The organism is Rathayibacter sp. AY1C4 (assembly GCF_002932195.1).
In the GTDB taxonomy this organism is placed as follows: domain Bacteria; phylum Actinomycetota; class Actinomycetes; order Actinomycetales; family Microbacteriaceae; genus Rathayibacter.
Genome location: NZ_PSWE01000025.1, coordinates 1 through 51,765, shown reverse-complemented (window position 1 = coordinate 51,765; position 51,765 = coordinate 1). Strand labels below are relative to the sequence as shown.

Sequence of the window (51,765 nt, the reverse complement as noted above, 5' to 3'; positions counted from 1 at the left end):
GTCCTGCGCCGGACCACCGTCCCGCCCGACCCTCGCCCGGTCTCGATACGCCGCTCCGCCATCACTCGACCACCAGAAGGACACCGGCGGCCGCATGCCCCCGATCCCCCACCCGCTCGCCGCACCCTCCGAGGCGAACCGGCGATCCCTGTCAGCGGATCGTCGTAGCCGTACGCAGGGCGCCCTTGAGAACCCGGCCACCCTCCCCAGCCGACCGCGCCGAGCCAGTCGGGGACCGGCTCGCCACAGGCCCGGCGAACCGGCGATCCGCGTGCCAGCGGATCGTCGTAGCCGAACGCACGACGCTCTCACGAACCCGGCCACCCTCCCCAGCCGACCGCGCCGAGCCGGTCGGGGACCGGCTCGGAATTCAATACAGACAGTTCGGCCCCAGCAGGCTCTTCAGCTCGCCGAAGAGGTCCGGGGTGATGCGCACGGGGAACGGCACCTCGAACACGCGGGCCGTGTCGCCCTTGATGAGCTTCAGGCGCACCTCGGTCTGGCCGGAGTGGCGGATGAGCACGTCGCTGAGCTGCGAGACCGTGTCGGTGGTCGCGCGCGACTCGGGCATCGAGACGGTGAGCGGTCCCGAGTCGCCGTCCTGGCTCATCTCGGGGGCGAACAGGCTGAACGCGTGCAGATTCATCCCGTCGTCGCGCATGCTGACGCGGCCTCTGACGACGACGATGGAGTCGTTCGTGAGCGCCGGGGCGAACTCCTGGTAGGCCTTCCCCATGAACATGCAGGTGATCTCGCCGCCGAAGTCCTCGACCTGGATCATCCCGTACTGGTTGCCGGACGCCTTGGCCATGCGGTGCTGGACGCTCGTGACGAGGCCCGCGACGACCACGGTCTCGCCGTCGGCGATCGTCTCCGAGATCAGCAGGTCGGCGATCGTGGTGCTGTAGTGCTTGGCGAGCTCGGTCTCGAGTCCGGCGAGCGGATGGTCGGACACGTAGAGCCCGAGCATGTCGCGCTCGAAGGCGAGCTTGTCGCGCTTGGCCCATTCGGGCCGCTCGGGCACCTGGATCGCGGCCTGCGGCTCGTCCCAGAGGCTGTCGAAGTCGAAGCCGACCTGGCCGTTCGCCTCGTTGCGCTTCTCCCCCACCGCCGCCTCGACGGCGTCCTCGTGCACCTCGACCAGGGCGCGGCGCGTCGAGCCGAGCGAGTCGAAGGCGCCGGCCTTGATCAGCGACTCGATGGTGCGCTTGTTGGTCACCTGCAGCGGCACCTTGCGGAGGAAGTCGTGGAACGTCTCGAAGCGGCCCTTCTCCTCGCGGGCGGCCCGGATGCCCTCGACGACGTTCATGCCGACGTTGCGGACGGCGCCGAGGCCGAAGCGGATGTCGGTGCCGACGGCGGTGAAGAAGCCGATCGACTCGTTGACGTCCGGCGGGAGCACCTTGATCCCCATCCGCCGGCACTCGTTGAGGTAGGCGGCCATCTTGTCCTTGGAGTCGCCGACGCTGGTGAGCAGCGCGGCCATGTACTCCGCGGGGTAGTGCGCCTTGAGGTACGCCGTCCAGTAGGAGACGACGCCGTACGCCGCCGAGTGCGCCTTGTTGAAGGCGTAGTCGGAGAAGGGCAGCAGGATGTCCCAGAGGGTCTTGACGGCCTCCATCGAGTAGCCGTTGGCGATCATGCCGCCCGAGAAGCCCTCGAACTGCTTGTCCAGCTCGGACTTCTTCTTCTTGCCCATCGCGCGCCGCAGCAGGTCGGCCTGCGCGAGCGTGAAGCCCGCTAGCTTCTGCGCGATCGACATGACCTGCTCCTGGTACACGATCAGGCCGTAGGTCCCTCCGAGCACCTCCGAGAGCGGCTCCTCGAGCTCCGGGTGGATCGGGGTGATCTCCTGCACGCCGTTCTTCCGCAGCGCGTAGTTGGTGTGGGAGTCGGCGCCCATCGGGCCCGGCCGGTAGAGCGCGAGGACTGCGGAGATGTCCTCGAAGTTGTCGGGCTTCATCAGTCGGAGAAGGCCGCGCATCGGGCCGCCGTCGAGCTGGAACACGCCGAGCGTGTCGCCGCGGGCGAGGAGGTCGTAGGCGGCCTGGTCGTCGAGCTCGAGGTCCTCGAGCACGAGGTCCTGTCCGCGGTTGGCGCGGATGTTGTCGAGGGCGTCGTCGATGATCGTGAGGTTCCGCAGCCCCAGGAAGTCCATCTTGATCAGCCCGAGCGACTCGCACGCGGGGTAGTCGAACTGCGTGACGATCTGGCCGTCCTGCTCCCGCTTCATGATCGGGATGATGTCCAGCAGCGGATCGCTGGACATGATGACGCCGGCCGCGTGCACGCCCCACTGGCGCTTGAGGTTCTCGAGCCCGAGCGCGGTGTCGAAGACCAGCTTGGCCTGCGGGTCCTCGGCGATGACGTTGCGCACGTCGAGCGCTTCCTTGTAGCGCGCGTGGGCGGGGTCGTTGATGCCGCTGAGCGGGATGTCCTTGCCCATGATCGCGGGCGGCATGGCCTTCGTCAGCTTCTCGCCCATCCCGAACGGGAAGCCGAGGACGCGCGAGGCGTCCTTGAGAGCCTGCTTCGCCTTGATGGTGCCGTAGGTGACGATCTGCGCGACGCGCTCGTCGCCGTACTTCTCGGTGACGTAGCGGATGACCTCGCCGCGGCGACGGTCGTCGAAGTCGACGTCGAAGTCGGGCATGGACACGCGGTCGGGGTTGAGGAAGCGCTCGAAGATCAGGCCGTGGCGCAGCGGATCGAGGTCGGTGATCTTCATCGCGTAGGCCGCCATCGAGCCGGCACCGGAGCCGCGGCCGGGACCGACGCGGATACCGTTGCGCTTGGACCAGTTGATGAAGTCGGCGACGACGAGGAAGTAGCCGGGGAAGCCCATCTGCAGGATGACGCGGGTCTCGTAGTCCGCCCGGTCGCGCACTTCCTGGGAAATGCCGTCCGGGTAGCGCTCGCGCAGTCCGGCCTCGACCTCCTTCACGAACCAGGTGTCCTCGGTCTCGCCCTCCGGCACCGGGAAGCGCGGCATGTAGTTCGCCGAGGTGTCGAACTGGACGTCGCAGCGCTCCGCGATGAGGAGCGTGTTGTCGCAGGCCTCGGGGTGGTCGCGGAAGACCTGGCGCATCTCGCGCGGCGACTTGAGGTAGAACTCGTCCGCGTCGAACTTGAAGCGCTTGGGGTCGTCGAGGGTGGTCCCGGACTGCACGCAGAGCAGCGCCGCGTGCGAGGTCGCGTCGTGCGCGTGCGTGTAGTGCAGGTCGTTGGTGGCGACCAGCGGGAGGTCGAGGTCCTTCGCGAGCCGGATGACGTCGCCGATCACCCGCCGCTCGATGTCGAGGCCGTGATCCATGATCTCGGCGAAGAAGTTCTCCTTGCCGAAGATGTCGCGGTAGTCGGCGGCCGCCTGGCGGGCCTCCTTGTACTGGCCGAGGCGCAGGCGCGTCTGGACCTCGCCGCTCGGGCAGCCCGTGGTGCCGATCAGGCCCTCGGAGTACTGCGAGAGGATCTCGCGGTCCATGCGCGGCTTGAAGTAGTAGCCCTCGATCGACGCGCGCGAGGAGAGGCGGAAGAGGTTGTGCATGCCCGTCGTGGTCGAGCTGAGCAGCGTCATGTGGGTGTACGCGCCGGAGCCGGACACGTCGTCCCCTCCGCCGTCACCCCAGCGGATGCGTGTCTTGTCGGAGCGGTGCGTCCCCGGGGTGAGGTAGGCCTCGGTGCCGATGATCGGCTTGATCCCCGCCGCCGTCGCGGTGCGCCAGAAGTCGAAGGCGCCGAACACGTTCCCGTGGTCGGTCACGGCGATGGCCGGCATGCCCTCCTCGACCGCCGCGTCGATCAGCGGCTTCACCCGCGCTGCACCGTCGAGCATCGAGTACTCGCTGTGCACGTGGAGGTGGACGAAGGAATCGTTACTCGGCAAGGATGCGCCTCCGGCGGACTGCGGGCAGGGGAGGGATGGCCGGCGACCCGGGAGGGCCCGTGGACACGGCGGGAAGAAGTCTAACCGCGCCGGACGCGGGTCCGGCCGGGAGAGCGCGGATCACTCCCCGCGCAGCACCTCGAGGGCGTGCACCAGGTCGTCGGGGTAGGACGCCTCGAACTGCACCCACTCCCCCGAGCCCGGGTGGGTGAAGCCGAGCCGGACCGCGTCGAGCCACTGGCGGGTGAGGCCGAGCCGCTTCGAGAGGGTCGGATCGGCGCCGTACATGGCGTCGCCGACGCACGGGTGGCGCTGGGCGGCCATGTGCACGCGGATCTGGTGGGTGCGGCCGGTCTCGAGGTGGATCTCGAGGAGGGAGGCGAACGGGAAGGCCTCGATCGTCTCGTAGTGGGTCACCGAGGGCTTGCCGTCGGCGAGGACCGCGAACTTCCAGTCCGAGGACGGGTGGCGGCCGAGCGGGGCGTCGATCGTCCCGGCGAGCGGGTCGGGGTGGCCCTGCACGACCGCGTGGTAGACCTTCTCGACCGTGCGGTCGTGGAACGCGCGCTTGAGGTGCGTGTAGGCGCGCTCGGACTTCGCGACGACCATGAGGCCGCTCGTGCCGGCGTCGAGCCGGTGCACGATGCCCGCGCGCTCGGCCGCACCGGAGGTCGACACGGTGAAGCCCGCGGCGGCGAGGGCGCCGAGCACCGTCGGTCCCTCCCAGCCCACGGCGGGGTGCGCGGCCACTCCGACGGGCTTGTCGATCACCACGATGTCGTCGTCGTCGTGCACGATGCCGAGGCCGGGGACCGCCATCGGCACGATCCGCGGCTCCTCGCGCGGGCTCCACTCGACGCTCAGCCAGGTGCCGGCGCGCACGCGGTCGCTCTTGTCGAGGACCCGTCCGTCGGCGCTCACTCCGCCCGCCTCGGCGACCTCGGCCGCGAAGGTGCGCGAGAAGCCGAGCAGCTTCGCGACGGCCGCGTCCACGCGGAGGCCGTCGAGCCCGTCCGGGACCGGCAGCTCTCGGGACTGCGCCATCAGCGTCCGCCGGGGCGGTCGGCGTCGCGGGCCGCCTCCTCGACGGAGGAGGCCGCTGCGGGGGCGCCCGCTCCGGGGACGGCGGGAGCGCCGTCCTCGGAGACGACCTGCTCCTGCTCGTCGCGGCCCGCGCGCTCGCGGGTGCCGTCGAGGCCGACGCCCCGCACGCTCAGGAGGACGAACAGCGCCATCGCCGTGCAGATCGCGATGTCGGCGACGTTGTAGATCGCCGGGAGCAGCCACGGCGTGAAGAGGAAGTCGACGACGTGTCCGAGCCCGAAGGAGGGCTCTCGGAACAGCCGGTCGAAGAGGTTGCCGAGGGTGCCGCCGAGCAGCAGGCCGAAGAAGACGCCCCACGCGGTGGAGCGGATCCGGCGCGAGAACCAGATCACGGCGACGACGACGCACGCCGCGATGATCGAGAAGATCCAGGTCGACCCGCTCGCGAGGGAGAAGGCGGCACCCGGGTTCTTCACGTAGTGCAGGATCAGGACGTCGCCGAGGACGTGGACGTCCTCGCCCAGGGTCAGGTTCGTCGTGACCAGGAACTTCGCGGTCTGATCGATCGCGAAGACCGCGAGCGCGACGAGGCCGAGGGTGACGAGCACCCTCGGCCTGACGTCCGCTGCGGCGGGACTACGCCCCAAAGCCCGACAGCGAGGACTCCGTCGACGCCGGCTGGGTGTCGAGGTCGCGGAGCTGGCCCTCGATGTAGCTCTTCAGCTTCTGGCGGTACTCGCGCTCGAAGGTGCGGAGCTCGTCGATGCGGTGCTCGACCGTCGCGCGCTCCTCCTCGAGCTTCGCGACCTGCTGGCGCTGCTTGGCCTCGGCCTCGGCGACGATGCGGGCGGCCGTGGCACGGCCCTCGGCGACGAGAGCGTCGCGCTTCTCGGCACCCTCGCGCACGTGCTCCTCGTGGAGGCGGCGGGCGAGCTGCAGGAGTCCGCTGGAGCTCTCGGCCTCGTCGACCGGAGCCGACTGCGAGGAGCTGACGGGAGCGACGACCGGTGCGGGAGCCGGGGTGGGCTCGGGCTCGGACTGCGGCTCCGGCTCGGGTGCCTCGTCGACCACCGGGGCGGGAGCAGGAGTGCTCTCGCGCGGGGCGTCGGAGACTCGGGCGTCCGAGGGGCGGCTGTCGCCGGAGGAGAGGCGCTGACGAAGCTCCTCGTTCTCCTGGTTCAGGCGGCGGAGCTCCACGACGACCTCGTCGAGGAAGTCGTCGACCTCGTCCTGGTCGTATCCCTCACGGAACTTGGTCGGCTGGAACCGCTTGTTGACAACGTCTTCGGGAGTGAGCGCCATGGCTTTCCACCTTCGATTTCAAGTAGGTACACGTTTAACAACGCGCGACTAAAGCTAGCAACTTCAGGCGCACGGCGCAGTGCTGACACCGCGGGGAACGTCCGGACGTGCCAACGATACAGGGACGGTCAGGCGCGCTGGAGCCACGTGGCGATGTACATGCCCACGATGACGCAGAGCATGGTGAGGCTCCAGCCGAAATCGAGCGCGATCGGACCGATCGAGACCGGCTTGATCAGGCGTCGGAAGAAGCCGATCGGCGGGTCCGTGACGGTGTAGACGCCCTCCGCGGCGACGAGGCCGGCACCGCGGGGGCGCCAGTCGCGTCGGATCACGCGGACGAGGTCGAGCACGAACCGCGCCCACATCGCGAAGAAGTAGAGCAGCAGCACGAAGTACAGGACGCTCCCGAGGAGCGAGACGACGGAGGTCACCGGGGGCCAGGGCTCCCCGGGATCAGGACTTCGCGAAGAACGACGCGTCGGCGTCGCTCTCGGCGGAGGCGGAGTCGCCGGCGACGGTGATGTGCGACGGCGAGAGCAGGAAGACCTTGCTCGTCACGCGCTCGATGCGGCCGTAGAGGCCCTGCGAGAGTCCGCTCGCGAAGTCGATGAGGCGGCGGGCGTCCGCATCGCTCATCTGCGAGAGGTTGATGATCACGGGGATGCCGTCGCGGAAGTTCTCCGCGATGACCTGCGCGTCGCGGTACTGCTTCGGGTGGACGGTGAGGATCTCGTTCATCTCGGCGGGTGCCGTCGCCTTCGGGGTCTGGGGGGTGGGCTTGCGGAGCGGGGTGACCGTCGCGCGGGGCTGCTGCACCGGCTCGACGGGAGGGACGGGCTGCACCGGGGAGACCGGTGCGCGGTGGGCCGTCGCCGGGGCCGCCTCGACGGGCTCTGCGCGCTCGTACTCGACCTCTTCGTCGGCGAGTCCGAGGTAGACCATCGTCTTCTTCAGCGGGTTGGCCATGGGGTGTCCTCCGTGTCGTGTGTGCTCCCACAGGTGGGTCACCACGAGGTTAGGTGCGGGCGGGGCGTTCTCCGGTGATTGCCGATCCGATTCGCAGGTGTGTCGCACCCTCCGCGATCGCCTCGGCGAAGTCGTTCGACATGCCCGCCGAGATCGCCGTGGCGGAGGGCTCGACGGCGCGCACGCGGTCGGAGATCGACCGGAGCCGGGCGAAAGCCGGACGGGGCTCCTCGTCCAGCGGAGCGACCGCCATCACGCCGCGCAGCGTGAGGCCGGGCGCCCCGGCGAGAGCCTCGGCGAGGGGCTCGACGTCGGCGGGCGACGCTCCCCCGCGGTCGGGATCCTCGGTGAGGTTGACCTGCAGGAACACGTCGAGCGGCTCCTCCCCCGCCTCCAGCAGCGGGACGAGCGCGAGCCGGTCGACGGAGTGGACCGCGTCGGCGTAGCGGCGCACCTGGCGCGCCTTCTTGCTCTGGAGCTGCCCGATGAAGTGCCAGCGCGCAGCGGTCCCCGCCAGCTCGGCCGACTTCTCCTGCGCCTCCTGGTGCCGGTTCTCGCCGAAGTCGACGACGCCCAGCTCGAGGAGGTCGCGGAGCAGCGACACCGGGTGGAACTTGGTCACCACGATGGTCGTGACCGAGGACGCCTCGCGACCGGCCGAGCGGGTCGCGTCGGCGACCCGCTCGGAGACCTCGGCCCAGCGCGCGGCCAGCTCCGGATCCGGCACGACTACTTGAGGAAGTCGGGGATGTCCAGGTCGCTGTCGTCGTCGTCGAAGGACGGGTCGGCGACAGGGGCCGGGGCGGCGACGGGGGTGCTCGACCAGATCGAGCCAGCCGCAGGGGCGGCGGCGGGAGCCGGGACGGGCTCGGCGGCCGACTCGCTCGCCGAGCTCTGCTGCTGGCGCGGCTGGGCGATCGCGGCCTGAGCGGTCCCGCCCGGCTCTCCGCCGTCGAAGCCCGCGGCGATGACGGTGACGCGCACCTCGTCGCCGAGCGTGTCGTCGATCACGGCACCGAAGATGATGTTCGCCTCGGCGTGCACCGCCTCCTGGACGAGGCGCGCCGCGTCGTTGATCTCGAAGATGCCGAGGTTCGAGCCGCCCTGGATCGAGAGGAGCACGCCGTGCGCGCCGTCGATGCTGGCCTCGAGCAGCGGTGAGGCGACGGCCAGCTCAGCCGCCTTGATCGCGCGATCGGCGCCGCGCGACGAGCCGATGCCCATCAGCGCCGAGCCCGCGCCCTGCATGACCGACTTCACGTCGGCGAAGTCGAGGTTGATCAGGCCGGGCGTGGTGATCAGGTCGGTGATGCCCTGGACGCCGGCGAGGAGCACCTGGTCGGCGGTCGCGAAGGCCTCGAGCATCGAGATGCCGCGGTCGCTGATCTCGAGCAGGCGGTCGTTCGGGACGACGATGAGCGTGTCGACCTCGTTCTTCAGCGTCGCGACGCCGGCCTCGGCCTGCGTCTGCCGACGGCGTCCCTCGAACCCGAAGGGCTTGGTCACGACGCCGATGGTGAGGGCGCCGATCGACTTGGCGATCCGCGCGACGACGGGCGCGCCGCCGGTGCCGGTGCCGCCGCCCTCGCCCGCGGTGACGAAGACCATGTCGGCCCCCGCGAGGACCTCCTCGATCTCCTCGGCGTGGTCCTCGGCGGCGCGGCGGCCGACCTCGGGGTCGGCGCCGGCGCCGAGTCCGCGGGTCAGCTCGCGGCCCACGTCGAGCTTGACGTCGGCGTCGCTGAGCAGGAGCGCCTGGGCGTCCGTGTTGATCGCGATGAATTCGACACCGCGCAGGCCGAGCTCGATCATGCGGTTGACGGCGTTGACGCCACCACCGCCGATGCCGACGACCTTGATCACGGCGAGGTAGTTCTGGTTTGAAGTCACGTCTCCGGCCTCCGGGCTGAACCTTAAACCTGTAGTTGAGGCTTAAAGTTATGCTGAGTATGCATTTGGGGTTCGGCTCCGACGGTAGGCGGAGTCCGGTCGCGCTCCCAGCAGACACGCCCGCAACGCTCGAAAGAACGCGCGGATCCGTCGCCGGTCAGGGCCGGGGCGCCACGACGGCGGCCTGGGGCGAGGACACGTCGTAAGTGCCGACGACGGCGGGGTCGGTCGCGGCCATCAGCTTCTCGAGCACGACGGCCTTGAGCGCCGACTCGTCCGACCCGCCCCAGACGACTTCCGTGCCGTTCTGCAGGGTGAGCGAGACGTCGTCGCCGGTCGTGGCCGTGGCGGCCGTCACCTGCGGAGCGAGCGACGCGGGCAGGGAGCGCAGCACCCGCGCGGTCGCGCGGAAGCCGGCTCCCGAGGCGTCGCCGGACGCGGTGGTGAGGACCGGGTAGCCGGGCTGCGCCGAGTCCGCCGTCTCGATGACAACTCCGGCCGCGTCCACGAGCTCGAAGCGGCCCCCCGCCGCGATCACGCCGAGGGGCGTGCGCTCGACGATCGACACCACGAGGGTGCTCGGCGGCCGGGTCTGCACCGAGTAGCTCTGGATGAGCGGGGACGCGCCCAGCACGCGGCCGACCTCGTCCCGGTCCACCAGGGTGAGCGGGACGCCGAGCTGGTCGTCGAGCTCGCTCTGCAGGGCGGCGGCGTCGACGCGCTGGGTGCCCGAGATCTCGATCGTGCGCACGGCCATGAGCGGCGAGAAGGCCGCGACTCCGACGATGAGGGCGAGGGCGACGAGCGATCCGGCCACGACCAGGGCGATCAGGCGGCGCCGACGCGCGCGCTTCGTGAAGCGGCGGACCTCCCCCCGCTCGTAGCGCCTCCGCTCGCGGGCGGCCCGGGAGACGGCCCGGTTCTCGGCACCGGGCAGGCGCAGGCCCGAGAGGGTGCGGCGGACCGCGCCCGCGCGCGACGGAGTGCGCTCGGCCGGCTCCGGGGCCACGCGGATCGCGGTGACGATCCGGATCGGCTCGGTGTCCGGCTCCGGCTCGCCGCCGCGCGCGGGGACGCTCCGACCGGGCGCCGGAGGGAGTCCGCCGTCGGGCCGCTTCACGGCCGCTCCCCCGCTTCGGGCGCGAGGACCGCGGTCATCGTGCGACCGGCGCGGCCTCGCTCGCGCCGAGCGACTCGAGCACCTGCGGGATGATCCGGTAGACGTCGCCGCAGCCGAGGGTGATGACGAAGTCGCCCTCGCGCGCGATGCCGGCCGTGAGGCGGGCCGCCTCCGCCCAGTCCGGGACGAACGAGACGTGCGACGGGTCGGCGAACTTCTCGCTGACCAGCGCTCCGGTCACTCCGGGCTCCGGATCCTCGCGCGCCCCGTAGACGTCGAGGACGATCGTCTCGTCGGCGTAGCGCTCGAGCGTCGCGGCGAACTCGCGGGCGAAGAGGCGGGTGCGGCTGTAGAGGTGCGGCTGGTGCACGGCGATGATGCGGCCCTCGCCGACCACGGTGCGCGCGGCGGAGAGGGCGGCGGCCACCTCGGTGGGGTGGTGGGCGTAGTCGTCGTAGACGCTGACTCCGCGGACCGCTCCGTGCAGCTCGAAGCGGCGCTCCGTGCCTCCGAACGCCGACACGGCCTCGAGCGAGGCGGCCGGATCGAAGCCCAGGCCCACCAGCACTGCGAACGCGCCGGCCGCGTTGATCGCGTTGTGCCGGCCGGGGATGCGGAGGCGGGCCGAGTAGCGCCTGCCCTCGTACTCGACCGAGAAGCCGACGGGGCCGACGAGGTCGAGGTCGACGACGCGGACGTCTGCCCCCTCGGCCTCGCCGAAGGTCAGCACCCGTCCGCCGACCAGCCGCTCGGTGACGCGGACGGCGCCGGGGTCGTCGGAGGAGATGACGACGAGCTCGCTCGCGGAGGAGGCGAAGGTGACGAAGGCCTCCTCGAACGCCTCCAGCGATCCGTAGTGGTCGAGGTGGTCCGGGTCGACGTTCGTGATGAGGGCGACCGCGGTGTCGTAGAGGAGGAAGCTGCCGTCCGACTCGTCGGCCTCGACGACGAAGACCTCGCCGGAGCCGGCGGCGGAGGAGGTGCCGAGGCTCTCGATGATGCCGCCGTTGACGAAGCTGGGGTCGGCGTCGACGCCGAGCAGGCCGGTGACGATCATGCCGGTCGACGTGGTCTTGCCGTGCGCTCCGGCCACCGCGACCAGGCGCCTGCCGCGCACCAGCCAGGCGAGGGCCTGCGAGCGGTGCAGCACGGGCAGGCCGCGCTCCTTCGCGAGCAGGTACTCGGGATTGTCGGGCCACAGGGCGGAGGTGACGACGACCGCCTCGGCGTCCCCGAGGTTCGCCGCGTCGTGGCCGATGGCGACCGGGACGCCGAGCTCCCGCAGCTGCTCGATGGGGTGGGACTCGCGGACGTCGGACCCGGTGACCCGGTGCCCGGCGTGGTGGAACAGCCGGGCGATCCCGCTCATCCCGGAGCCGCCGATGCCGATGAAGTGGACCGAGCCGAGCTCGTCGGGGACGGTGATGCCGAGGTCGGGCTTGATCACGGGGCTCTCGCTTTCGGGTGGGTCGCGGCGGGCGGGAGGGGCCTCCCGCGGTGCGCCGGATCAGTGTAGACGGTGGGCGGGAGTGCTCTCACGAGCCGCGCGGAGCGGGCTCAGCGCGGAGCGGAGAGGGTCGACTCGATCAGGTCGACGAGCCGCCCGGAGCCGTCGCGGACTCCCACGCGGGCAGCCCGGCGCGCCATCTCGTCGCGACGGGCGGTGTCGCCCAGGAGCGGTACGAGCTCCCGCTGCACCCAGCCGGGGAGGAAGGCGGCGTCCTCGACGAGGACCGCTCCCCCGGCGTCGACGACGCCGCGCGCGTTGTAGCGCTGCTCGCCGTTGCCGACCGGGTACGGGACGTAGACCGCGGGCAGGCCGAGGGCTGTCAGCTCGCTGACGGTCGCCGCCCCCGCGCGGGAGACGGCCACGTCCGCGGCGGACAGCGCGAGGTCCATCCGGTCGCAGTAGGCGAGGAGGTGGTAGCCGGCCACCCCCGGGTCCGTGATCTCGGCACGGTCGCCCGTGATGTGGAGGACCTGGAAGCCGGTGGCGACGAGATCCCGGGCGGCGGCGTGCACCGTCGCGTTGATCCGTCGAGCGCCGAGGGAGCCGCCGGTCACCAGGAGGGTCTGCCGGGACGGGTCGAGGCCCAGCGCCGCCATCGCCTCGTCGCGGCGCGCGGCCCGGTCGAGCTCGGCGATCTCGCGGCGCAGCGGCATGCCGACCACCCGCGCGTGCGGCAGGGGCGTGCCCTCGAAGGCCACGCCGACCGAGCGGGTCGCGCGCGCGCCGAGGCGGTTGGCGAGCCCGGGGCGCGCGTTGGCCTCGTGGACGGTGAAGGGGACGCCGGCGCGGCGGGCCGCCAGGTAGGCGGGTGCTGCCGCGTACCCTCCGAAGCCGACCACCGCGTCGATCCGCCGATCGCGGATCGTCCGGACGATGCCGGCGATGGTCGCGCGGAAGGCTCCGGGGAACCGCAGCGCCGCCGCGTTCGGGCGGCGCGGGAACGGCAGCCGCGGGATCACCGAGAGCTCGTAGCCGCGGAGGGGGACGAGGCGCGCCTCGAGCCCCTCGGCGGTGCCGAGCACGAGCACTTCGTCGCGCGGGTTCCGCCTGCGGATCTCGTCGGCCGTCGCGAGCAGCGGATTGACGTGGCCGGCGGTGCCGCCGCCGGCGAGCAGGTAGCGGGTCACTCCGCCGCCGCCTTCCTGCGGCGCAGCACGCCAGCGCCGGGCAGGGGCGCGGTCTGGGTGCGGGCGAAGGAGAGGACGACGCCGATGGCGAGGAGCGAGCTGAGCAGGGCGGTGCCTCCGGAGGAGATCAGCGGCAGCGGGACCCCCAGCACCGGGAGCACCCCCAGGACGACGCCGATGTTGACGAACGCCTGGCCGATCAGCCAGACCATGATCGCGCCGGTGCTGATCCGCACGAACGGATCGGAGGACGCGTGGATGACGCGGAAGAAGGCGACCGCGAGGACCACGAACAGCGCCAGGACGACGATCGCTCCGATCAGCCCGAGCTCCTCGCCGATGATGGCGAATATGTAGTCGTTGTCCGCGGCGGGCAGCCAGGACCACTTGGCCTTGGAGTTGCCGAGGCCCACGCCGAAGATCCCGCCGGAGGCCATCGCCCAGGTGCCGTGCACCGGCTGCCAGCACGAGTTCTGGTACTCCTCGACGTTGGAGCAGTCGCCGAGGAAGGACATGATCCGGGTGAGGCGGTTGTCGCTGGAGACGGCGAACAGCACCGCTCCGATCGCGCCGACCACCACGATCGGCACGAGGACCTTCATCTGGACGTTCGCGTAGAAGAGCGCGGCGAGGACGATGCCCGCCATGATCACGACCGTGCCCAGGTCGCCTCCGATGAGGACCAGTCCGATCGCCGCGCCGCCGACGATCAGGACGGGGATGAGCGCGTCCTTCCAGTCCTTCGGCGACCGGTAGCGGCGGGCGAGCAGGAGCCCCAGCCAGAGGGCGAGCGCGAGCTTGATGATCTCGGAGGGCTGCATGCTGAAGGCGCCGAGGCGGATCCAGTTGCGGTTCCCGCCGACGGAGTCGCCGAGCGGTGTGAAGAGCACGAGGCACTGGAGGACGCAGCCGGCGATGAGCAGGATCGGCGTCACGCGCTTCCACACGCCGAGGGGCAGCCGCGAGACCACCAGCATCATCGGGATCCCGAGGAGGGCGAATCCGCCCTGGCGCAGGAAGCCGCCGAAGGAGTCGTCGCTCGACACGTAGGAGGTGACCGACGAGGAGGAGAGCACCATCGTCAGTCCGAACAGCACCAGGAAGAGCGTGGTGCCGAAGAGGAGGTAGAAGTTCGGCGAGTGGGAGGCGAAGACCTTCGACAGGACGATCCGCGCGGAGCGGGCCCCGCTCCGGTCCTTCCCGCGCGGCTCAGTGCGCGAGCGGCCCGCGGGGCGGCTCGTCGTCGGAGCGGTCATCGGCTCCCCCTCCCAGGTGTGTCGCCACGGCGGCCGCGAAGGAGCGGCCCCGAGCCGCGTAGTCGAGGAACTGGTCCATCGAGGCCGCGGCGGGTGCGAGCAGGACGACGTCCCCCGAGCGGGCGAGCGTCGCGGCGGCCTCGACGGCCGCCTGCATCACCGCACCAGTGTCGTCCGGCACCGCCTCGCTCACGGGGAGGGCGGGCGCGTGTCGTCGGAATGCCGCGAGCAGCGCCGAGCGGTCGGCGCCGATCACCACGGCGCCCCGCAGGCGGCCGACGTGCGCGGCCACGAGGGCGTCCACGTCGACGCCCTTGAGCAGGCCGCCGACGACCCAGACGACCGACGGGTACGCGCGCAGCGAGGCGTCGGCGGCGTGCGGGTTCGTGGCCTTGGAGTCGTTCACCCAGGTCACCCCGTCGTGCTCGGCGACGGCCTGGATGCGGTGGGCGTCGAGCTCGAAGGACGCCAGCGCGGTGCGGACGGCCGTGACCTCGATCCCGCACGCTCGGGAGAGCGCTGCCGCGGCGAGCACGTTCTGGACGATGTGCGGAGCGGCGAGGTTCCGAGCGGCGAGCTCGTCCACGGTGGTGATCTCGAGGGCACTGGTGCGGCGGTCCTCGAGGAAGGCGCGGTCGCAGAGGATGCCGTCGACGATCCCGAAGTCGCTCGGGCCGGGCACGCCGAGGCCGAACCCGATCGCCCGGGCGCCCTCCACCACCTCGGCGTCGAGCACCATCTGCTCGGTCGCCGCGTCGGCGCGGTTGTACACGCAGGCGACGCGGGTGCCGGCGTAGACCTTGCCCTTGGCTGCGCGGTAGGCGTCGAACGAACCGTGCCAGTCGAGGTGGTCGTCGGCGATGTTGAGGCACACGCTCGCGATCGGCTCGATCGCGCCCAGGTAGTGCAGCTGGTAGCTCGAGAGCTCCACGACGAGGACGTCGAAGCCCTGCGGGTCGCGGACCGCGTCGAGCACGGGCACGCCGATGTTGCCGCAGGGGGCGGCGCGGAGGCCGCCGGCCACGAGCATCGTCGCCGTGAGCTGGACGGTCGTGGTCTTCCCGTTGGTGCCGGTGACGGCCACCCATTCCGCCGGAGTGCCGTCGGCGCGCACGACCTTGTCGCGGACGCGCCAGGCGAGCTCGACGTCGCCCCACACGGGGATCCCGGACTCCGCCGCCCACACGAGGATCGGGTGCGTCGGCCGGAAGCCGGGCGACACCACGACCAGCTCCGGTGCGAACGCGTGCAGCTCCTCCGGAGCGGAGTCGAGGCGGTCGGCCCGGTGCAGGCGGGCGCCGATCACCTGGAGCAGGCGCTCGCGCTCCTCGTCGGCGCGGTCGGCGAGGACCAGCACCTCGGAGCCGAGCTCGGTCAGGGTGTCGGCCACCGAGAACCCGGTGACGCCCAGGCCCAGCACGGCGACGCGCAGGCCGCGCCAGTCCGAGTGCCAGCTGCGGAGGGAGTCGGGACGGGCGGGATCGGTCATGCCAGCGACAGCCATTCCAGGTAGAAGAGCCCGACTCCGGCGGCGACGAAGATGCCGGCGATGATCCAGAACCGGACCACGACGGTGATCTCGGCCCAGCCCTTGAGCTCGAAGTGGTGGTGGAGCGGGCTCATCAGGAAGATGCGCTTGCCCCGGGTCAGCTTGAAGTAGATCCGCTGGAGGATGACCGAGCCGGTCACGATGACGAACAGGCCGCCGATGAGGATGACCAGCAGCTCGGTGCGGGTGAGGATCGCCAGGGCCGCGAGCGCGCCGCCGAGGCCGAGCGAGCCGGTGTCGCCCATGAAGATCTGCGCCGGCGAGGTGTTCCACCAGAGGAAGCCCACCAGGGCACCGGAGACGGCCGCCGCGATGATGGCCAGGTCGAACGGGTCGCTCACCTGGTAGCACTTGTCGACGACCTCGGGGTTGAGGTGCTGGTCGAAGCACCACTGGTTCGACTGCCAGAACCCGATGATGACGTAGGAGCCGATCGCGAGGATCGAGGACCCGGTCGCGAGTCCGTCGAGCCCGTCGGCGACGTTCACGCCGTTCGACGTGCTGGTGACGATGATGCAGATCCACAGCACGAACAGGCCGATGCCGATCCAGCCGAGGGAGGCGAAGTCGAACGGCAGGTCGCGGATGAACGAGATCGAGGTGGACGCGGGGGTGAGCCCGTTGGAGTCGCGGACCATGATCGCGATCACCGCGAAGGCCGCGGCGACGATGACCTGGCCGGCGATCTTCGCCCAGCCGCCGAGGCCGAGGCTGCGCTGGTTGCGGGTCTTCAGGAAGTCGTCGACGAAGCCGACGAGTCCGAGCCCGACCATCATGAAGAGCACCAGCAGGGCCGACGGCGCGATCGCCCGGTTGCCGAACAGCATCCCGAGGAAGTAGCCGACCACGGTGCCGATGATGATGACGATGCCGCCCATCGTCGCCGTGCCGTGCTTGACGTGGTGCGACTTCGGTCCGTCCTCGCGGATGAACTGGCCCCACTGCAGGCGGTGGAAGAGGCGGATGAACAGGGGCGTCATCAGGAGCGTGAAGGCTCCCGAGAACGCGCCGGACAGGAGGAGTGCCCTCATCGGTGACGCTCCCCGAGACGGTCGGCGAGGAAGCGCAGCCCCGCGGAGTTGGACGACTTGACCAGCACGGTGTCGCCGGGTCGCAGGTAGTCCTCGAGGAGGTCGAACGCCTCGTCGGAGGTCTCCGCGAAGACGGACTCGCCGCTCCACGACCCCTCGCGCTCGGCCGCGACGTGGATCCGGCGGGCGCCTCGGCCCACCACCACGATCTGGGAGATGTTGAGGCGCACGGCCAGCAGGCCCACGCGCTCGTGCTCCTCGTCGGCCCACTCGCCGAGCTCGCTCATCTCTCCCAGGACGGCGACGGTGCGCCCCCCGGGCTTCGCGATCTGGGCGAGGGTGCGCAGGGCGGCCGCGGTGGAGTCGGGGCTCGCGTTGTACGCGTCGTTGATGACGCGGACGTCCTCGCCGCCCAGGACCTCCATGCGGCCGCGCTCGGCGAGGGTGACGGTCGCGAGCGCCTCGACGATCACGGGCAGCGCCACTCCGACCGAGAGCGCGGCGGCGGTCGCCGCGAGGGCGTTCATCACGTGGTGCTCGCCGAGGACGCGCAGCAGGAGCTCGGCGCGGGCGGCCTCGCGGCCCTCCCCGGCCGAGACCTCGATGGCGAAGCGGGTGCCGTCGGCGGTCGCGTCGATGTCGACGGCGCGCACGTCCGCGCTCTCGCCGCGGCCGAACCAGAGGACCCGGGCGGCGGTGCGGCCCGCCATCGAGGCGACCCGGCCGTCGTCGGCGTTCAGCACGGCGACGTCGTCGGCGGTGAGGTCGGTGACCATCTCGGTCTTGGCCTCGAGCGTGCGCTCGATCCCGCCGAACTCGCCGGCGTGCGCGAGGCCCACGGCGAGGACGACGCCGACGTCGGGCCTGGCCATCCGGACGAGGCGGCGGATCTCGCCGACCGCGCTCGCGCCCATCTCGGCGACGAGGAAGCGCGTCGACTCGGACACCTGGAGCATCGTGATCGGCGCGCCGACCTCGTTGTTGAAGGATCCGCGCGGAGCGACCGTCTCGCCGACCCGCTCGAGGACGGTGCGGAGGAGGTTCTTGGTCGTCGTCTTGCCGTTCGAGCCGGTGACGCCGATGACGGTGAGCCCGCCCTTCGCGCGGACGCGGCGGACGACCTCGGTCGCCAGCGCGCCGAGCGCCTCCACGGAGTCGTCGACGAGGACCTGCGGCACGTCGAGGTCGAGCGGGCGCTCCACGATGAGGAGCGCGGCACCGCGCTCGAGAGCGGCGGGAGCGAAGAGGTGGCCGTCGGTGTGCTCGCCGCGCTTGGCGACGAAGATCCCGCCGGGCGCGATCTCGCGGGAGTCGGTCTCGGTCGCTCCGTCGATCACGGTGGCGGCCGTGGCGGACGAGCCGGCCAGGTGGAGGCGTCCGGAGACGGCCTCGGCGATCTCGGTGAGGGTGAGGGCGATCATCTACAGCCAGCCCGCCTCGCGCAGCGCGTGACGGACGTCGTCTCTGGCCGAATACGGCATGTGCACTCCTGCGATCTCCTGGTGGTCCTCGTGGCCGGGCCCGGCGTAGAGGATCGAGTCCCCTTCGCGCGCGAGGGCGACGGCGGCGCGCACGGCGGCGCGCGGGTCGGCGATCTCGTGGATCTCCCGGTCGGGCACGGCGGCCCGGGCGCCCTGGAGGAGCGCGGCGCGGATGGCGGCCGGATCCTCCCAGCGCGGGTGGAAGTCGGTGACGACCACGACGTCGGCGAGGCGGGCGGCGATGGCGCCCATGTCGCTCCGCTTGGTCGTGTCGCGGTCCCCGTCCGCCCCGAACACCATGAACAGGCGGCCGGGCGTGATGGTCCGCAGCGCCTCGAGCGCGTTCTGGAACGCGTCGGGGGTGTGGCCGTAGTCGACGTAGACGCGCGGTCCGCGCTCCCCCGAGACGAGCTCCGCGCGGCCCGGGATGTAGACGTCGAGACGACTGTCCTCGAGCGCGTGCGCGACGGCGTCCAGGTCGAAGCCCGACTCCACCAGCATCACGATCGCCAGCGCGGCGTTGGACGCCATGTACCAGCCGATCAGCGAGACGGTGACGACGACGGAGCGGTTCTCGGGCCCCTCCAGGCGGAAGGTGGTGCTGTCGGGCGTCGCGTCCAGCACCGTCATCGACCAGTCGGCGGGCGTCGTCGGGGCGACTCCGACGACCGGAGAGCCGGCGAGCGTCGCGACGGGGATGCGGCTGCGCTCGGCGAGCTCGCGCCCCCAGGCGCTGTCGACCGTGACGACGCCGCGGCGTGCGCGCTCCGGCTCGAAGAGGTCGGCCTTGGCCTCGAAGTACTCGCGCAGATCGGAGTAGTCGTCGAGGTGGTCGTGGCTGAGGTTCGTGAAGCCGACGACGTCGAAGACGAGGCCGTCGATCCGGTGCCGCGTGAGCGCCTGCGCCGACACCTCGATGGAGACCGCGCGGACGGCGGACTCGCGCATCCGAGCGAGCAGGCCGTGCAGCTCGCTCGCCTCGGGAGTGGTCAGCGAGCTGACCACGGCGACGTCGCCGATCCGGCGCTCGGCGGTGGAGCTGAGGCCGGAGACGACTCCGAGCCGGCGCAGCAGCGCGTCGAGGATGTAGACGACGCTCGTCTTGCCGTTGGTCCCCGTCACGCCGAAGAGCGTCGGGACGTCCTCGCGGGTGCGGTGGATCCACGCGGCGACGTCGCCGAGGGCGGCCCGCGGGTCGGGGGTCACCAGCACGGGCAGGCCGCTGTCGGCGGCGAGCTCCGCTCCGGCCGGGTCGGTCAGCACGGCGACGGCTCCGGACGCCGCGGCGGCCGACGCGAAGGCCGCGCCATGGGCACGGCGTCCTGCGACACCGACGTAGAGGTCCCCGGACTCGACCTGGTTCGAGTCCAGCGTGACTCCGCTCACCTCGACGCCCTCGAGGCCGCGGACCGGGCCGAGGGAGAACTCGGCCACGAGCTGCGAGAGGCTCCGCGGCACGGGGTGCTCGGGGCGGAGGGAGGACTGCGGGCGAGGGTCGTGCACTGCCCGCTCTTTCTCTCGTTCTGGTGCGTGGATCGTGGTCCCGGCGGGGCTCACCACGTCGTCGGGTACTCGACGGGCGGCACCGTGGACGGCTCCACCCGGTTGGTCTTGAGCACCTGGGTCATGACCTGCTGGAAGACGGGAGCCGTCGCCTGGGACGTGTTCATCTTAACCGGATCGGCGATGGTGACCGTCACGACGTACTCCGGGTCCTCCGCCGGCGCGAGCCCGGCGAGCGAGACGGTGTAGCTCTTCGAGTAGCCGCCCTTGCCGTCGGGCTGCTGCGCGGTACCGGTCTTGGTGGCGATGTTGTAGCCGTCGACGTGGATGTCGTTCGCCAGCCAGCCCTCGTTGTAGTGCGTCTGCAGCATGTCGACGACCTGCTTCGCGGCCGAGCTCGACACCACCTGGGTGCCCGTCGCATCGGGGACGTCCACGACGGAGCCGTCGGCCGTGGTGCAGCCGTCGATCAGCTGCGACGGGAGCCGCACTCCGCCGTTGCCGAGCGTCTGGTAGATGCTCGCGACCTGCACCGCGGTCGCCGAGACGCCCTGGCCGAACATCGTCGTGTAGTTCGTCTGGTTGTCCCAGTCCTGGTAGTCGGCGAGCAGGCCGCCCTCCTCGCCGGGGAAGCCGCTCGTAGTGGGCGTGCCGAGACCGAACTTCTGCAGGTAGTCGTAGCGGGTCTGGGCCGACAGGCGGGAGCCGAGCATCGAGATGCCGACGTTCGACGAGTCCTTGAGGATGCCGGTCAGCGTGTAGTTCGTCGGGGTGTGCGCGAAGTCGTCGCTGAACGAGGCGCCGTCCTTCTCGAAGGAGTCCGGGACGACGACCTGGGTCGTCGGGCCCGCCTGGCCCTGGTCGATCAGCATCGCGGCCGTCATCGGCTTGAAGGTCGAGCCCGGCTCGAACGGCGCGCGGAACGCGCGCGAGCTGCGGTCGGCGGAGGCGCTCGCCTCGACGTTGTTGGGGTCGACGGTCGGCGTCTCGGCCACGGCGAGCAGCTTGCCGGTCTTGACCTCCTGCACCACGACGATCCCGTAGCTGCCGCCGACCTCGGCGACGCGCTGCGAGAGGACCTGCTGGGAGTAGTACTGGAGGTCGGAGTCGATGGTGAGCTTCAGCGTCCCGCCGTCGACGGCCGGGGTCTCCGAGACGGTGCTGCCCGGGATCCGGACGTAGTCGGCGCTGCGCTCGTAGCTCTCGGACCCGTTCTGCCCCGCGAGGCAGGTGTTCTCCGCGTACTCCATGCCCTCCTGGGCCGCTCCGTCCGCCCCGACGTAGCCGACGAGGTTGCCGGCCACCGCGCCGTTGGGGTAGCTGCGTCCCTGCTGGGTCTCGAAGTAGGTCCACGGGATGTCGAGCGCGACGAGCTTCTGGTAGGCCTCGAGGTCGAGCCCCTCCGAGAGGATCAGGTAGTTGGCCTTCGCGTCCTTCGCGAGCGCGGCGTCCACCGCTCCGGTGATCTGCTCGACCGACTGCCCGGTGATCGCGCCGATCTCGGAGGCGGCCTGCTGCACGCTGACCATGACCTTCTGGTCCTCGCCCAGCTCGCGCGGGAACTCGGCCACGTTCTTCGGCGAGGTCGTCAGCCGGTAGCGCGTGGTGGTGTCCGCGAGCACCGTCCCGGAGCGGTCCACGATGGGGCCGCGCTGGCCGTAGGTGACGACGCTGTTCGACTGGTTCTGGGCGGCCGCATCGGTGAGCTCGTTCGCCCGCACGATCTGGATGTCCACCAGCTTGCCGATGAAGAGTCCGACGACGGCGACGATGATGACGAACGTGACGGCCGTGCGGCGTCTGCTCGAGCGGTGGTGTCTCACTGCGGCGGTGTCCTTCTTGCTCCGGGCGGGCGGGCCGCCGTTCGTCGGGTCCGGATGGTCGTCGTGCGCCCCGCGGGGCGGGTGCCCGCGCGGAGGCGGACCGCGACGCCGTGCGTCAGTGCGTGATGGGCGCGGGCAGCTCGCCCTGCAACGGTACGGCCGCACCGTCGACAGCCGGGGAGGACGCGCTCGCGCCGGGCTGGAGAGCCGGGACGAGGGCGTTGGGCACGAGCGGCGCGGAGGCGGTGCCCGCGACTTCGCTCGACGCGGCGGAGGAGGGGTCGCCCAGCACGGCGCCGTCCGAGAGGCGGAGGTAGACCGGCGCGGTATTGGCGACCATGCCCAGGCCCTGCGCGGCGGTGGCGAGGTTCTGCGGCGAGCTCAGCGTGTCGACGGCGTCCTGCTTCTCCGCGTTGCTGCGGGTGAGCGATTTCTGCTCCGTCTGCAGCGCCGAGATCTGGTAGGCCCCCTGCGAGAGGCCGACGCTCACCAGGAGCTGGACGACGATGATCGCGAAGAGGCCGGCGACGGCGACGATCCCGTAGACGAGCTTCGGGCGCGACTGCGCCTGACCGGCCGGGACGGCCTCGATGCGGGGGCGGGGCGCCTCCTCCTCGGGGCGTGCTCGGCGGGCGGTGTCGATGACGGCGGGGTCGATGACGGCGGTGGCGCTCATGCGGTGCTCCTGATCCTCTCGGCCGCGCGCAGACGCACGGGTGTCGCTCGGGGGTTGCGGGCCTTCTCGTCGTCGGAGGCGAGCTCGGCTCCGCGGATGACGAGTCGGAACTCGGGTCGGTGCTCCGGCAGCTCCATCGGGAGGCCGGCCGGGGCGGTGGAGGAGGACGCGGCCTGGAGCGCGCGCTTGACGATCCGGTCCTCGAGCGACTGGTACGCCTCGACGACGATCCGCCCGCCCTCGTTGATCCGGCCCAGCGCGGCGGGGATCGCCCGCTCGAGGACGGACAGCTCCTGGTTGACCTCGATCCGCAGCGCCTGGAAGACGCGCTTGGCGGGGTGGCCGTTCCGCTGGATCGCGACCGGGGTCGCCGCCTGGATGATCTCGACGAGACGGCCGGAGCGCTCCAGCGGAGCCTCGCGACGGGCCTCCACGATCTTCTTGGCGTAGCGCGCGGCGAGGCGCTCCTCGCCGTACTCGTGGAAGATGCGGCGCAGGGCGGTCTCGTCGTAGTCGGCGAGGATGCTCGCCGCCGTGAGCGGGGCGGTCGAGTCCATCCGCATGTCCAGCGGCGCGTCCTTGGAGTAGGAGAAGCCGCGCTCGGTCTCGTCGAGCTGGAGCGAGGAGACGCCGAGGTCGAAGAGCGCACCGTCGATCGTGTCGATGCCCAGCTCGTCGAGCACGTCGGGCAGCTCGTCGTAGACGGCGTGCACGAGGTCGATCCGGGAGGCGTGGGCGGAGAGCCGCTCCCCCGCGAGCTGCAGCGCCTCGGGGTCGCGGTCCAGGCCCACGAGGTGCAGGCCGGGGAAGCGCTCGAGCAGCGCGAGCGAGTGCCCGCCCATGCCGAGCGTCGCGTCGACGACGACCGCCCCGTCGCGCTCCAGCGCCGGAGCCAGGAGCTCGACGCAGCGCTCGAGCAGCACCGGGAGGTGCCGCTCCTCGGTCGGGCGCGGAGCGCCCTTCGGAGTGTTCTCTGCCATGGCGGTCCCGCCGTTCCCGTTCCTGTCGTCCGATCCCCATCCACCTCGCGTCCGGACACCGGGGAAGGTGCGTCCGGGCGCCGAGTGGCTGGGAGTCGCGCGACAGGACCTAGAACAGGCCGGGGATCACCTCCTCCTGGGTGTCGGAGAACACGGACTCCTGCTCCTGCAGGTAGGTCTCCCAGGCGCCCTGCGCCCAGATCTCGGCGCGGTTGCCCGCTCCGATGACAGTGAGGTCGCGGTCGAGGCCCGCGTACGCACGCAGCGGAGCCGGGAGGGTCACGCGGTTCTGCTTGTCCGGCGTCTCGGCGCTCGCGCCCGAGAGGAACACCCGGAGGAAGTCCCGCGCCTGCTTGCTGGTCACCGGCGCCTGCCGGATCTTCTCGTGCATCACCTCGAACTCGGCCTGGCTGAACACGTACAGGCACCGCTCCTGGCCGCGCGTGACGACGACTCCGGAGGAGAGCTCGTCGCGGAACTTGGCGGGGAGGATCACGCGGCCCTTCTCGTCGAGCTTGGGGGAATAGGTGCCGAGGAACACGGACTGCCCCCCACTTCTTCCGGCCAAGGATGGTGTGTCCTCCACAGTACTCCACTTCCCCCCACTCACAACCCCGGCGCGGCGCGGGGCACGCCGGAGAGGCCCCGGTCATCCGCGTGTTTCCGCGGAATCGCGACAGTGGGGCGAAGTGGAGGGGGAAGGTCGCGGGAGGGAGGCCACGGGCACGAAAAAAGGGCCGATCCGTGAGGATCGACCCTGTGGTGGAGCGGAGGGGGGGGGCTAGCCGCGCCCGTCTCCGCGGTTGTCCCATCTGTCGTTCAGTCGGTCCATGAAGCCGGACCCCTGGCGGTTGCCCGAGCGGGGCTTCGACGGACGGCCGACGTCGGGCAGGCCGGGCTCGGCGGAGCCGCCGGCGGCCGGGCGCATGGCCACGATCACGCCGCCGAGCATGAAGGCGAACCCGAGGATGCCGACGAGGGGCTGGCGCACGACCACTCCCGCGACGAGCACGGCGAGACCGAGGATGCCGAGGAGGATGCCGAGCACGAGGGCCCGGTAGTTGGTGCCGCCGCGTCCCTTGCCGACCGCCGCCACGAAATCGGCGTCGTTCTGGTAGAGGTTCCGCTCCATCTCATCGAGGAGCCGTTGCTCGTGTTCCGAAAGCGGCATCGTGACCCCTTCAGGGTGCGGCGTCGACCCTTTCGGGGATCGGCACCGGAATAGGCGGCGTCTGGGCTCGACCGGTCGGGCGGCGATTCAGTGTAGACCGAGCCCGACACAGGCACCAGGCACCTTCGGTGCATAGGCTGGTCGGGTGAACCACAGCTCTCGACTGGTCGATCGCGTCCAGCTCCGAATCGATGAATTCCTCACCGGGCGCACGCCAATTCTGCGCTCCATAGGAGAGGACGTCTCCGCCCTCGGCGACCTTTCGCGGGACTTTCTCAGCGGGGGCAAGCGGTTCCGCGCGCGCTTCTGCGAGGCGGGCTGGAACGCGGTGTCGAGCACCTCGAGCGAGGCCCATCCGAGCGGCTCCGATCCGATCGCGAGGGTGGGCGCCGGGCTGGAGCTGTTCCACGCCGCCGCCCTTGTCCACGACGACGTGATCGACAACTCCGACACCCGCCGCGGGGCTCCCGCGGCCCACCGGCGCTTCTCCTCCTTCCACGCCGACGGCGGCTGGACCGGCGACCGCGACGAGTTCGGCCGCTCCTCCGCGATCCTCCTCGGCGACCTCCTCCTGGTCTGGTCGGACGAGATCTTCGCCGCGGCGGAGTGGTCGCTCGGGGATCGAGTCGCAGCCGAGCGCGCGCGCGCGGAGTTCAACCTGATGCGCACCGAGGTCACGCTGGGCCAGTACCTCGACATCCTCGAGGAGAGCGCGTGGGTGCAGCACCCCGAGCACGAGCACCTGCAGCGGGCGGAGCGGGTGGTGGTCTACAAGAGCGCGAAGTACAGCATCGAGGCGCCGCTGGTGATCGGCGGCTCCCTCGCCGGCGGCGACGACGCTCAGCTGGACGCCCTGCGCCGCTTCGGGCTCCCGGTCGGGATCGCCTTCCAGCTGCGCGACGACGTCCTCGGAGTCTTCGGCGACCCGGCAGTGACGGGCAAGCCGGCCGGCGACGATCTGCGGGAGGGCAAGCGCACCGTGCTGCTCGGCCTCGCCCGCGGCGCGTGCTCGCCGGGCGAGCGGGCCGAGCTCGACGCGGTCGTGGGCCGGAACGACGCCGACGCGGCGTCCATCGCGCGGGCGCAGGAGATCATCGCGGGCAGCGGCGCCCTCGAGCGGCTCGAGGAGCGCATCGACCAGGAGGTGGCCGCGGCGATCGCGGTCCTCCCCGACGCGCCGCTCCGCACGGAGGGCGTGGCGGAGCTGCGCGAGCTGGCCGCCCAGGTCACGGTCCGCACCTCCTAGGAGCGGACCGGCGGGATCAGGCCAGGGCCTGGGCGACCCGCCGGACCTCGGCCTTGCGGCCGGCGCGGAGGGCGACGATCGGGCTCGTGCCCAGGCTCTCCTCGACCGTCAGCATCCAGTCGACCGCCTCGTCGTCGGTGAAGCCGGAGTCGGCGAGCAGGATCGCGGTGCCGCGGATCTCGCTCATCGGCTCCCCGTCGCGGAGGAAGAGGGCGGGGACCTTCAGCACGCCGTCGCGGCGGGTGCCGAGCAGGTGGCGCTCCTCGAGGAGGCGGCGGACCCGGCCGGCGCCGAGCCCGGTCAGCTCCACGAGGTCGGGGACGGTCAGCCACTCGAGCTCGGAATCGGTCGAGGTGGCGGGGGAAGCGGACGAGTCGGTCACGCGTCAAGACTGCCACGAGCCCGGAGGGCCGCCAACTGCGGGCGCCCCGGAGAAGGAGTCGGGCCCGTCCTGCGCCGCCCGGGCGTCGCTCACCGGTTCCCCCGGGGGTCTTGCCTAGACTCGTCGCGTGACCACCAGCCAGCTCGACCCTCTCCTCGGCCGTCTCGTCGACGGCCGGTACGAGGTGCGCTCGAGGATCGCCCGCGGCGGCATGGCGACGGTCTACCTCGCGCACGATCAGCGTCTCGAGCGCCGCGTGGCGATGAAGGTCATGCACGGCCACCTCTCCGACGACGCGACGTTCAAGAACCGCTTCGTCCAGGAGGCGCGCTCCGCCGCCCGTCTCGCCCACCCGAACGTGGTCAGCGTCTTCGACCAGGGCCAGGACTCGGACATGGCCTACCTGGTGATGGAGTACCTCCCCGGGATCACCCTGCGCGACCTGCTCAAGGAGCGCGGCCGGCTGACCGCCCAGCAGGTCGTCGACATCATGCACTCCGTGCTCTCGGGTCTCGCCGCCGCGCACCGCGCCGGGATCCTCCACCGCGACCTCAAGCCCGAGAACGTGCTCCTCGCCGACGACGGCCGGATCAAGATCGGCGACTTCGGCCTCGCGCGCGCCGCCTCCGCCAACACCGCCTCCGGTCAGGCCCTCCTCGGCACGATCGCCTACCTCTCCCCCGAGCTGGTCACGCGGGGCACCGCCGACACCCGCAGCGACATCTACGCCATCGGGATCATGATCTACGAGATGCTCACCGGAGAGCAGCCCTTCACGGGCGAGCAGCCGATGCAGATCGCGTACCAGCACGCGAACGACTCCGTCCCGTACCCCAGCGCGACGGTCGCCTCCGTCCCCACCTCGCTCGACGAGCTCGTCCTCTGGGCGACCGAGCGCGACCCGGACATGCGGCCCCGCGACGCCGGTGTCATGCTCGCGCAGCTGCTCGAGGCCGAGCGGCTCATGGGCATCACACCGAGCGACCGCCGCGGCGACACGCAGGCGGTCACCCCGCTCCCGGCGCCCGTCGCCGATCCGGCGCCCGCGACGGCCGTCTTCGATCCGGCGGAGCCCGGGCAGACCTCGGTCTTCGACCCGGCGCCGGCGCCCGGAGCGGTACTCGTGGTCGACGAGGACGACGACACCGTCGCCCGGCTCGCGAGCAGGCGCCGCGTCCGACGGCGTCGCGGCGTCCTGCTCACGGTGGTCGTGCTCCTCCTGGCGCTCATCGGCGGCGGGACGGCCTGGTGGTTCGGCGAGGGACCCGGCGCGATCGTGTCGATCCCGGACGTCGTCAGCCAGTCGCAGCAGGACGCGACGGCCCAGCTGCAGGCGCAGGGCTTCGAGGTGCAGCCGCAGGAGACGCCCGACCTCACCGTGCCCGCGGGGACGGTGGTGAGCTCCGATCCGCCCGGCGGGCAGGGGGTGCACAAGGGCTCCGTCATCACGCTGACCGTCTCGAGCGGGCCGCGCCAGCTGCCGGTCCCGTCTCTCGCCGGCCTCTCGGAGGCCGACGCTGCCGCCGCGGTGACGGGCGGCTCCTTCACCGTCGGCGACGTCTCGAAGATCTTCGACGCCGACGTCGACGCCGGTGTGGTCGTCTCCGCCTCGCTGCCGGACGGATCGGCGCTGCCCGAGACGATGTCCGAGACCAGCACCATCGCGATGGTGGTGAGCCTCGGACCGATCCCGAACGTCGTCGGCCTCTCGATCGACGACGCGACGGCGAAGGCGGAGGCGGCCGGTCTCGCCCTCGACCGCAGCGGCGAGGACTGGAGCGACACCGTGGCCGCGGGCGTCGTCCTCACGCAGGCGAACCCGGAGGCGCCCGCCGTGACCGGCGGCACCGTCTCGGTCGTCGTGTCGAAGGGGCCCGAGCCCGTCGCCGTGCCGAACGTCGTGGGGATGAACCGCGACGAGGCGAAGGCGGCCCTCGAGGCGGCGGACCTGTCGTGGAGCTACTCCCTGACGACGCTCGGCCCGCTGATCGACGCGGCGCCGAACGAGCTGACCAAGGTCACGAACCAGTCCAACAAGGCCGGCGATCTCGTGCAGCGCGGCACGACGATCCAGCTGTCGATCACCATCACGACCTGACGCCGCCGGTCGAGCCCTCAACGAGGACTCGACCGGCGGTCGGGGTCGGATCAGATCGCGCGGCCCCGGAGCTCCTCCGCCACGAGGAACGCGAGCTCGAGCGACTGCATGTGGTTGAGGCGCGGGTCGCAGACCGACTCGTACCGGGTGGCGAGCGTCGCCTCGTCGATGTGCTCCGAGCCGCCGAGGCACTCGGTGACGTCGTCGCCCGTGAGCTCGACGTGGATGCCGCCCGGGTGCGTCCCCGCGGCGCGGTGCGCCTCGAAGAAGCCCTTGACCTCGTCGACCACGTCGTCGAAGCGACGGGTCTTGTAGCCGGTCGGCGTCGTCAGCCCGTTGCCGTGCATCGGATCGGTCACCCACAGCGGCAGGGCGTCGCTCCGCTTGACGGCCTCGAGCAGCGGCGGGAGGGCGTCGCGGATCCTCCCGGCACCCATGCGGGTGATGAAGGTGAGGCGACCGGGCTCCCGCTCGGGGTCGAGCTTGTCGATCAGCTCGAGCATCGTCTCGGGCGTGGTCGACGGGCCGAGCTTCACGCCGATCGGGTTGCGCACCCGCGACAGGAAGTCGACGTGCGCGCCGTCGAGCTCGCGGGTGCGCTCGCCGATCCAGATGAAGTGGCTGGAGGTGTTGTACGGCGTGCCGGTCCGCGAGTCGATGCGCGTCATGGGGCGCTCGTAGTCCATCAGCAGGCCCTCGTGGCCGGTGTAGAACTCGGTGCGCTTCATGCCCTCGAAGTCGGCCCCGCACGCCACCATGAACTTGACCGCGCGGTCGATCTCGCGGGCCAGCTGCTCGTAGCGCTGGTTCTGCGGGTTCTCGGTGAAGCCCTTGTTCCAGTAGTGGACGAGGCGCAGGTCGGCGAATCCGCCCTGCGTGAAGGCGCGGATGAGGTTCAGCGTCGAGGCGGCGGTGTGGTAGCCCTGCACGATGCGACGCGGGTCCGCGGCGCGCGACTCCGGGGTGAAGTCGTAGCCGTTGACGATGTCGCCGCGGTAGGCGGGCAGGGTCACGTCGCCGCGGGTCTCGAGGTCGCTCGAGCGCGGCTTCGCGAACTGGCCGGCCATCCGGCCCATCTTGATGACGGGCATGCTCGCGCCGTAGGTCAGGACGACGGCCATCTGCAGCACGGTCTTGACGCGGTTGCGGATCTGCTCGGCGGTCGCTCCGGCGAAGGTCTCGGCGCAGTCGCCGCCCTGCAGGAGGAACGCCTCGCCGCGGGCCGCGGCTCCGAGACGCTCGCGCAGCTGGTCCACCTCGCCGGCGAACACCAGCGGAGGGAGCGCGGCCACCTCGGCGGACGCCGCTCGCACGGCCTCCGCATCGGGCCACAGCGGCTGCTGCTTGATCTCGAGCTCGCGCCAATAGTCCAGGCCGGCGACCACGGAGGGGGCGGCGAGGACGTACGGTTCGTTCGGATCGATGACCACGAGGGTGTTCCCGGTTCTGACGGGCGCCAGCGGCGCGCGGAGGGCCGCCGTCCGGACGGACGGCAGCGGTTGACGAGCTTATAGCCTGGCAGGGCGCTCGGCCGGGAGGGGCCCCCGGCGTCGAGCGGGCGCTCAGCGGGTGAGGGCCGCGCGCTTCTCCTTGACCGAGGTCGCGTAGACGTCGAGGTACTCCTGGCCGCTCAGGGCGAGGAGCTCGTACATGATCTCGTCGGTGATCGAGCGGAGGATGAACCGGTCGCCCTCCATGCCCTCGAAGCGGCTGAAGTCGAGCGGCTCCCCGAAGACGATGCCGATGCGGCCCAGCTTCGGCAGGCGCTTGCCGATGGGCATGATGCGCGCGGTGTCGATCATGGCGACCGGGATGACGGGCACGCGGGCCTCGAGGACCATGCGTGCGACACCGGTGCGGCCGCGGTACATGCGGCCGTCGGGGCTGCGCGTGCCCTCGGGATAGATGCCCAGGGCGTGGCCGCCCGCGAGGACGCGGAGGCCCGTGTTGAGCGAGGCCTCCGACGCCTTGCCACCGGAGCGGTCGATGGGCAGCATCCCCGTGGCGGTGAAGAACGTCCGCGTCGCCCAGCCCTTGAGGCCCTTGCCGGTGAAGTAGTCGCTCTTGGCGAGGAAGACCATGTTCCGCTCGATCACCAGCGGGAGGATCACGGAGTCGATGAAGGAGAGGTGGTTGCTCGCGAGGATCACGCCGCCGTTCTGCGGCACCTTGTCGGCGCCGACCACCCACGGCCGGAAGATCGTCTTCAGGAGCGGGCCCGCGACGATGTGCTTCATGAACCAGTAGAACATCGGGCTCCTCGGCGGTGCGGCGGATCGGGTGCGGCGGGTGCCGCTAGAGGGAGCTCGCGTGCAGGCGCGCCAGGTCGGCGGCCCCCACGACTCCGGCGTCATTGACGAGCTCCGCGATGCGGAACTCGGGCTCGGGGTGGTAGCCCCGGGCGGGGAGGTTGTCGAGGTAGGCCTGGCGGATGGGGTCCAGCAGGAGGTCGCCCGCCTGCGCCACTCCGCCGCCGATGACGAACATCTGCGGGTCGAGGACGGCGCTCAGGCTGGCCGCCGCCTCGCCCAGCCAGTGGCCGAGCTGTCGCAGCGCCGCGAGGGCGCCGAGGTCGCCAGCGGTGATCAGCTCGGAGATGAGGTGGCCGTTCAGCTCGCCGCCGTTGCGGGCGCGGGCGTCGGCGATGCCCTGGCCGATCCCGCCCGCGTCGGCCAGCTCGCCGGCGAAGCGCTGGAGCGCGCGGCCCGAGCCGTACTGCTCGATGCAGCCGCGGGCGCCGCAGCCGCAGGGCAGGCCTCCGGGGACGACGCGCATGTGCCCGATCTCGGCCGCGGCGCCGAAGCCGCCGCGCAGGAGCCGGTCGTTGATGACGATCGCGCCACCCACTCCGGTGCCGATGGTGAGCATCAGCATGTCGCTGACGAGGCGGCCCGAGCCGTAGCGGAACTCGGCCCAGCCGGCGGCGTTCGCATCGTTCTCGATGATGATCGGCAGGTCGATGCGGGCCGAGAGCTTCTCGCGGAAGGGCTCGTTGCGCCAGTTAATGTTCGGGGCGTAGTAGACGATCGACTGCGAGGCGTCGATGAAGCCGGCGGCGGCGACTCCGACCGCGGAGACGTCTCCCGGGAGCAGACCGGAGCGCAGATGCTCGACCATCTCGACCACGACGTCGACGATCAGCTCGGGGTGCCCGGCGGGCGTGGGCCGACGGTCCTCGCGGAGGATCCCCCCGAACTCGTCGACCAGGGCTCCGGCGATCTTCGTGCCGCCGATGTCGATCCCGATCGCGTGCACGCGAACCGCCTTCCCGTCGCCACCGGCGCGGCAGCGTCGGCGGGCCGCCCTGAGCGGCGGCCAGGACGAGTGTAGTGACCGCGAGCGCTCCGATGCGGCTCAGCGGCGAGACCCGGCGACGCGTGTCGGCCCTCCTCGCGGAGCCACCGCTGGATCGTTACCCTGAACGGATCCACAGCTTGCGCCGCGCCGGTAGGGTGGAGACGACGTTCATTCAGGTACCGAAGGAGTTGCCGTGGACCAGTTCGATTCCCCCCTGGTGGTTCCGGCCGATCCCCAGGCCAATACGACCGCCCTCCTGCTGGACCGCGTCCGCGAGACGCCCGATCGCCCGCTCTTCGCGTTGCCCGACGGCGACGGCTGGCGCGATGTGACGGCGCAGGAGTTCCTCGACCAGGTCACGGCCCTCGCGAAGGGCTTCGTCGCCGTCGGCCTCGAGCCGGGCGAGAAGGTCGGGCTGATCTGCAAGACGCGCTACGAGTGGACGCTGATCGACTTCGCCGTCTGGTTCGCCGGCGGGGTCCTCGTCCCGGTGTACGAGACCTCCTCCCCCGCGCAGGTGCAGTGGAACCTCGCCGACTCCGGCGCGCACGCCGTGATCGTCGAGACCCCCGAGCACTTCGCCCGCTTCGACGAGATCCGCGCCGACCTTCCCGAGGTCCGACTCGCCTGGCAGATCGGGCTGGGCGATCTGGACAAGCTCGTCGCGCGCGGCGTCGACGTGCCGGATGCCGAGATCGAGCGCCGCCGCTCGCTGGCGACCGGCACCGACATCGCGACGATCATCTACACCTCCGGCTCCACCGGCCGCCCCAAGGGCTGCATCATCCGGCACTCGAACTTCGTCGAGCTCAGCCGCAACTCGGCGGTCGCCCTGACGGAGCTGATCCACCAGCCCGGCGCGTCGACGCTGCTGTTCATCACCACGGCGCACGTGTTCGCCCGCTTCATCGCGATCCTCTGCGTGCACGGCGGGGTGAAGGTGGGGCACCAGGCCGACACCAGGCAGCTGCTCCCCTCGCTCGCGTCCTTCAAGCCGACGTTCCTCCTGGCCGTGCCGCGCGTGTTCGAGAAGGTCTACAACTCCGCGGAGCAGAAGGCCGAGGCCGGGGGGAAGGGGAAGATCTTCCGCCGCGCGGCCGACGTCGCCGTCGCCCACTCGATGGCGCTCGAGGCGGGCTCGGTGCCGCTCGCGCTGAAGCTGCAGTTCCTCCTCTTCGACCGGCTCGTGTACTCGAAGCTGCGCACCGCCATGGGCGGGAACGTCCGCTTCGCCGTGTCCGGCTCGGCGCCGCTGGGAGACCGGCTCGGGCACTTCTTCCACAGCCTCGGCATCAAGATCCTCGAGGGCTACGGCCTCACGGAGACGACGGCGCCCGCCACGGTCAACCGCACCGAGCGTTTCAAGATCGGCTCGGTGGGCCCGGCGATGCCCGGGGTCTCGATCCGGATCGCGGGCGACGGCGAGATCCAGGTGCGCGGCATCGACGTCTTCGGCGGCTACTGGAACAACGAGGCGGCGACGGCCGAGTCGTTCGACGGCGAGTGGTTCCGCACGGGCGACCTCGGAACTCTGGACGAGGACGGGTACCTGCGCGTCACCGGGCGGAAGAAGGAGATCATCGTCACCGCCGGCGGCAAGAACGTCGCTCCGGCGGCGCTGGAGGATCCGATCCGCGCGAACCCGCTGGTCGGCCAGGTCGTCGTCGTCGGCGATCAGCGCCCGTTCATCGCCGCTCTGGTCACGCTCGACTCCGAGATGCTGCCGACGTGGCTCGCCAACAACGGGCAGGACAAGGGCCTCTCACTCGAGGACGCGGCCGCGAACCCGGTCGTTCTGGCCGAGGTGCAGCGGGCCGTCGATGCGGCGAACGAGCGCGTGTCCCGCGCCGAGTCGATCCGGAAGTTCGTGATCCTCCCGACCGAGTTCACGGAGGCGAGCGGTCACCTGACTCCGAAGATGAGCATCAAGCGCAACGTCATCCTCGCCGACTTCGCCGACACCATCGCCGCCGTCTACTCCGCCGCCCCCGCCACCGAGGGCATCTCCCTCCGCTGACCCCGCGCTCTCCCGCCGTCACCAGCAGGCCGTCCCGATCGCAGCCGCCTCCGGGACAGCGCGCCCAGCTCTATCCCGTCGGCGGAACGCCCGACGCTCTCCTCGACGCGCCCCTGTCGCGGTGCCGACCGCGCCGGGCCGGGCAGGGACCAGATCCCCTCAACACAGCCGTATCCGGGAAAGCGCGTCCCAGCGCTTTCCCGTCGGCGGAACGCACGACGCTCCACGGAACGCGCCCACCTCGAGCGGCCGACTGCGCGGAGCCGGGCAAGGACCGGCTCCCCACCAACACAGCCGTATCCGGGAAAGCGCGTCCCAGCGCTTTCCCGTCGGCGAAACGCACGACGCTCCATGGAACGCGCCCACCTCGAAAAGCCGACCGCGCGGAGCCGGGCAGGGACCGGCTCCCCCTCAACGCAGCCGTATCCGGTGAAGCGCGTGCCAGCGCTTCACCGTCGGCGGAACGCACGACGCTCCATGGAACGCGCCCACCTCGAGCGGCCGACTGCGTGGAGCCGGGCAAGGACCGGCTCCCCACCAACACAGCCGTATCCGGGAAAGCGCGTCCCAGCGCTTTCCCGTCGGCGGAACGCCCGACGCTCCACGGAACGCCCCCACCTCGCTGAGCCGACCGCGCCGGGCCGGGCAGGGACCGGCTCCCCCTCGACACAGCCGTATCCGGGAAAGCGCGTCCCAGCGCTTTCCCGTCGGCGGAACGCACGACGCTCCACAGAACGCGCCCACCCCGAAAAGCCGACCGCGCCGGGCCGGGCAGGGACCGGCCCGGAATCGAACTCAGAACCAGTCGGATTCCCGGACGGCCTTCATGGCGGCGCGGCGGTCGTCCTGGGAGAGGCGGTCGAGGTAGAGGCGTCCGTCGAGGTGGTCGCATTCGTGCTGGAGGGCCTGGGCCATGAGGCCGTCGCCTTCGAGGACGATCTCGTTGCCGTCGAGGTCGGTGCCGCGGACCTTCGCGTGCGGGTAGCGGATCGCGGGGTACCAGAGGTTCGGGACGGAGAGGCAGCCCTCGTCGACCGGTTGCGGGTCTCCGCTGAGCTCGATGATCTCGGGGTTGAGGATGTAGCCGATGACGCCGTCGACGTTGTAGCTGAAGGCGCGGAGGTTGACGCCGATCTGGGGGGCTGCGACGCCGGCGCGTCCGGGCGGGCGGACGCTGTCGACGAGGTCCTCGACGAGGCCGCGGACGCCGGCGTCGACCGTCTCGATGGTCGTGGACGGGGTCTTCAGCACCGGGTCCCCGAAGATGCGGATCTGGCGTTCGGTCATGTGGTGCGCTCCCTCAGGGCCTCCTCCGCGCTCAGGAGGGCGTTCTCGACGACTTCGCTCGCTGCGGGGTGCGGCCAGTACTGGCTGCGGGCGAGTCCGCGGATGCCGGTGCCGGCGCTGGCGGCCTGGACGAGCGGCTGAATGAGGATACTGGCCTGCGGCCCGATGATGTGCGCGCCGAGGAGGGCGCCGTCGAGTCCGACGACCAGGAGGCAGGCGCTGGAGTCGTCCTCGAGCGCCCAGCCGAAGGCGGTGGAGCCGTACTCCTGGGTGACGGTGACGACGTCCAGGCCGTGGTCTCGCGCTTCGGCCGCGGTGAGCCCGAAGTGGGCGATCTGCGGGTGGGCGAAGATCGCGCCGGGCACCGGCGAGAGGGTGTCGGAGAGCATCTCGCCCGGGTGCAGGAGGTTGTGCGCCACGAGGCGCGCCTCGTGGTTGGCGACGTGCTTGAGCTGCCAGCGGGACGACACGTCGCCGAGGGCGAAGAGGCCGGGCACGGGGCGTCCGCCGGAGAGGACGCGCTGCTCGGGGTCGACGCTGATCCGGCCGTCCTCGTGCAGATCGATCCCGACGGAGGCGGCGGCGACCGTGTCGCTGTTGGGGTCGCGGCCGAGGGCGACGAGGAGCAGGTCGGTCTCGACCGTCGTGCCGTCGCTGAGGGCGACGCGGAGCCCGTCAGGGCGGGCGTCGACGCTCTCGGCGCTCACTCCGGTGAGCACCGTGTACCGCTCGGCGGCGATCCCGGTGAACCGGCGCGAGACGTCCTCGTCGAGGGCGCGGAGGAGGCGGTCGCCGCGGACGGCGACGGTCACGGCCGTGCCGAAGGAGGAGAAGACGTGGGCGAACTCGACGGCCACCGCGCCGCCGCCGAGGATCAGCATCCGCTCGGGGAGCTCGTCGAGCCGCATGACGGAGGAGGAGTCCTGGATGCGGGGGTCCGGCTCGTACGCGGCGAGGAGCGGCCTGGGCCGCGAGCCGGCGGCCACGACCACCTGCGGCGCACTGATGCGGGCACCGCTGGCGCTGACGAGGACGTGCGGGCGGTCGCCGTCTCCGAGCGACTCGAAGCCGAAGCTCTCGCGGAGGACGGTCACGTTCGGGGAGCGCTGATCGCGGTACTCGAAACCGCCCTCGCTGATCGCGTCGATCCGGCCGAACACCCGGTTGCGCACCTCGGCCCACTCGGGGCGGCGGAGGCGGGAGTGGACGCCGATCGGGCCGCCCTGGTCGACGTCGGTGATCACGTCGGCGACGTGGACGAACATCTTGGTCGGGATGCAGCCGGCGTTGAGGCAGGTGCCGCCGAACCACTCCCCGTCGTCGAGGATCGCGACCCGCAGGCCGTCGAACTCCGGACCGACGATCGAGTTGCCGGAGCCGGCCCCGATGACGATCAGGTCGAAGGAGTCGGTGGTCGCGTCGGGTCCGTCGGTGCGGTCCTGGAACGCGGCGGACACCGCCTCGGAGCCCCGGGGCTCAGACACGTCGGACCGGCATGCCCTCGACAACGAGCGCGGCGAGCAGGCGTGCGGCGTCCTTCGTGCCCTCGCGCAGCTGCTCCCACTTCACCACGGATCCGGCGGCGAGCACCGGGTCGTAGGGGATGCGGACGATGTCGCGGACGCGGGAGCGGAAGTGCGACTCGATCTCCTCCAGCTTCACCAGGCTCGTGCCCTGCGTCGCCGTGTTGAGCGCGACGACCGCGTTGCGCACCAGGGCGCCGTAGCCGTTCGCGTCCAGCCAGGTGAGGGTCTCGGAGGCCAGGCGGGCCTCGTCGACGCTGCCGCCCGAGACGATCACCACCGTGTCGGCGCGCTGCAGCGTGGGCCGCATCACCGAGTGCACGATGCCCGTGCCGCAGTCGGTGAGCATGATCGAGTAGAAGCGCTCGACCAGGTCGGCGACCACGTTGTAGTCGTCCTCGTCGAAGGCCTCGGAGAGCTGCGGGTCGGTGTCGGAGGCGAGGACGTCGAGGCGGGTCTCGTCGCGGGAGACCATCGTCGAGAACTCGGTGAATCCGGTCACGCCGGCCGCGCGGTTCACGACATCGCGGACGGTCGCCCGCGTCTGCTTGGGGACGCGCTCGGCCAGGGTGCCGCGGTCGGGGTTCGCGTCGACCGCGATGATGCGGTCCTCGCGCGCGTCGGCGAGGGCCATGCCCAGGAGCGTCGTGACCGTGGTCTTGCCGACGCCGCCCTTGCGGGTCATGACCGGGACGAAGCGGGTGCCGCCCTCGAACTGCCGGCCGATCCGCTCGTCCATCGCCTTCCACGCCTTCACCTTCGCGGAGTCGCCGAGGTTGACCGTGTGGAAGGTCAGGCCGTAGAGGAAGCGGTGCCAGCCGCCCGTGGGAGCGGGACGGGTCTTGCGGTTGACCTCCAGGAGCCTGTCCGGGGTGAGCATCGACGCCGACTCGGGGACGGCGGCGCTCGGCGCGGACGGGGCGGGAGCGGCGCTCGAGGACTCGGCGCGGAGGCGGTCGCGGCGCGTGGGGACGGCGGCGGGCTCCCCCGCGGACTCGGACGCCGCGGGCTTCTCGGCGGACTCCGCTCGGGCGGGGATCCCCGCCGAGACCGGTCCGTTCGCGCCGGACGGGTGAGCGGGAGCCGGTGAGGGGGTCGGAGCAGGACTCGGCTCCGGGGGCACGAGAGCGTGCGAGCGCGAGGGCGGCAGGCCGAGGCGGCCGACGTCGATCGCGTCCTCGTCCTCGACCGGAGCGGGGGCGGTGGAGCGGCGCCGCGGGCCGGGCGGGGTGATCCGCACGCCGTCGGGCAGGAGGGTCGGAGCGGTGTCGCTCGCTCGCGGGGAGTACTGACCCGATTCCCGAGCCGCGTCCATGGCGGTCCGCGGCGTGGGACCGGTGCCGGTGTCGGGCTGTTCGTCGTTGCGCTCATCCATGCGAACGAGCCTCCTTCCGCTCAGGACGAGTGTACCGGCGGGCCCGGATCGCGCCGGGCGGCTTGGTCGGAGCGCGCTCCGACTGCTAGTGCGGCCCGCTTCCGGAGGCGGCGCGGACGGCGCGTGCAGCGAACGGTTAGGTTCTGCCGCCCGGAGGAACGTAAAGTAGTCAGCCATGCATGTACTCAGCGTGAGCTCCCTCAAGGGCGGCGTCGGCAAGACCACGGTGACGCTCGGCCTTGCATCCGCGGCGTTCTCGAAGGGCCTGCGAACGCTGGTCGTCGACCTCGATCCCCAGTCCGACGTGTCGACCGGAATGGACATCAACGTCGCCGGCCACCTCAACATCGCCGACGTCCTGACGTCGCCGAAGGAGAAGATCGTCCGCTCGGCGATCGCCCCCTCCGGCTGGACCAAGGAGCACCACGGCACGATCGACGTGCTGATCGGAAGCCCCTCCGCGATCAACTTCGACGGGCCGCACCCCAGCATCCGCGACATCTGGAAGCTCGAGGAGGCCCTCGCGAGCGTCGAGGCCGACTACGACCTCGTGCTGATCGACTGCGCCCCCTCGCTCAACGCCTTGACCCGCACGGCCTGGGCCGCGAGCGACCGCGTCGCCGTCGTCACGGAGCCGGGCCTGTTCTCGGTGGCCGCCGCCGACCGGGCGCTCCGGGCGATCGAGGAGATCCGCCGCGGACTCAGCCCGCGCCTCCAGCCGCTGGGCATCATCGTCAATCGCGCCCGCGTCCAGTCGCTGGAGCACCAGTTCCGGATCAAAGAGCTGCGCGACATGTTCGGGCCGCTCGTCCTCAGCCCGCAGCTCCCGGAGCGCACTTCCCTCCAGCAGGCGCAGGGCGCGGCGAAGCCCGTGCACGTCTGGCCCGGGGAGAGCGCCCAGGAGATGGCGCACAACTTCGACCTGCTGCTCGACCGCGTCATCCGCACCGGTCGCATCGGCGAGCAGGTCCCCGCCGCGACCTAGGGCCGGCGGGTCCGCCGGACTTCTCCGGCTCGAGGTCTCGGGACGCGGGCGATGCTCGGTGCCTGAGGAGTGCCAGGGACGGCGCCGGCGGACGCTCGGCGTCGGAGTTCAGCGCGGACTCTCGATGCGTGGTAGGAGCCCGCCACTCGATCAGCATGACCGCACACGAGCGGAACCCGTTGAGAGATCAGCACGGCGGGACGCGAGCGGAGCCCGTCGTCGGATCCGCAGGGCGGGACACGGACGGAGCCCGTCATCGGACCCGCATGCTAGCGGGCGTGATCGGCGGGGAGCTCGCATCCGGCGGACGGTTCACGCGGGCGGGGCCCGCCATTCGACCAGCACGGTGAGACTCGGGTGGCGCCCGTTGCTCGCACAGCACGGCTGCAGGCGGGTCCGCTCCTGACCAGTTGAGCGCGCGGAGGAGATCCGGGAGTCCCCGGAGCAGCGGCCGACCCGCGAGGGGTGGGCGGTCAGCCGACGCGGCGGGAGGCGCGGCGCTGGGCGAGCTCGTCGCCCGGGTCGACCGACTGGTGGTCGAGCTCGACGAGGCTCGACTCGACCTCGCGGAGGACCTTGCCGACGGCGATGCCGAAGACGCCCTGGCCGCGGCTGAGCAGGTCGATGACCTCGTCGTTCGAGGTGCAGAGGTAGACGCTCGCGCCGTCGCTCATCAGGGTCGTCTGCGCGAGGTCGTCGACCCCGGACTCGCGGAGCTGGTTGACCGCCGTGCGGATCTGCTGGAGCGAGATCCCGGTGTCGAGCAGGCGCTTGACCAGCTTCAGCACGAGGATGTCGCGGAAGCCGTAGAGGCGCTGCGTGCCGGAGCCGGACGCGCCGCGCACGGTGGGCTCGACGAGCTCGGTCCGCGCCCAGTAGTCGAGCTGACGGTAGGTGATCCCCGCGGCGCGCGCCGCGACGGCCCCGCGGTAGCCCGCGTCGGCGTCGAGCTCGGGCAGTCCGTCGGTGAACAGGACGAGGTCGCGCTGGCCGCTGACGTCGCGGCTGACTTCTCTCATCCCTGTGCCTCTCGGATCCGGACGCCGGATCCTCCGAACGCGCTCCCTACCGTACCGACCGGCGCAGGCCGAGTAAACGACATCGGCCTCGGCGCCGCGGCGTGTCGCACGGGCCGCCCGTCGGCCGGCGGCGCGGCCCTCACGAGCGGGCGATCCGCGAGAGGGCGCTGCGCACCATCGCCCCGCGGATCGTACCCAGCTGGGTCGCGAGCCCCACCGCGTTCTCGGCAGCACCGGCGGAGCCGGACGCCTCTCCGCGGCGGGCGCTGGAGGCGACGACGCTCTCGATGAGCGACATCTCGCGCTCGACGGCGACGCGGAGCGGTCGGAGGTGACGGGGCTCGATACCCGATCGGCCGAGGTCGACGAGCGCCTTGAGCGTCGTCACGGCCTCGTCCCCGAACACGTCGCCGCCCCGCACGAGCCCGGCGGCGATGGCCTCCTGGACGAGAGCGGGCGTGGCACCGGACTCGGCCGCGAGGCCCTCGCGGGTCAAGCGCGTGGCGGGGCCGAGGAGCGAGGCGCTCGGACCCCCGACACCGGCCGGCAGGGCGGGCTCGCGCCCGGCGTCGATGTCGTCGAGGTATCCGCGGATGACCTTGAGGGGGAGGTAGTGGTCGCGCTGCAGCGCGAGGATCATCCGGAGCCGCTCGACGTCGGAGCCCGAGAACTTGCGGTAGCCGGAGTCGGTGCGGGCCGGCGAGACGAGCCCCTGCTCCTCGAGGAAGCGCAGCTTGGACGGGGTGACGTCCGGGAACTCAGTGGTCAGCCTGGCCAGCACCTGCCCGATGCTCAGCAGAGCGGCGGAGCCGGTGGGGAGGGCGCGCGCGGAGGAGCGGCCCACGGCTCACGCGTCCGGAGCGGCGACGAGGTCGGCGCGGGACGCGTAGAAGGTGAGTCGGAACTTGCCGACCTGCACCTCGGAGCCGTCGGTGAGGATCGCGGACTCGATCCGGACCCCGTCGAAGTAGGTGCCGTTCAGGGAGCCGAGGTCGTGGACCTCGAACGCCGTGCCGCGGCGGACGAACTCGGCGTGCCGACGCGAGACCGTGACGTCGTCGAGGAAGATGCCCGCGTCGGGGTGACGGCCGACCGTCGTGGAGTCGGTGTCGAGGAGGAAGCGGGCGCCGGTGTTCGGTCCGCGGCGCACGACCAGCAGCGCGGATCCCGAGGGCAGAGCCCCGACGGCCTCGGCCTCCTCGCGGGACGCGCGGTTGTCGAGAGCGGCGAGCTGGGCGCCGATGTCGTCGGTGAACGTCAGAGTCGTCTCCGTCGACGGCTCACCGGGAACGGAATTGTGCTGGGCGGATGATGCTCCACCGACGGGCTCGACCAAGACGTACCTCCTATCAGGTCAGCGTATCCGAATCGTGACCCTCGTCGGACCCCTGACCACCTGTGCGGACCCCCAGGACGAGGTCCCGCGTCTGGACGGCGTAGACGATCCCGGCCCACCAGTAGAGGAACGCGCCCCACAGCGCGAAGGCCCAGGCGATGGGGAGCGAGGCGGGCGCGAGGGCCGGGAACGCCTGCCCCAGCATGATCAGCGGGAGCGCGTAGAAGAGGCAGAAGGTCGCGAATTTCCCCAGGTGGTGCACGGGAAGCGGTCCGTAGCCGTTGTTCGCCAGGACGACCGCCAGGACCACGAGCATCAGGTCGCGGGCGAGCAGCACGGCGACCAGCCACCAGGGCACCAGTCCGCGGGCCGCGAGGCCCAGGACGGTGGCGAAGATGTAGAGCCGATCGGCGGCCGGATCGAGGACGCGTCCGAGGCGCGTCATCTGGTCGAAGCGGCGCGCGATCCAGCCGTCGAGGTAGTCGGTGAGGCTCGAGACCACGAGGGTCAGGAGCGCGAGCGCGTCCTCGCCGAGGACCACGAGCACGAGGAACACCGGCACCAGCGCGAGACGCACCATGCTGAGGACGTTCGGGACCGTCCAGATCCGGTCCTCACCGGTGCGCGCCATGCGCCCAGCCTAGGCGGGGCGCACGGCGGCGTGGTCAGCGCTTGTCGCGCCAGACCCGCTCGAACGGCAGGCGCCAGGCGTGCGGCGCGATCAGCTGGTGGATGGCGTTCGGCCCCCAGGAGCCGGGCGCGTAGAGACGGACGGGCGGCGGATCCTGCAGGAGCGGCGCGGAGACCTCCCAGAGCCGCTCGATGCCCTCCGCGGTGGTGAACAGCGTGTGGTCTCCGCGCATCGCGTCGAGGATCAGGCGCTCGTAGGCCTCGAGCGCGTCGCCCGCGCGGTCGGTCTCCTGGAGCGCGAACTGCATGCTCAGCTTGTCGAGCCGCATGCCGGGACCGGGGCGCTTCCCGTAGAACGAGAGCGAGACCTTCGAGGCGTCCGCCAGGTCGAAGGTGAGGTGGTCCGGGCCGTGGGCACCGACTCCGGAGCCCTGCGGGAACATACTCTTCGGGGGCTCGCGGAACGCGATCGAGATGATGCGCTGGCCCTCGGCCATCCGCTTGCCGGTGCGGAGGTAGAACGGCACTCCCGCCCAGCGCCAGTTGTCGATCTCGCACTTCAGCGCGACGAAGGTGTCGGTCTCGGAGTCGGCGGCGACGCCCGGCTCGTCGCGGTAGCCGATGTACTGGCCGCGCACCACGTTCTCGGGGTTCAGCGGACGCATCGAGCGGAAGACCTTGTTCTTCTCCTCGCTGATGGCCTGGGGCTCCAGCGCGGTCGGCGGCTCCATCGCCATGAACGCCAGCACCTGGAAGAGGTGGGTGACGACCATGTCCTTGTAGGCGCCGGTGGACTCGTAGAACTCGGCGCGGCGGTCGAGCGTGAGGCGCTCGGGGATGTCGATCTGGACGTGATCGATGAAGTTGCGGTTCCAGATCGGCTCGAAGAGGCCGTTGGCGAAGCGGAAGGCGAGGATGTTCTGCGCCGGCTCCTTGCCGAGGAAGTGGTCGATCCGGAAGATCTGCTCCTCGCTGAAGGTCTCGTGGAGCTCCGCGTTGAGTACGACCGCGCTCTCGAGGTCGACGCCGAACGGCTTCTCCATGATGATCCGCGAGCGCTCGACCAGCCCGGCCTCGGCGAGCATCCGCACGACGGAGAGAGCTGCCCTGGGCGGGACGCTGAGGTAGTGCAGCCGGCTCACGTCCGGGCCGAGGACCGCCTCGGCGTCGGTCACGGCGGCGGCCAGCGCGGCCGGACCGGCGGACTGCGGGACGTAGCGGAGCTTGGACGCGAACTCGTCCCACTGCGCCGGCGTCAGGGAGCGGCTCCCGAACTCGTCGTAGGCCAGCTTCGCGAAGGCGCGGAACGAGGCGTCGTCGTGCTCCTCGAGCGAGGTGCCGACGATCTGCAGGTCCGGTGCGAGGGAGGAGAGCGCGAGGTGGGCCATCCCCGGGATGAGCTTGCGCCGGGCCAGGTCGCCGACGGCGCCGAACAGCACGACGACATGGGGTGCCGCCTGCTCGGTCTGGACGGCGGGAGCGGGGGGTGCGGTTGTCACGGTCACCCCTCGATCATTCCAGTTCGGATCGTGACGCAGGCGTCATGTGCTCGATACGCACCGCCGCTAAGGTCTCTCCCGTGCATCCGTTCTCCGACGCGTCCGCCGCGACCGCAGCACCCGCCTCCGCCACCGCCCCCTCCTCCGCCGACGGGACGACCGCGCCTCCGCTCGACGAGAGGATCCGCGCCGACGTCCACCTGCTGGGCGAGCTGCTCGGCCAGGTGCTCCGCGAGTCGGGCGAGCCCTCCCTCTACGAGGACGTGGAGCGCCTGCGCGCGCTCACGATCAGCGCCTACGACAGCGGCGACGCCGCCGGGACCGCGGAGGCGGAGGAGTTCGTCGCCTCGCTCACGCTCGAGCGCGCCGAGGAGGTCGCCCGAGCGTTCACCTGCTACTTCCACCTCGTGAACGTGGCGGAGGAGTTCCACCGCGTCCGCGTGCTGCGCCGGCGCGAGGCCGACGCCGGTGCGCAGTCGCCCGAGGACTCGATCCTCGCCTCGATGCGCCGGCTGACCGGGGAGCTCGGGGAGGACGAGGCGTTCGCGCGCCTGTCCCGACTGGAGTTCCGCCCGGTCCTCACGGCGCACCCGACCGAGGCGCGCCGCCGCGCGGTGGCCTCGACCATCCGCCGCATCAGCGACCTGCTCGAGCAGCGCGACGACCCGCGCATGGGCGGCGTCGTGCTGGTGGAGATCCGCCGCAAGCTGCTGGCCGAGGTCGACACGCTGTGGCGCACCGCTCCGCTGCGCGAGTCCAAGCCCACTCCCCTCGACGAGGTGCGCACCGCGATGAGCGTCTTCGACGAGTCGCTGTTCTCGGTGCTCCCCCGCGTCTACCGCCGCCTCGACGACGCTCTGCTCGGCGAGGGCTCGGGCACCCGGGCTCCGGTCGCACCGGCCTTCGTCCGCCTGGGCACCTGGATCGGCGGCGACCGCGACGGCAATCCCTTCGTCACCGCCGAGACGACCCTCGCTGCGGTGGACATCGCCTCCGAGCACGTCCTCATGGGCCTCGAGCGGGTCGCCCGCCGCGTGGGCCGCGCGCTGACCCTCGACGCGTCGACCACTCCCCCGTCGGCCGCCGTCGAGGCGCTCTGGGCCTCCTGCGTCGAGCGGGCTCCCGAGCTCGCCGCCGACATCGCCGAGCGCTCGCCCAACGAGGCGCACCGCCGCGTCCTGCTCTTCGCGGCCGAGCGCCTGGCCGCGACCCGGTCCGAGGGGCCGCTGGCCTACTCCGCCGCCGCCGAGCTGCTGGCCGAGCTGCGCACCCTCCAGGAGTCCCTGGTCGAGGCCGAGGACGTCCGCGCCGCCTACGGCGACCTCCAGGACTTCGTCTGGCAGCTCGAGACCTTCGGCTTCCACCTCGCCGAGATCGAGGTGCGCCAGCACTCGAAGGTGCACCGCGAGACGATCGCCGCGATCCGCGCCGGCGAGGAGCTCGACGAGCGCGGCCTCGAGGTCCTGTCGGTGTTCCGGGCGATCGCGAAGGTCCAGGAGCGCTTCGGGACCGACGCGGCGAGGCGGTACATCGTCTCCTTCACGCAGTCGGCCGACGACCTGCGGACGGTCTTCGAACTGGCCGAGGCGGCGACCGACGGCAAGCCGCCGATCATCGACGCGGTCCCGCTCTTCGAGACCTTCGCCGACCTCGACGCCTCGACCGACATCCTCGCCGAGATGATCCGCCTCCCCCAGGTACAGGCGCGCCTCGCGGCCACCGGCAACCGGCTCGAGGTGATGCTCGGCTACTCCGACTCGTCGAAGGACGTCGGACCGGTCTCGGCGACGCTCGCGCTCTACGACGCGCAGGCGCGCATCGCGCAGTGGGCGGCCGACGAGGGCATCGTGCTCACGCTGTTCCACGGGCGCGGCGGAGCGCTCGGCCGCGGCGGCGGGCCGGCCAACCGGGCCGTCCTCGCGCAGCCGCCCGGATCGGTGGACGGCCGCTTCAAGCTGACGGAGCAGGGCGAGGTCATCTTCGCCCGCTACGGCAACCCGGACATCGCCACCCGGCACATCGAGCAGGTGGCGGGAGCGACGCTGCTCGCCTCCTCCCCCGCGGTCGGCGAGCGCAACGCGGGCGCCGCGGAGCGCTTCGCCGAGGTGGCGGCGACGATGGACCGCGAGTCGCGCCGCCGCTTCTTCGAGCTCGTGAAGGCCGACGGCTTCGCGCCGTGGTTCGCCCGGGTCACCCCGCAGGAGGAGGTGGGCCTGCTCGCCCTCGGCTCGCGTCCGGCCCGCCGCGGCCTCTCCGTCGAGTCGCTCGAGGACCTGCGAGCGATCCCGTGGGTCTTCGCCTGGACCCAGGCCCGCGTCAACCTGACCGGCTGGTTCGGGCTGGGCAGCGCGCTCGAGGCCGTCGGCGACCTCGACCTGCTCCGCGAGGCCTACGCCTCCTGGCCGCTGTTCACGACGATGGTCGACAACGTCGAGATGTCGCTCGCGAAGACCGACGAGGGCATCGCCCGCCGCTACCTCGCCCTCGACTCCCGCGACGACCTCGCCGGACTCGTGCTCGACGAGATGGCGCTCACCCGCCGGTGGGTGCTCTCGATCACCGGCGAGGAGAGCCTGCTCACGGGCCACCGCGTGCTCGGCCGTGCCGTGCGCCTGCGCACCCCGTACGTCAACGCGCTCTCGCTCCTGCAGCTGCGCGCACTGAAGGCGCTCCGCACCGACCCGGGCGGATCCGGGACGGAGCAGAACCAGCGGCTGCTCCTGCTCGCGGTCAACGGAGTCGCGGCGGGTCTGCAGAACACCGGCTGATCCCGGCTCGGAACGACGGAACCCCCGGCGGCCTCACGGCTGCCGGGGGTTCTCGTGCGTCTGCGGGCGCCTCCCGCCTGCGGAGCGGGTCGAGGCGCCGGGCGGATCAGGCCTGCGGGGCGGCGCCGGCCTCCTGAGCGGCCTTCGCCTCCTCGTACTGGCGGCGCACCTCGACCATGTCGAGGCCGCGGACCTGCTCGATCAGGTTGTCGAGCGCGGGGGCGGGCAGGGCGCCGGGCTGAGCCATCAGCGGGATGCCGTCGCGGTACACCACGAGGGTGGGGATGGAGGAGATGCCGTAGCTCGCGGCGAGCTGCTGCTGGTCCTCCGTGTCGACCTTCGCGAAGGTGATGTCGGCGTTCTTCTCGCTCGTGGCCTCGAAGACCGGAGCGAACTGCTTGCACGGGCCGCACCAGTCGGCCCAGAAGTCGATGAGGACGATGCCGTCGGCGATCGTCTGGTCGTGGGAGTCGAGGGTCATCGCAGTCGTAGCCATGGGGGATGCAACCGGGTGCCCCCGCGGCCTATTCCCGGGCGGGATCGAGGAGGTCGAGCAGCGACCTCGGACCGACCACGGCGGCCCCGAGCGCCTCGACGCGGGCGGCCAGTCCACGGTCGGCCGTCACGACGACCGCGGTCTCGAGCGCGCCGACCAGCTCGACGATCGCGTCGTCGCCCGAGCCGTCGGCCGCGTGGACCGTCAGCCGCTCCGTGAGAGCGCCCGCCTCCGGACGGGCGGCGCGCGCCACTCCCTCGAGCACCACGGCGATGCGCAGCCAGACCGTGTCGGCGTCGATCCCCAGGAGACGGCCGGGGACGCCGGCCTCCGCGAGGCGGGCCAGGGAGGCGAGGAGGCGCTCCGCGGCGCCGGCGCGGTCGCGCCACCAGCCGTCGGGGCGTGAGCCGACCACGTTGGCGGCGTCCACGACGAGCACCGGGATCGAGGAGCCGAGCGCGCGCAGACCCGGCCAGGCCGCTCCGAAGCCCGGGTGCAGCGGCAGGGAGTCGACCTCGTCGGGGGCGACCCAGCGCAGCTCGGTGCTCTCGGCGTCGCTGATGCGGGGAGTGAAGTGCTCGCGGGACTCGGCCAGGACGGTGGAGTAGCTCCACGGTCCGATCACGACGACGCTGGAGAGCACGGGCAGGATCAGGTCGGCGGGGACGCCCGCCTCCTCCTCCGACTCCCGGAGGGCCGCCTCGAAGGCCGTCTCCTCGGGGTGACGGGCGCCGCCGGGCAGCCCCCAGGTGTCCCCGAAATGGCTCCAGCTGACGCGGTGCTGGAGCAGGACGCGTCCCGACGGATCGCGCAGGAGGAGGCCGGCGGCGCCGAAGCGCCCCCAGAAGCGGCGTCCGTCGCCGATCTCGACCCAGCCGTCGCCGAGCGACGCGTCGAAGGGGTGGCGCGGGAGCACGGCGTCCGCGCCGGGGTCCTCGCTGGTCATGCCCTCCAGCCTCCCACACCGCGCCCGCCGCGCCCGACCCCGACGGGCTGGCAGAATCGGACGATGCGCCGCTCGAGACCCCTCCGCCTCGCGACGCTCGCCTGGCTCGCGCTGATCGCCCTGATCACGCTGACGCCCGCGCCCTACCCTGCCGGGGAGCCCAACGCGCTGATCCGCGGGATCATCGCGTTTCTCGCCTCCACGCCGCTCACCGGCTGGTTCGACTTCGACGTGGCGGAGTTCACCGCGAACGTGCTGCTCTTCGTGCCGCTCGGTGCGCTGATCGCCGCGCAGCTGCCGGCGGGGCGCCGCCTGTGGGCCGCCGCCATCGGGCTCGCCGTGTCGGCGGCCGTCGAGACCGCGCAGCTGCTGTGGCTGCCGACCCGCGTCTCCGACGTGCAGGACCTGGTCTCGAACGGCAGCGGCTCCCTGATCGGCGCCCTGCTGACGATCGCGCTGCTCCGCTTCTCCCCCCGCCGCCGCTCCCGGAAGGACCGCACCGCCCATGCCCGCTGAGACCCTCGTCGTCCTCGACCGACCCTCCCTCGACGCCGAGGCCCACTCGCCGGGAGGACCCGCGCACCGCATCGATCCGAGCGGGCGCGGCGATCTGGACGTCACCGACCTCGGCTTCACCCGCGGCGACGGCGTGTTCGAGACGATCAACCTGGTCGACGGACGGTTGCAGGCGCTCGACGCGCACCTGGACCGCTTCGAGCGCTCGGCCCGGATGCTCGACCTGCCCCGGCCGGACCGGGCCGCCTGGCTCGAGGCGATCGGAGCGGCGGTGGCCGCGCACCCGCCCGTCGCCGAGGCGATGGTGAAGACGATCCTGACCCGCGGCGTCGAGGGCGGCGGGCGGCCCACCGGCGTCGTCTTCGTGCAGACCAGCCCGGACTTCGGCCCGGCCCGGCGCGACGGCGTGCGCGTGGTGCTCCTGGACCGCGGGCTGCGCTCGGACGTGCAGTCGACGTCCCCCTGGCTGCTCGCCGGCGCGAAGACGCTCTCGTACGCGGTGAACCGTGCGGCCGCGCGGGAGGCCGCCCGGCGCGGTGCCGACGACGCCCTGTTCGTGTCGAGCGACGGCTACCTGCTCGAGGGGCCGACCTCGAACCTCGTGCTGCTGACGGGCGGGGAGCTCGTGACTCCTCCGCCGAGCCTCGGGCTGCTGCCCGGCACCACGCAGGCCGACCTGTTCGCGCTCGCGCCGGGCCTCGGCCTCGGGACGGCGGTGCGTCCGCTGCGCTCGGGCGATCTGGAGGCGGCGGACGCGGCGTGGCTGGTCTCGAGCGCGCGCAACGCCGCTCCCGTCCGTGCCGTCGACGGGACCGACCGCCGCGTCGACGCCGACCTCTCGGCCCGGATCAACGCCGCGCTGCTCGCCCGCTGAGACTCCGATCCTCTCCGTGGGACGCCCCGCGCCGAGCGCGGACGGCGTCCCGAAGGAGAGAGGGCTCAGGAGAGGCCGTCGACGTCCGCGGGGCCGCGGCTGATCAGTCCGCCGCGGACGTGCTCGACGGTGGGGTCGAGCTGGACCGGATCGCGCTCGTCCGCCGCCTCGTCGTTGATCACGGCCGACACGATGCCACGCCAGTCGGTGCCCTCGGCCACGGCCTCCTCGGAGCCGACGCGGCGCGTGACGAACACGGCCTCCGACTCCTCGCCCGCGTGCGAGATGACGGCGAGGACGCCGACGGTGCGACCGCCCGGGTGCTCGATCCGCCACTCCTCGTGCCCGGACGGGACGAGCGAGAACTCCAGGCCCGCGTGCGGGAAGCCGGTGGGGCGCAGCTCGGACGGGGATCCGCTCTGCGGAGGCGCGCCGCGGGTGGGGACCCCGGTGCCCTCGCCGCTCGTCGTGCTCATGCCGACGTCGCCGCGGGTTCCGCCGGCTCCGGAGCTGTCGTTCGCCGCGACCATGCGGTCGTCGCCGCTCTGAAGCGCGTCGTCCTCTCCGGTGTAGATGCTGTCGTCTCGGTTCATGGGAACCTCCTTGTCGGCGGCCAGTGTAGGACCGCGGGGTGGGTGGCGAGCGGGCGCCGTTCGTAGACTGGGGGGATGCAGATCCCGGTGACCGGTGCCGTGCGGGTGGACGCGTGGCTCTGGGCGGTGCGCATCTACAAGACGCGCTCCGCCGCGACGACCGCGGCCCGGGCCGGCCACATCCGCGTCAACGGCGAGCGGGCCAAGGCGGCGCAGACCGTGCGGGTCGGCGACGAGGTCCGCGCCCGGATCGGCGGCTTCGACCGGGAGCTGATCGTCCGCGGACTCGTGGTCAAGCGGGTCGGTGCGCCGGTGGCCGCCGAGTGCATGGAGGACCGGACGCCCCCGCCGCCACCCCGGGAGTCCGCGCCGGGCGTGATCGTCCGTGACCGCGGAGCGGGCCGCCCGACGAAGCGCGACCGGCGCGACATCGAGCGGCTCCGCGGATTCTGACCGCGCGACCCGGCAGCGGCCTCAGGGGGCGAGCGCGCGCAGGCGCTCCAGGAGCCCCTCCGCCGCCTCGTCGAGGAACCGCTGCTGCAGCTCGTCGCCGACCTGGACGAGGGCGATGTCGGTGAACCCCGCCTCGATGTAGGGCACGAAGCTCTGGGCGAGCTCGTCGAGGTCGGGGCCGCAGGCGATCTGCTCGGCGACGTCCTCCGGGCGCACGAACTGGCTCGCTCCGGCGAAGCCGGCGGGGGTCGGCAGATCGGAGTTGACCGCCCAGCCGCCGGCGAACCAGCGGAACTGCTCGTGGGCCAGCGACACTCCCTGCTCCTTGTCCGGCGCCCAGCAGATCGGGATCTGGCCGATCGTGCGCGAGGGGGCGGCGTCCGCACCGCGGACCGCGGTCCACTGCGAGATCAGCTCCGCGTCGGGCTCGGTCGTGATGAGGTGGTCGCCGATCGGCGCGAAGCGGGCGATCGACTTCTCCCCCGAGACCGCCAGGCCGATCTCGACCGGCGTGTCCGGCAGGTCCCAGATCCGGGCGGAGTCGACGCGGAAGTACTCGCCCTCCCAGGTCACCAGCTCGCCGGTGTGCAGCTCGCGGATGAGGTGGACGGCCTCCTCGAGCATGTCCTGGCGCACGGCGACCGAGGGCCAGCCCTCGCCGACGACGTGCTCGTTGAGGTTCTCGCCCGAGCCGAGGCCGAGCGTGAAGCGGTCGTCGGAGAGGATCGCGAGCGTCGCAGCCTTCTGCGCCACCACGGCCGGGTGGTAGCGGATGGTCGGCGCGGTGACGTAGGTCGTGAGGTCGATGGTCGACGTGGCCTGCGCGACCGCTCCGAGCAGCGTCCAGGCGTAGGAGGCGTGCCCCTGCTCGGTCAGCCACGGCGAGTAGTGGTCGCTCGAGACCGCGAACTCGAAGCCGAGCCTCTCGGCGTCGACCGCGTAGCCCACCAGCTGCTTGGGTCCGCTCTGCTCGGTCATCAGGGTGTATCCGAATCGCACCATGGTCCGTCCTCGTTCCGCTCGTCGTGGGATGCCCGGGGGCACGTCCCATGGTGGGCGGGGGGCCGGATGCGCGCTAACCCCTTGCCCCGGTCGCGAGCGGCGGCTAGCGCGGTGTCAGACGAAGCGGATGCGGTTCTGCACGCGGGTGCGGACCTCGAACGACTCGCCGTACCCGCCGAGCCGCGGGTCGTCCGTGCCGGAGCGCAGCAGCTGCGGCAGCAGCGAGCGGCGGATGACGACGGCGCCCTGGTGCCGGCCGCGCTCGACCTGCTCGAACGGCTGCTCCAGCGCGTCGTCCGGCACGACCACGACGCTCGTCGAGAAGCGGACGCCCAGCTCGCGGCCGAGACGGCGCGCGGCCTTCGCGAGCGAGGCGATCGGCTTCTCGTCCTCGGCGATCCCGGGGCCCTCGAGCTCGCCCTTCCTCAGGCGGACCGGGTCGCCCCAGTCGGCGGAGGTCAGCGCGAGCAGGCCGGCCGGCCCGAGCACGAGGTGGTCGATCTTGAGCCCGCCGTCGCCGACCGCGACGTCGTTCCAGATCGTGTAGGCGATGCCGAGCGCGCCGACGAGCGCGGCCGTCGCCTCCTCGGCCTGAGCCTTCGCGAGCCAGGAGCGGACCTCGCGAGGAGCGGAGCGGACGATCGCCGGGTCGAAGGGGTCCTCGGTCTCGACGCCGCGGCCGAGCCACTCGCGCACCAGGCGCAGGTAGTACTCGCGCGCCGCGCCTCCCGGGTGACCGTAGGAGCGGGCGCGCACGGCCGAGGCGGTCTGCGGGCGCGGTGAGCCGGTGTACGGCGACTGCGGGGAGGACCTCCCGGGGGCGGGAGCGCCTCGGTCGTAGTCGCCGCGGGCGGAGGCGCTGCCGATCCGCTCCCAGGCGAGCTGCACCGCGTGGAACGACGCGGCGTCGCCTCCCGTGTCCGGATGGGTCTCGCGGAGGCGGAGCCGGTACGCCCGGCGGAGCTCGTCGTCGGACGCGGTGGCGGCGACGCCCAGCACCTCGTAGGGGGTGCGGGCGGCGTGGCTGTCGGGCATGTGCTTCCGGGCATCCCACGACGAGCGGAACGAGGACGGACCATGGTGCGATTCGGATACACCCTGATGACCG

At 71.9% G+C, this 51,765-nt stretch carries 46 protein-coding genes; 8 read left to right on the top strand and 38 right to left on the bottom strand.

From position 1 onward, the window contains the following. Positions 1 to 370 precede the first annotated feature (370 nt). The 21 genes from dnaE to C5C99_RS12740 all read right to left on the bottom strand — a co-directional run bounded on the left by dnaE (position 371) and on the right by C5C99_RS12740 (position 24,315). The gene (dnaE, locus tag C5C99_RS12840; protein WP_244229655.1) at positions 371 to 3,832 is read right to left on the bottom strand and encodes a DNA polymerase III subunit alpha; all 3,462 of its coding nucleotides are present in this window, start codon (positions 3,830 to 3,832) and stop codon (positions 371 to 373) included. 171 nt (positions 3,833 to 4,003) lie between these two features. After that, the gene (locus C5C99_RS12835) at positions 4,004 to 4,927 is read right to left on the bottom strand and encodes an RluA family pseudouridine synthase (protein ID WP_104340196.1); all 924 of its coding nucleotides are present in this window, start codon (positions 4,925 to 4,927) and stop codon (positions 4,004 to 4,006) included. Then, positions 4,927 to 5,535, bottom strand: a complete 609-nt coding sequence (gene lspA / locus C5C99_RS12830) for a signal peptidase II (protein WP_104318959.1) — start codon at positions 5,533 to 5,535, stop codon at positions 4,927 to 4,929. Before lspA ends, C5C99_RS12835 begins: the two co-directional genes overlap by 1 nt. Before the next feature lie 28 nt (positions 5,536 to 5,563). Beyond that, complete coding sequence (locus tag C5C99_RS12825; protein WP_104340195.1) at positions 5,564 to 6,229, bottom strand: DivIVA domain-containing protein; 666 nt, start codon at positions 6,227 to 6,229, stop codon at positions 5,564 to 5,566. A gap of 128 nt (positions 6,230 to 6,357) precedes the next feature. Further along, positions 6,358 to 6,663 (bottom strand): YggT family protein, encoded by a 306-nt coding sequence (locus tag C5C99_RS12820; protein ID WP_258059242.1) that lies wholly within the window; start codon positions 6,661 to 6,663, stop codon positions 6,358 to 6,360. A 22-nt stretch (positions 6,664 to 6,685) separates the two neighbouring features. Next, positions 6,686 to 7,198 (bottom strand): cell division protein SepF, encoded by a 513-nt coding sequence (locus C5C99_RS12815; protein WP_104222599.1) that lies wholly within the window; start codon positions 7,196 to 7,198, stop codon positions 6,686 to 6,688. Positions 7,199 to 7,247: 49 nt separating this feature from the next. Next, complete coding sequence (locus C5C99_RS12810) at positions 7,248 to 7,925, bottom strand: YggS family pyridoxal phosphate-dependent enzyme (protein ID WP_104222598.1); 678 nt, start codon at positions 7,923 to 7,925, stop codon at positions 7,248 to 7,250. Positions 7,926 to 7,927: 2 nt separating this feature from the next. Beyond that, positions 7,928 to 9,088 carry a cell division protein FtsZ gene (gene ftsZ / locus C5C99_RS12805; protein WP_104222597.1) on the bottom strand — a complete coding sequence of 387 codons (1,161 nt, stop codon included), beginning with the start codon at positions 9,086 to 9,088 and terminating at the stop codon, positions 7,928 to 7,930. 157 nt (positions 9,089 to 9,245) lie between these two features. Next, on the bottom strand, positions 9,246 to 10,208 hold the full coding sequence (locus tag C5C99_RS12800) for a cell division protein FtsQ/DivIB (RefSeq protein WP_104261662.1): 963 nt from the start codon (positions 10,206 to 10,208) through the stop codon (positions 9,246 to 9,248). A gap of 34 nt (positions 10,209 to 10,242) precedes the next feature. Next, a complete protein-coding gene (gene murC, locus C5C99_RS12795; protein WP_104261663.1) occupies positions 10,243 to 11,655 on the bottom strand; it encodes a UDP-N-acetylmuramate--L-alanine ligase in 1,413 nt (470 codons plus the stop codon). Between the two features lie 110 nt (positions 11,656 to 11,765). After that, a complete protein-coding gene (gene murG, locus C5C99_RS12790; RefSeq protein ID WP_104273472.1) occupies positions 11,766 to 12,845 on the bottom strand; it encodes an undecaprenyldiphospho-muramoylpentapeptide beta-N-acetylglucosaminyltransferase in 1,080 nt (359 codons plus the stop codon). Further along, positions 12,842 to 14,101 carry a putative lipid II flippase FtsW gene (gene ftsW / locus C5C99_RS12785; protein WP_104222593.1) on the bottom strand — a complete coding sequence of 420 codons (1,260 nt, stop codon included), beginning with the start codon at positions 14,099 to 14,101 and terminating at the stop codon, positions 12,842 to 12,844. The genes murG and ftsW overlap by 4 nt, the downstream gene beginning before the upstream one ends. Further along, positions 14,055 to 15,605, bottom strand: a complete 1,551-nt coding sequence (gene murD / locus C5C99_RS12780; protein WP_258063697.1) for a UDP-N-acetylmuramoyl-L-alanine--D-glutamate ligase — start codon at positions 15,603 to 15,605, stop codon at positions 14,055 to 14,057. Before murD ends, ftsW begins: the two co-directional genes overlap by 47 nt. Then, positions 15,587 to 16,681: a phospho-N-acetylmuramoyl-pentapeptide-transferase gene (mraY, locus tag C5C99_RS12775; protein ID WP_104222591.1), complete on the bottom strand. Its 1,095-nt coding sequence runs from the start codon at positions 16,679 to 16,681 to the stop codon at positions 15,587 to 15,589. Before mraY ends, murD begins: the two co-directional genes overlap by 19 nt. Continuing rightward, positions 16,678 to 18,102, bottom strand: a complete 1,425-nt coding sequence (murF, locus tag C5C99_RS12770; RefSeq protein ID WP_104340193.1) for a UDP-N-acetylmuramoyl-tripeptide--D-alanyl-D-alanine ligase — start codon at positions 18,100 to 18,102, stop codon at positions 16,678 to 16,680. Before murF ends, mraY begins: the two co-directional genes overlap by 4 nt. Continuing rightward, positions 18,103 to 19,665 carry a Mur ligase family protein gene (locus C5C99_RS12765; RefSeq protein WP_104238697.1) on the bottom strand — a complete coding sequence of 521 codons (1,563 nt, stop codon included), beginning with the start codon at positions 19,663 to 19,665 and terminating at the stop codon, positions 18,103 to 18,105. It lies immediately after the preceding gene. A gap of 50 nt (positions 19,666 to 19,715) precedes the next feature. Then, positions 19,716 to 21,488, bottom strand: coding sequence for a penicillin-binding protein 2 (locus C5C99_RS12760; protein WP_244229623.1), 1,773 nt, complete (start codon positions 21,486 to 21,488; stop codon positions 19,716 to 19,718). A 115-nt stretch (positions 21,489 to 21,603) separates the two neighbouring features. Next, a complete protein-coding gene (locus tag C5C99_RS12755) occupies positions 21,604 to 22,164 on the bottom strand; it encodes a hypothetical protein (protein ID WP_104222588.1) in 561 nt (186 codons plus the stop codon). Next, positions 22,161 to 23,144: a 16S rRNA (cytosine(1402)-N(4))-methyltransferase RsmH gene (gene rsmH, locus C5C99_RS12750; RefSeq protein ID WP_104225374.1), complete on the bottom strand. Its 984-nt coding sequence runs from the start codon at positions 23,142 to 23,144 to the stop codon at positions 22,161 to 22,163. Before rsmH ends, C5C99_RS12755 begins: the two co-directional genes overlap by 4 nt. A gap of 109 nt (positions 23,145 to 23,253) precedes the next feature. Next, positions 23,254 to 23,685 (bottom strand): division/cell wall cluster transcriptional repressor MraZ, encoded by a 432-nt coding sequence (gene mraZ / locus C5C99_RS12745; protein ID WP_104222586.1) that lies wholly within the window; start codon positions 23,683 to 23,685, stop codon positions 23,254 to 23,256. Positions 23,686 to 23,925: 240 nt separating this feature from the next. After that, the gene (locus C5C99_RS12740) at positions 23,926 to 24,315 is read right to left on the bottom strand and encodes a DUF3040 domain-containing protein (RefSeq protein WP_104222585.1); all 390 of its coding nucleotides are present in this window, start codon (positions 24,313 to 24,315) and stop codon (positions 23,926 to 23,928) included. 145 nt (positions 24,316 to 24,460) lie between these two features. Here C5C99_RS12740 and C5C99_RS12735 point away from each other — a divergent pair, with 145 nt between their 5' ends. Further along, entirely contained in the window at positions 24,461 to 25,561 is a 1,101-nt protein-coding gene (locus C5C99_RS12735; protein ID WP_104238695.1) for a polyprenyl synthetase family protein, read from the top strand. Between the two features lie 16 nt (positions 25,562 to 25,577). Here C5C99_RS12735 and C5C99_RS12730 read toward each other — a convergent pair whose 3' ends face one another. Continuing rightward, entirely contained in the window at positions 25,578 to 25,943 is a 366-nt protein-coding gene (locus C5C99_RS12730) for an Rv2175c family DNA-binding protein (protein ID WP_104222583.1), read from the bottom strand. Between the two features lie 127 nt (positions 25,944 to 26,070). Here C5C99_RS12730 and pknB point away from each other — a divergent pair, with 127 nt between their 5' ends. After that, positions 26,071 to 28,041: a Stk1 family PASTA domain-containing Ser/Thr kinase gene (gene pknB, locus C5C99_RS12725; protein ID WP_104340192.1), complete on the top strand. Its 1,971-nt coding sequence runs from the start codon at positions 26,071 to 26,073 to the stop codon at positions 28,039 to 28,041. A 50-nt stretch (positions 28,042 to 28,091) separates the two neighbouring features. On the opposite strand, the gene C5C99_RS12720 is transcribed toward pknB, so the two are convergent. The 3 genes from C5C99_RS12720 to C5C99_RS12710 all read right to left on the bottom strand — a co-directional run bounded on the left by C5C99_RS12720 (position 28,092) and on the right by C5C99_RS12710 (position 31,296). After that, positions 28,092 to 29,426 (bottom strand): class II 3-deoxy-7-phosphoheptulonate synthase, encoded by a 1,335-nt coding sequence (locus C5C99_RS12720; protein WP_104340197.1) that lies wholly within the window; start codon positions 29,424 to 29,426, stop codon positions 28,092 to 28,094. A gap of 177 nt (positions 29,427 to 29,603) precedes the next feature. Beyond that, the gene (locus tag C5C99_RS12715) at positions 29,604 to 30,293 is read right to left on the bottom strand and encodes a 1-acyl-sn-glycerol-3-phosphate acyltransferase (RefSeq protein WP_104222581.1); all 690 of its coding nucleotides are present in this window, start codon (positions 30,291 to 30,293) and stop codon (positions 29,604 to 29,606) included. Positions 30,294 to 30,336: 43 nt separating this feature from the next. Beyond that, complete coding sequence (locus C5C99_RS12710) at positions 30,337 to 31,296, bottom strand: ROK family glucokinase (RefSeq protein WP_104222580.1); 960 nt, start codon at positions 31,294 to 31,296, stop codon at positions 30,337 to 30,339. A 235-nt stretch (positions 31,297 to 31,531) separates the two neighbouring features. Here C5C99_RS12710 and C5C99_RS12705 point away from each other — a divergent pair, with 235 nt between their 5' ends. Then, positions 31,532 to 33,355 carry a long-chain fatty acid--CoA ligase gene (locus C5C99_RS12705; RefSeq protein WP_104340191.1) on the top strand — a complete coding sequence of 608 codons (1,824 nt, stop codon included), beginning with the start codon at positions 31,532 to 31,534 and terminating at the stop codon, positions 33,353 to 33,355. Positions 33,356 to 34,150: 795 nt separating this feature from the next. Here the strand turns inward: C5C99_RS12705 and def are convergent. Genes def through C5C99_RS12690 form a run of 3 tightly spaced genes read right to left on the bottom strand, consistent with a single transcriptional unit; the run spans position 34,151 to position 37,540 of the window. Further along, positions 34,151 to 34,642 carry a peptide deformylase gene (gene def / locus C5C99_RS12700; protein WP_104222578.1) on the bottom strand — a complete coding sequence of 164 codons (492 nt, stop codon included), beginning with the start codon at positions 34,640 to 34,642 and terminating at the stop codon, positions 34,151 to 34,153. After that, positions 34,639 to 36,126, bottom strand: a complete 1,488-nt coding sequence (locus C5C99_RS12695) for a mycothione reductase (protein ID WP_258063696.1) — start codon at positions 36,124 to 36,126, stop codon at positions 34,639 to 34,641. The genes def and C5C99_RS12695 overlap by 4 nt, the downstream gene beginning before the upstream one ends. After that, positions 36,119 to 37,540, bottom strand: coding sequence for a MinD/ParA family protein (locus C5C99_RS12690; protein WP_258059940.1), 1,422 nt, complete (start codon positions 37,538 to 37,540; stop codon positions 36,119 to 36,121). The genes C5C99_RS12695 and C5C99_RS12690 overlap by 8 nt, the downstream gene beginning before the upstream one ends. A gap of 175 nt (positions 37,541 to 37,715) precedes the next feature. Between C5C99_RS12690 and C5C99_RS12685 the strand changes: the two genes are divergently transcribed. Beyond that, positions 37,716 to 38,525, top strand: a complete 810-nt coding sequence (locus tag C5C99_RS12685; protein WP_104222576.1) for a ParA family protein — start codon at positions 37,716 to 37,718, stop codon at positions 38,523 to 38,525. A gap of 473 nt (positions 38,526 to 38,998) precedes the next feature. Here C5C99_RS12685 and C5C99_RS12680 read toward each other — a convergent pair whose 3' ends face one another. The 5 genes from C5C99_RS12680 to zwf all read right to left on the bottom strand — a co-directional run bounded on the left by C5C99_RS12680 (position 38,999) and on the right by zwf (position 43,009). Then, positions 38,999 to 39,544, bottom strand: a complete 546-nt coding sequence (locus C5C99_RS12680) for a MerR family transcriptional regulator (protein WP_104222575.1) — start codon at positions 39,542 to 39,544, stop codon at positions 38,999 to 39,001. A 139-nt stretch (positions 39,545 to 39,683) separates the two neighbouring features. Beyond that, positions 39,684 to 40,388: a MerR family transcriptional regulator gene (locus C5C99_RS12675; RefSeq protein ID WP_104225380.1), complete on the bottom strand. Its 705-nt coding sequence runs from the start codon at positions 40,386 to 40,388 to the stop codon at positions 39,684 to 39,686. 3 nt (positions 40,389 to 40,391) lie between these two features. Next, complete coding sequence (locus C5C99_RS12670; RefSeq protein ID WP_104222573.1) at positions 40,392 to 40,880, bottom strand: FHA domain-containing protein; 489 nt, start codon at positions 40,878 to 40,880, stop codon at positions 40,392 to 40,394. A 13-nt stretch (positions 40,881 to 40,893) separates the two neighbouring features. Further along, complete coding sequence (locus C5C99_RS12665; RefSeq protein WP_104340189.1) at positions 40,894 to 41,511, bottom strand: CDP-alcohol phosphatidyltransferase family protein; 618 nt, start codon at positions 41,509 to 41,511, stop codon at positions 40,894 to 40,896. Between the two features lie 34 nt (positions 41,512 to 41,545). Beyond that, positions 41,546 to 43,009, bottom strand: coding sequence for a glucose-6-phosphate dehydrogenase (zwf, locus tag C5C99_RS12660; RefSeq protein ID WP_104225448.1), 1,464 nt, complete (start codon positions 43,007 to 43,009; stop codon positions 41,546 to 41,548). Between the two features lie 44 nt (positions 43,010 to 43,053). Between zwf and C5C99_RS12655 the strand changes: the two genes are divergently transcribed. Continuing rightward, positions 43,054 to 45,777, top strand: a complete 2,724-nt coding sequence (locus C5C99_RS12655) for a phosphoenolpyruvate carboxylase (protein ID WP_104222571.1) — start codon at positions 43,054 to 43,056, stop codon at positions 45,775 to 45,777. A 106-nt stretch (positions 45,778 to 45,883) separates the two neighbouring features. Here C5C99_RS12655 and trxA read toward each other — a convergent pair whose 3' ends face one another. Together trxA and C5C99_RS12645 are read right to left on the bottom strand one after the other, a co-directional pair. After that, positions 45,884 to 46,273, bottom strand: a complete 390-nt coding sequence (gene trxA, locus C5C99_RS12650; RefSeq protein ID WP_104225382.1) for a thioredoxin — start codon at positions 46,271 to 46,273, stop codon at positions 45,884 to 45,886. 28 nt (positions 46,274 to 46,301) lie between these two features. Then, positions 46,302 to 47,219 carry an NUDIX domain-containing protein gene (locus C5C99_RS12645; protein WP_104340188.1) on the bottom strand — a complete coding sequence of 306 codons (918 nt, stop codon included), beginning with the start codon at positions 47,217 to 47,219 and terminating at the stop codon, positions 46,302 to 46,304. Between the two features lie 63 nt (positions 47,220 to 47,282). Here C5C99_RS12645 and C5C99_RS12640 point away from each other — a divergent pair, with 63 nt between their 5' ends. Together C5C99_RS12640 and C5C99_RS12635 are read left to right on the top strand one after the other, a co-directional pair. Further along, positions 47,283 to 47,735 (top strand): VanZ family protein, encoded by a 453-nt coding sequence (locus tag C5C99_RS12640; RefSeq protein WP_104225384.1) that lies wholly within the window; start codon positions 47,283 to 47,285, stop codon positions 47,733 to 47,735. After that, positions 47,725 to 48,609 carry an aminotransferase class IV gene (locus C5C99_RS12635; protein ID WP_104340187.1) on the top strand — a complete coding sequence of 295 codons (885 nt, stop codon included), beginning with the start codon at positions 47,725 to 47,727 and terminating at the stop codon, positions 48,607 to 48,609. Before C5C99_RS12640 ends, C5C99_RS12635 begins: the two co-directional genes overlap by 11 nt. Before the next feature lie 65 nt (positions 48,610 to 48,674). On the opposite strand, the gene C5C99_RS12630 is transcribed toward C5C99_RS12635, so the two are convergent. Then, a complete protein-coding gene (locus C5C99_RS12630) occupies positions 48,675 to 49,202 on the bottom strand; it encodes a hypothetical protein (protein ID WP_104340186.1) in 528 nt (175 codons plus the stop codon). Positions 49,203 to 49,277: 75 nt separating this feature from the next. Between C5C99_RS12630 and C5C99_RS12625 the strand changes: the two genes are divergently transcribed. Then, on the top strand, positions 49,278 to 49,655 hold the full coding sequence (locus C5C99_RS12625; protein ID WP_181027140.1) for an RNA-binding S4 domain-containing protein: 378 nt from the start codon (positions 49,278 to 49,280) through the stop codon (positions 49,653 to 49,655). 21 nt (positions 49,656 to 49,676) lie between these two features. On the opposite strand, the gene C5C99_RS12620 is transcribed toward C5C99_RS12625, so the two are convergent. Both C5C99_RS12620 and C5C99_RS12615 read right to left on the bottom strand, forming a co-directional pair. After that, entirely contained in the window at positions 49,677 to 50,657 is a 981-nt protein-coding gene (locus C5C99_RS12620) for a TIGR03557 family F420-dependent LLM class oxidoreductase (RefSeq protein WP_104292456.1), read from the bottom strand. A 114-nt stretch (positions 50,658 to 50,771) separates the two neighbouring features. Continuing rightward, a complete protein-coding gene (locus C5C99_RS12615; RefSeq protein WP_104222564.1) occupies positions 50,772 to 51,692 on the bottom strand; it encodes a J domain-containing protein in 921 nt (306 codons plus the stop codon). Between the last annotated feature and the right edge of the window lie 73 nt (positions 51,693 to 51,765).

Coding starts and splice junctions, on each gene's coding strand:
- C5C99_RS12640 (WP_104225384.1), top strand. CDS start 47,283: ATGCGCCGCTCGAGACCCCTCCGCCTCGCGACGCTCGCCTGGCTCGCG.
- C5C99_RS12715 (WP_104222581.1), bottom strand. CDS start 30,293: ATGTTCTACTGGTTCATGAAGCACATCGTCGCGGGCCCGCTCCTGAAG.
- C5C99_RS12835 (WP_104340196.1), bottom strand. CDS start 4,927: ATGGCGCAGTCCCGAGAGCTGCCGGTCCCGGACGGGCTCGACGGCCTC.
- C5C99_RS12825 (WP_104340195.1), bottom strand. CDS start 6,229: ATGGCGCTCACTCCCGAAGACGTTGTCAACAAGCGGTTCCAGCCGACC.
- C5C99_RS12815 (WP_104222599.1), bottom strand. CDS start 7,198: ATGGCCAACCCGCTGAAGAAGACGATGGTCTACCTCGGACTCGCCGAC.
- trxA (WP_104225382.1), bottom strand. CDS start 46,273: ATGGCTACGACTGCGATGACCCTCGACTCCCACGACCAGACGATCGCC.
- def (WP_104222578.1), bottom strand. CDS start 34,642: ATGACCGAACGCCAGATCCGCATCTTCGGGGACCCGGTGCTGAAGACC.
- mraY (WP_104222591.1), bottom strand. CDS start 16,681: ATGAGGGCACTCCTCCTGTCCGGCGCGTTCTCGGGAGCCTTCACGCTC.
- C5C99_RS12685 (WP_104222576.1), top strand. CDS start 37,716: ATGCATGTACTCAGCGTGAGCTCCCTCAAGGGCGGCGTCGGCAAGACC.
- C5C99_RS12655 (WP_104222571.1), top strand. CDS start 43,054: ATGTGCTCGATACGCACCGCCGCTAAGGTCTCTCCCGTGCATCCGTTC.
- C5C99_RS12690 (WP_258059940.1), bottom strand. CDS start 37,540: ATGGATGAGCGCAACGACGAACAGCCCGACACCGGCACCGGTCCCACG.
- C5C99_RS12635 (WP_104340187.1), top strand. CDS start 47,725: ATGCCCGCTGAGACCCTCGTCGTCCTCGACCGACCCTCCCTCGACGCC.
- C5C99_RS12615 (WP_104222564.1), bottom strand. CDS start 51,692: ATGCCCGACAGCCACGCCGCCCGCACCCCCTACGAGGTGCTGGGCGTC.
- murD (WP_258063697.1), bottom strand. CDS start 15,605: ATGGCTGTCGCTGGCATGACCGATCCCGCCCGTCCCGACTCCCTCCGC.
- C5C99_RS12620 (WP_104292456.1), bottom strand. CDS start 50,657: ATGGTGCGATTCGGATACACCCTGATGACCGAGCAGAGCGGACCCAAG.
- C5C99_RS12755 (WP_104222588.1), bottom strand. CDS start 22,164: ATGAGCGCCACCGCCGTCATCGACCCCGCCGTCATCGACACCGCCCGC.
- murF (WP_104340193.1), bottom strand. CDS start 18,102: ATGATCGCCCTCACCCTCACCGAGATCGCCGAGGCCGTCTCCGGACGC.
- dnaE (WP_244229655.1), bottom strand. CDS start 3,832: ATGCTCGACGGTGCAGCGCGGGTGAAGCCGCTGATCGACGCGGCGGTC.
- C5C99_RS12665 (WP_104340189.1), bottom strand. CDS start 41,511: ATGGCGCGCACCGGTGAGGACCGGATCTGGACGGTCCCGAACGTCCTC.
- rsmH (WP_104225374.1), bottom strand. CDS start 23,144: ATGGCAGAGAACACTCCGAAGGGCGCTCCGCGCCCGACCGAGGAGCGG.
- C5C99_RS12630 (WP_104340186.1), bottom strand. CDS start 49,202: ATGAACCGAGACGACAGCATCTACACCGGAGAGGACGACGCGCTTCAG.
- C5C99_RS12645 (WP_104340188.1), bottom strand. CDS start 47,219: ATGACCAGCGAGGACCCCGGCGCGGACGCCGTGCTCCCGCGCCACCCC.
- C5C99_RS12625 (WP_181027140.1), top strand. CDS start 49,278: ATGCAGATCCCGGTGACCGGTGCCGTGCGGGTGGACGCGTGGCTCTGG.
- C5C99_RS12680 (WP_104222575.1), bottom strand. CDS start 39,544: ATGAGAGAAGTCAGCCGCGACGTCAGCGGCCAGCGCGACCTCGTCCTG.
- ftsW (WP_104222593.1), bottom strand. CDS start 14,101: ATGACCGCTCCGACGACGAGCCGCCCCGCGGGCCGCTCGCGCACTGAG.
- C5C99_RS12740 (WP_104222585.1), bottom strand. CDS start 24,315: ATGCCGCTTTCGGAACACGAGCAACGGCTCCTCGATGAGATGGAGCGG.